The organism is Shewanella sp. 1180_01, from assembly GCF_052850535.1.
Genome location: NZ_VXCT01000017.1, coordinates 1 through 57,671, shown reverse-complemented (window position 1 = coordinate 57,671; position 57,671 = coordinate 1). Strand labels below are relative to the sequence as shown.

The following is a 57,671-nucleotide window of genomic DNA, read 5'->3' as shown; positions in this document are numbered from 1 at the left end:
GGCCTGAAACCCGATCTCGGCGCACTGATCATAGGTATCTTGTTGGCGGGCCACAAAAAGTCCTCAGAGCTGGCAAAATCCCTGTTCTATTTTAAAGAACTCTTCCTCGTTGCCTTCTTCTTAACCATAGGGCTCAACGGCTTACCTACGGTATCGGATATCGTACTCGCGGCGCTATTAGTGCTGTTAGTGCCACTTAAAATCCTGCTATTTGTTTATATTCTTACCCGCTTTAAGCTGCGTTCACGTACCTCTATGTTGGGCTCGTTCAACCTAGGTAACTTCAGTGAATTCGGTTTGATTGTCGCCGCCGTCGCCACCTATAAAGGCTGGTTGCCTCCCGAATGGCTAGTGATCATCGCCGTGGCATTAAGCTTTAGCTTTTTACTCGCAGCGCCGCTTAACGCTACCGTAGGTAACATCTATCAACGATTCCAACAGCGTTTAATCAAGCTTGAAAAACGCCCATTGCATCCAGAAGACAGACCGATCGCCATTGGCAACCCACGCTTCTTAATCTTAGGTATGGGCCGCATTGGTAGCGGCGCCTACGATGAACTCAGGGAACAATTTGACGGTGAAATTCTCGGCATTGAGCACAAGCAAGACTTAGTCGATTTACATAAAACTAAGGGCCGCAACGTAGTGCAAGGTGACGCCGCAGATACCGACTTTTGGGAGAAACTCGACAGAGCGCCTAACCTTGAATTAGTGCTGCTGGCCATGCCGCACCACGCGGGAAATATGTTTGCGGTTGAGCAACTTAAAAAACTGAATTATCAAGGCAAGATCAGTGCGATTGTGCAGTACAGTGACGATGCCGCGGCACTTCGCGAATCGGGCGTACACAGTGTTTACAACCTGTACGAAGCTGCGGGTGCCGGTTTTGTGGATCATGTGATTTATGAGCTGTTGCAAGACTCAGAGAAAAACGCCGCGCAAGCGGAAGAAACAGCGCAAGTGGCTGATCCTAAAATTAATGCAGAGTCCAATAGTTAAGTGTCTGCTAATGCTGCATTGAATTAAAATCACGCCATAATAGGCCGCACAAACGAGCAGTTACCTCCTCTGCAAGTTTGTGCGGCATCCAACTAACTACTGACTAATCTTTACAAATCAATCGACTAGATAACGCACTGAATACGTTATTTTGACTTCCTATCACAGTATCGATTTTCTCATTGCCGCCCATCGCTATTTCAGCAAAAAATCTCAGTTACATCACCGACTCAGTCGTGATATAAATCGATGACGGTAACGAAATTAGCTCAGCTTTTTTGGAATTTTTTACAGCATGTCAAACCCTGCGCAGCGCGCCACAAAGTTATTTGTCCAAACCTTTGGCACTAAAGCCGACGATTTATATCAAGCCCCTGGGCGCGTCAATCTGATCGGTGAATACACGGATTACAACGACGGTTTTGTACTCCCGGCAGCCATTAATTTTCATACAGTGATTGCGGTAAAACGCCGTGACGACACTAAGTTTCGTGCCGTTGCCGATGCCTTTCCCGGACAAATTAAAGAGTGGACCTTCGGTCAAGAAAACGACATGGACCCGCAAGATGGCTGGGTGAATTACCTCAAAGGTTTTACTGCGGCTATGGCGCAAACGGGCTTATTAGCCAAGGGTTTAGACTTAGCCATTGTGGGCGATGTACCACTTGCGGCGGGGTTATCCTCATCGGGCGCCCTCGTTGTCGCCTTCGGCACTGCCATCAGTGATACCAGCCAATTGCATTTATCACCAATGGCGGTAGCGCAACTGGCCCAACGTGGTGAACACAGATATGTCGAATCGGCCTGTGGCATCATGGATCAAATGTGCAGCGCCATGGGTGAGCAAGACCACGCGCTGCTGATTGACTGCTTAGATCTGGACAGCGAAGCCATTCCCATCCCAGAAAACCTAAGCCTTATCATCATAGATGCCCATATTGAGAAACAACGTTTAGCCGCCACCAATCAACAACGTCGCAACGAATGCGCCCAAGCGGCAGAATACTTTGGCTTAGATGCGCTGCGTCACCTCGATTTACGTCGATTAGAAAGCGCAAAAGCCGATTTAGATGAAGTGTTATATCGCAGAGCGAAACACGTCGTCACAGAAAACCAAAGAACCCAGAGTGCTGCCCGCGCCTTAGAGCAAAATAACATTCAAAAATTCAGCCGCTTAATGGCGGAATCCCATGCTTCACTGCGTGATGATTTTGAAGTCACACTGCCCGAATTTGATACCTTAGTTGAAATTGTCAGCCAAGTGATTGGTGAGCGTGGCGGTATCCGCATGACCGACGGCTGCGTGGTGGCTTTAGTTGATCATGAACTGACCGACGCTGTCGTAGCCGCCGTTGAACATGAGTTTTTCGACAAAACCGCAATCGATGCCACTGTCTATTTATGTTCCGCCAGCGCTGGCGCGGGCCGCATAGATAATTAGCCAGAGCACGCTTAAAACAAAGAAAACCAATACAGTGACAAGGCCGTCGATAACATACGAATTCATCGCTGAACTTTATGGTGTCGATGGCAAATAATAGGGTTAACATACTCATTTAACACAATAAGCAGTGAGCATATTCAACACAGAGGGAAGCTAAATGGTACGTTTCAGTGTTTTGGATCCTTGGACCGATCCCCGTGGCGGCGAAATCGAACGGGTTCGGATCGACAATGGCATACTCGCATTAGAAGTCATCAGCTTAGGCGGAATTATCCGTGCTCTGTGGACCCCAGATAAACACGGCGAACGTGCCAATATCGTCCTTGGTTGCGACAGCGCCGAAGACTACCTGACGCAATCGGCTCACTTAGGCGCCATTGCTGGCCGCTTTGCGAATCGTATCGCTAACGGCAAAATGCACTATCAAGGCCAAGATTATCAACTCGATGTCAACCAAGCGACTAACTGTTTGCACGGCGGCCGTGAAGGGTTTAATCGTAAAAACTGGCACTTAGGCCAACTGCCCGATGGTGTGCGCTTGACCTTAATGAGTCCAGACGGCGACATGGGTTTCCCCGGTAATTGCACGGTTCAACTAGATTACCGCCTCGCAGGCAATAATCTCTATGTGGAGATCTTAGCTTCGGTGGATAAAGCCTGTCCCGTGAGCTTAACCCAGCACAGTTATTTCAACCTCGATGGTTCAGAGACCAATCACGAGCATCTGATGCAAATCGATGCCAAGCGTTATCTCACCATGAATGATGTCAGTGTCCCCACTGGGATTGCCGATACTGCAGGGTCAATTTTCGACTTGAGTCAGCCGATACGCTTAGGCGACAAACTGCATGCAGCAGAATTAGCGAGCACGCGCGGTTATGATCACTGTTATATGATGAATGACCCCGACGGTTCACTCGCCCGCTTTGGCTGTTTAAGCAGCCCAGTGAGTGGCCGCGCTATGACGGTTTATACCAATCAACCGAGCGTGCAGCTCTACTGCGCTAACTTTTTAGATGGCACTGTGGGTCGCAATCAACAGGTATTAAATCAACATCATGGCGTGTGTTTAGAACCGCAGATGCTGCCAGACTCACCGAATCAAGGTGAGCGCTTTGGTGATGATGTTTGGTTAGTGCCAGGCAAGGTTTATCACCACATCAGCCGATATCAGTTCGATGCCGATGCGTAACATTAGCTATAAATTAGCGGTATATTAACGGGTAAATCGAGTCGCGATAAAATAGCGATGAATTGAGGTTAACGCACGGTTTCGCGGAAGGAAATAAAGCGATAAGGAATAAAATAAGCACTATTTTATTCCTTACACTCACAGTGTTAGCCCTTAAGCTGACACTGTGTTAATCATCAAAATCATCGACCCAATCATCGTCAAAATCGACGCCTACGGCATCGGATTCCACTTCTGGTTCAACTTCAGGCTTCGCCTTACGAACAGGCGCAGTTTCCTTCACGTTGTTTAGGTCAATACGAGCTTGATGCTTACTCATGAATTGAGCTCTAGCCGCCTTCCATGCACCACTAAACTTAGCCTCAGCAGCTTTTAACGCAGCCTCATCTAAGTCGTATAGGTTCACTTTGACGATATCTTCCACATACTCAATGATCGCATCGCGATCGGAATTGTATAGGTAGATACGTCCTGGGGAGGCATCGGGCAGCTGGTTGTCATGGACGACAATCGCGTTGCCTTTCGATGTTCTCAGCTCACCATACCAAACCTGTTTCTTTGCTGTGTTATACATATATGCTAATACCCTTAAATCAACACATACACTATGAGTTTTTTAGCCTGAATAAGCGAAGCATCGCTTGCTTTGATCCACGAATAGCGCCGGAAAGTCTCTGACGTTTTCAACTGGGTATTTTTACAGAATATTTCCGATAATCAATGCCTCATACCATGAAATTTTCACTAATTACGTATTAATTTCTGCCAAAGTACCCAAAAAGTTTAATCATTAACGACTTTAGTCTAAAAAATCGACGCGGCAAGTTTTATTCCCAATAAAAAGCAATCATATCGACTATGTTCGATGGGCATAAACTTTACGATTCGAAGTTGCCGTTCGAGGTTACTGCAAGGTTAAGCATCAGGTTTAACCATGACGATTTAACGACAGTAGCGCAAACGACTATTTACCCCTACGTTACTCAGCCACTCTTTTGCCTGAACGCTCTCAGACTTGCCTCAAATGGCCGCGACCTAAACAATCCATCGCGGCCAAAGCAGTATGCCGAGCCTAAATGACCGTCAGTACCACCTTGCCCCTGTGCTCACCCGACTCCATCAGCGCATGGGCTTTCGCGGCTTCGCCTAATGGGAAGGTCGCAAAAATATTGGGCACAATTTTATGGGCGTTTAACAGCGGCCAGACTTTCTCAAATAATTCGGCGGCAATGGCGGCTTTAGCCTCCACGCTTTGCGGCCTTAAAGTCGACCCGGTCCACATAATACGTTTTGCCATCAGACGGAAAATCTCCACTTCGGCCTTAGGGCCACGCTGCATCGCCACCGACACCATACGGCCGTCCATCGCTAAGGCTTGTAAATCGAGGTTAATAAAATCGCCACCCGCGATATCAAAGACCACGTTCACGCCCTTATCTTGAGTGAGCGCCATGACAGGCTCAACAAAGTTGTGGGTGCGATAATTGATGACTTCAGCGGCGCCAAGGTTCAAGCAATAATCGCGCTTCTCATCCTGCCCCGTCGTGGCAATGACTTTTGAGCCTAAGGCGCTGGCAAGTTGAATGGCCGTACTGCCGATACCGCCCGAGCCGCCGTGGATCAGCACAGTCTCGCCCGCTTTCAGTCCCGCACGCATAAACAGATTGCCCCATACGGTGAAGAAGGTTTCTGGCAGCGCTGCGGCCTGCACATAACTAAAGCCCGTTGGAATAGGTAAACAGTGGGCAGCATAGGTGAGCGCATACTCGCCATAACCCCCGCCCGGAACTAAGGCGCAAACCTTGTCGCCGATTTGCCATTGGCTCACGCCGTCATCGAGGGCACAAATATCACCCGCGACTTCAAGCCCAATAATCGGTGATGCACCCGGTGGTGGTGGATAAGCGCCCACCCTTTGTTTGACATCGGGGCCATTTACTCCTGCTGCATGCACGCGGATCAACACTTGGCCAGCCGCTGGCACAGGCAAAGGCGAGCGCGATAGCTGCATCACCTCGGGCGCCCCGGGTTGCTCAACATGAATATGGGTGTATTCGCTTGGTAAAGCTGACATAAAAGCTCCTTTGGGAATGGCATCAACCTCATCGCAGATGGCTTAGCATCTCAGGGGTCGAGTGCTAACTGCGGAAAAGTGCATCTAACCTTAATGCGGCTAAGCTAGCGCGAATTCAAGCCAAATAGCCACTCTTATTCCACAAGGTATTCAATCAGGTCTTTATAAGGTCTGGAGTCCAACAGACTCAGCTTCTGGCGCGAGTCCTTTGAGCAATAAGCTGAACCTAAGCTGAACAGAAAAGATGTATCAAACAAATTTACAGGTAAATACTAGATATATTAAAAACTTACAGCCATCATTTGAACGCATTATTTGCCAGCTGCGATGTTTGTCGCGCTATTGTTATCACGCAAATAATCCAATGAGGTTTGATGCAAGCTTAGGTTCCACGCATCAAATAACGCCCAAGGAAGATCTGCTTTGCAGACTAGATAACTACGGATACACAATGAAAAACACACTGCTCTTCGCAGCTATTAGCTTAGCTTTTGCGACTCCCGTTCTCGCCCATGACACTCATACGAGTCACCCATTAGGCAGCAACACACCCAGCAATCCACAAGCGCAACCGGCACCACGACCACCCTCGGCGCCCATTAGCCAAATAGAATCCCATAGACCGCTACTGCGGGAGACGCCATTGATGGCATCCCCGAATGAGCCAACTATCACAGAACAGACAATGACAGAGCCGCCTAAGATGCATTCACGCAAGAAGCGAGAAGTATCTGAGCAACCGCCACTTAAGTTACAGAGTCGCAGCGCCGCACTGCAGAGCAATAACTGCAGTGACTTTGTCGGTAAATCGGGCCAAGCCCTAGTGGATCAATTGAGCCAATCGACACCCGAATGCGTCGGTAAGCTCTATAGCCTCAAAGGCAGTGCTGCGACCGCGCTATTTAGCGAGGCCAATGTGATCAGTGTCGCTAACGCCATTGCCACTAAAGCCAAGGACTACACTGGGGTCGATGTTCAGCATCTCGAATCGCATATTTACTTTGTCCGCGCTGCCCTCTATGTGCAGTTTTACAGCCCAAATGATGTACCCGCTTACAGCAGCGCCGCTAAGGCCAGCTTAAAATCGGCCCTCAACGCTTTATTTTCGAACGCTGCGATTTGGACTGTTTCCGATGACAATGCTGGCGTGTTGAAAGAAGCCTTAATCCTGATTGACTCTGCCGAGCTCGGCGCCGATTTTAATCATGTCACCATAAAAGTGCTAACGGACTACGACGCTAACTGGCAAGCCAGTTTCGCCATGAACGCCGCAGCAAACTCAGTGTTTACCACCTTATTCCGCGCCCAGTGGAATGATGACATGCAGGCACTATTCGCTCGTGACCAAGGCATTTTAGATGCGCTGAATAACTTCCAACTCGAACACCGCGACTTGTTAGGCACCAATGCTGAGTATCTGTTAGTCAACTCAGTCAAAGAGTTATCTAGACTGTATTACATTGATGCCATGCGCCCGCGAGTGACTCAGCTAGTTAAAAACATCCTCAGCAGCACCAGCAAAACCGAACCGAGTAAGGTGCTTTGGTACGCGGCGGCAGAAATGGCCGACTATTACGATCGCAGCCATTGTAACGATTACAATATCTGTGGTTTTAAGGCGCAGTTAGAGGCCGATACCCTACCGTTCAACTGGAAATGCTCCGATAGCCTCAAGATCCGCGCCCAAGATCTCTATCAAGATCAAGCCAAGTGGGCATGTGATGTGCTGACCAGCCAAGAAAGCTATTTCCACAGCAAACTTGAAACGGGCATGCAACCTGTAGGGCAAGATAACAACGATGACTTAGAGCTAGTGATCTTTGGCAGCTCGTCTGAGTATAAATCCTTAGCCAACAGTATCTTTGGTATCAATACCGACAACGGCGGCATGTACCTTGAAGGCTCGCCCGCCGGACTCAAAAATCAGGCGCGTTTTATCGCCTATGAAGCCGAATGGCGCACGCCGGATTTCCATGTCTGGAACCTGCAACACGAATATGTGCACTACCTAGACGGGCGCTATAACCTGTTTGGTGACTTTAGTCGCGGCACGTCGGCCAATACCATTTGGTGGATTGAAGGTCTAGCGGAATACATTTCTTACCGTGATGCCAATACCGCGGCGATTGCCATGGGCGAAACCGGTGAGTTTATGTTGTCGACCATATTCAAAAACAACTATGAATCGGGCCAAGACCGTATCTACCGTTGGGGTTATCTGGCGGTGCGCTTTATGTTTGAGCATCACAGGGACGATGTAAGACAGATTCTCGCCTACCTACGTAACGACCAATACGCGGAATATCAAACCTTTATGGATGGTATCGGTACACGTTACGACAACGAGTGGCAAGGTTGGCTCGCCAGCGGCTTGAGCACGGCTGACGATGGCATTGTCGATAAAGGCCCAAGTGATGTCGATGCTGAGCCCAGTGGCCGTGAAGGTAATTGGACTGGTCCTGCGGGCACTATCAGTAAGGATTACTCGCCTTGCCAAGTGACGAACGAAGCCTACCGTTACACTGAATCGGCCAGCCTGAAAATCGATGTGCCGATGGAATGTATTGATTCTAAACTCGGCCGCGCCAGTTTCAGTTTCACTAATACCGATCGCTCGGCCCAAGATCTTTGGATCAAGATTGGCGGAGGTTGGGGTGATGCCGACATTTATTTCAATTCTAAAGGTTGGGCAAGCCCAGAACAAAACCAAGGCGCGGGGATCGGCAACGGTAACTATCAAGTCATTAAAGTGCAGTTAAACCCTGACGAATATTGGCATTACATTACCTTGTCGGGAGATTTTGGCGGCGTTGATATGCAAGTCAGCACCACTGAGCTGTTCGCTGATGTTGATCCCGATCTGGGAGATGGCGGCGTGGATCCTGAGCCACCAGCAAATTGCGGTGCAGTAACCTTAGATTACGGCCAGCTCACACTGGGTAAAAACGAGTGTATCAGTGGTGGACGCAACAGCTTCTACTTCTGGGTTGAGGAAGATAATACTCAGTTCACCGTCACCACTAAGGGTGGCTCTGGGGATGCCAATCTCTACTTCAATGCCAGTCAGTGGGCCGACGCTGATAATGCCGATGCCAAGAGCACTCAAGTGGGTAATCAAGAGTCGCTTAGCTTTAGTGCCAATCGCGGCTGGCGTTATATCACAGTGGACACTGCCACTGAGTTTAGCGGTGTCACACTCACCCTCAATACAGGCGCGAGCAATACGCCTACGCCAGCTCTAATCGCCAATGCCTGCGCGACACAATCACCCTTGAGTCATGGTGAACTGAGTTCAGGCAAAGCCATCTGCACCGCCGATGGTCGCAGCGATTACTATCTTTGGGTGCCAGAAGGTACGAGTCAGTTAAGCATCAACTCGGCCCACGGCAGTGGTGATGTGAGCCTGTTTTCGGGGACAACGTGGGCCAATGCTCAACACTTCGATGCAGCGTCTGTCACGCCTGCTAACACTCAAGAAAGTATCACAGTCGATGCACCAAGCCTGGGTTGGTATTACATCACAGTGCAGAGTGAACCACAGAGTTCGGGTGTCGCACTGCAAGTCGATTTACGCTAGTTGGCTGTCGTTGTTTAAGCCAGAACGTTTAAATCTGCTTATTTAACTCTAGCCACTTAACACTAGAGGCTTAAATCAAGCAGCTGAATAAATAGCAAAATCCCTGCCATGGCAGGGATTTTTATTGGCTAAATGCTAACGAATACTCTTTTATATAACATGACGTTATAAGCGCATCTCTTCAAGCACTTGCACTCTGTCCTTGGCTCTTGCTTCATAGTCATTTGAAAATCGCTCTGCAATTTCAAGGCTCTGCTGATAAAGCGTTAACGCTGTTTTCGCATCGACCGCGCCGCCCTCGCCTTTATCTAATAAGGTTGCGAGTTGGAAGTATGCATTGCCTAAAATATCCGCCTGCAAACCTTGCTTGGCACCCAGCGTCGTCACTCTTGCTAACCAGTAGCGCGCATTAACCGCATCACGATGGGTTTCCGATAACAAGATATTGGCAAGTTCGGCTGCGGCATAAAGATCCCGCTCGGCGGCAATCTGCCAAAAATCCTCACCCGCAGCAAAATTATCCGCCAAATAGTAATAATCGCTGGCCGCCGCATGGGCCAGTTCAGGCTTAGCCTTCACACTCAGACGATAATTTTCCAGCGCTGCGTTAGCATCAAAATACGGCGAATAAGGTAACAGTTGATAGAAAGCCATAAGGCTGCTTGCCTCTGGCATTCCTTGGTCAACTAATTGATTTAACTGCTGCCACGCTTGCGTTTCTCTGACCTTATCTTCACCCGTATTAACGAGGCCACGTTCGATGGCGGATAAAGGCAAATGGATTAACTCAAGCTTTGCCTCATTGTCACCAAAACTCGCGGCGCGCCCGAGCCAATAGGTTTTTTCATCAATTCGCCCCGCGTAACCGGCTTGATCTAGCATCCAGTGCAAGGCTTCAATATCGCCCGCCTCTGCGGCTTCACGGTAATACTCTTGTGCTTTAGCCTCGTCCTTAGGCAAGGCGTGACCCAACTCATAGATACGCGCCAATAAGCGCTTATCTTCGGCCTTGGCACTTTGAGCTAAGGTCTTGATTTGTGATTCAGGTTTGCCATAGGCATACAGTTTTACTTCACTGTTGACATAAGCATATTGAGTGCCGTCGGGATACTTCACCTCAACCGTATCGGGCTGATACCAAACATCGACCTCGTAATGCTCGGCAATCTGTGGATTAAAGTTCACCCGCATTACCGCCTCCTCACCGCGCCGAACCGCTTGAGTATATGGGCTGGCCCATAGGCTAGAAGTGCGCTGCAGGCTACTCTTAAGCCGTGCCTCGAAGGGTTTGTCTTCCTCTGGATAATGAATAAAAACCGGATAGTAAACTGGCGCTAACGATAACGGCGTGGTCGCCAGCAGTGAGTTATCTGCCTCGCTGCCCGCATGAATAGGATCGATATTAAGCTCATGACTTAAATAAAAATCATCGTGGGATGACACTTGAGTCGGCAACGCCGTTTGGCTGGCAAGCTGAGCCGCAGAAGCCGAGGTGCCCTGCAACTTGGCGAGGTAATCCCGTTGCAGCGTTTTAGCTCTCTGCCACAGAGGATGATTCGGCAGTATTGTCACATCGAGCATTAAATCCTCGAGATGCCACTGGCAATCACCGCCACCATTTAAGGCTAAGGGCAGCGAAAACTCACTCGCTTCACTGCCGCTACTGATGACTTGTCTTAGCACTGAGGTTTCTTCGAGTGTGGCGCGATAGGGATTGGCAAGATCGCCACTGGGAAAACGGATCTCCTTGCGGGTACAAATCGATGAGGCGTAATAACCGACGAGTTCTAATTGCGTATTGGCGGGCAACACACCGACAAACTCGAAACGCTGGCTGTCCGCCGGCGCCGTCACTTGATCGACTGGCAACTCACTGCGAAACAAGGACTCCCAAAAAGAGGCCATGACCGGAGAGGCAAACATCAGCCCAGCCGAACAAGCCAAATACAGGGGGGCCCTGTGAAAGCACTGTAACAAACTCATAATGCCAGCTCTCCGTCGCTGATGAGGCAAATCCACTCGCACTAAAACACTCGCTTAAATACAAAAAGATCATTAAGTTATCGAAAAAATTAAGCCAACGCGCTTAGCTATTGGCTTTGATCATAACGTATTTGCGGGCAAGTTGAACCCATGCAGTCGATCTAGTCTCGATAAACCCCAACGAACAGGCGACTAAGCTTTGGCGCTGCGCAGTCTTGCAAGTACATCCTTAGCTTTGAGTTCGGCCATAGCGACATAGGCCACAGGCACTACAAATAACGAGAAGAAGGTCCCCGCTAACAGGCCACCGACTAAGACTAACCCTATGTTGGCTAACCCTAAGGAGCCAGGCCCAGAAGCCAGCGCTAAAGGAATGGCACTTAAAATCATGGTTAAAGACGTCATTAAAATCGGTCTTAAGCGAGATTTAGCACTGCTTCGCGCCGCCTCAATCGCACTCAAGCCTTGGTCTTGTTGCTTATTGGCAAACTCCACCAGCAAGATGCCGTGTTTGGTCACTAGCCCCACTAAGGTTAATAACCCTATCTGCGAATAGATATTAACGCTCTGGCCAAACAAAGTTAAGGTCAACAGCGCGCCAACAATACACAAAGGTACAGTCAGTAAGATGATTAAGGGATCGACGAAGCTTTCAAACTGCGCGGCTAAAATCAAATAGATAAACACCAGAGCCAGCAAAAATAGCGACTGGGTACCCGCCTGTGAATCCATTAAATCTTTCACTATCCCATTGTATTTAAAGCCTTGGGCATCGTTGAGCAGCGTTGGCAGTTGCTCGTCTAAGTAAGCTTTAATTTCATCGGTAGAATAGCCGGGCATAACGTCCGCCGTCAGCTCGGCGCTATCAAGGCCCATAAAGGTCTTAATGTTCGATTCTGCCGTGGTCTGCTTAATCGACACAAACTGCGATAACGGCAGGGCTTGCCCAGATTCTGAGGTGACGTACAGCTTATTCAATACTTTGAAATCACTGAGCTTATCTAAGTTTACTTGCACTTGAATCGGATAAGTAAAGCCATCGGTGGCATGTAAATCCGCCGCCTTAACTGAGCCAAGGAAGGTCGACAGCGCATTCGTCACATCACCATAGCTGACGCCCGAGAGGATAATGGCGTTGCGATCGATAGACAGGTCGTAGCGCAGCTGATCCCTCAGCACTGAGTTACCCACGTTGTTCAGTCCAGGATAATCCTCGAGTAACTTTTGCACTTTGGCGGCAGTGTCATTGAGCTCGTCCTTGTTGCGGTCTAAGGTCGTTAACTCTAAGCGTAGATTATTGGCAATGCTGAGATTATTCGCCGAGCGAATGCTAAAGGACATGTTATAGGCAGAAACGCTTTCCTTTGATTTGCTCATCAAGTCGCTGATCACATCATCTATGCCCTCGCTGCGCTCACCCCAAGGTTTAAGCAGCACATGGTTTACTGGCTCGCCCTCGATGTAAGACAGGTTCGCCCCAACGGCGGGATGCTCATCCATCACGCCATTAAGCTCAGCATTATGGTTCAGATGATACTGGCGACCCACACCGGTTGGACCATTGGACGCCACATCGATAAAGCCTGAATCTTCTGCGGGTAAAAGTATTTTCGGCAACTGCCAGTAGGCGATGCCCGCAAGACCGATAAGCACCACAGCCGCGCCTAGCATTAAGCGCTTACGGGTAAACCACTTATCCAGCTCTTTGATATACAAATCGTTTAACTGCTGCAGCGCATGCTCGACTCGGCTAAACCATTTCGGCTGCTGCTCAGTAGTATTGATAAGATAGGCGCTCATCATAGGCGACAAAGTCAACGCCACTACGCCAGAGATCATCACGGCGGCGGCCAAGGTGAAGGAGAATTGCCTAAACAGATCGGCGGTTAACCCCGACATTAATCCTATCGGCAGATACACGGCCGCGAGCGTTAAGGTCATGGCAATGATCGGGAAGATGATTTCCTGACAGCCTTTAATCGCCGCGTTAAAAGGCGTTTCACCGTTTTCGATGTGGCGATAACAGTTCTCGACCACCACAATAGCGTCGTCCACCACCAGACCGATGGCCAAAATTATTGCCAGAATAGTCAGCACATTGATGCTAAAACCGAGGGCCGACATCACGGCAAACACCCCAATCACACATACGGGAATGGTAATAATCGGAATTGATGCCGCCCGCAGGCTACCCAAAAATAACACCACAATCAGCGACACTAAGATCACCGCCTCAATCAGCGCGGAAAAGCCTTCGTCGATGGAAGCCTCAATAAAGTCAGCCTGATTGTAGGCCAAGGTCATCTCTAACCCTTGGGGCAAATGCTGCTGCATACGCGCAATTTCGGCCTTAATGTTCGAGGCCACTGTCACAGGGTTAGCATTACTCAAAGGTAAAATTTGCAGCGACATGGCACTGTGTCCGCCAATGGACAACAGACTCGGCGACAGGCTTTCTTCGCCCATCACCACATCGGCGACATCGGCCACACGGATGATCTTGCCCTCGCTGACCTTGATCACTAAGTCCTTCACATCTTCGAGCGTTTCAACTTGATTCAAAGGGTTGATCGAGAAATCCCGCGACTTACCTTTAATCGCCCCCGAGGTGAAGCTGGCATTGTAAGAACCTAAGGTGCCCACCACATCGGCGGCTTTAATGTTGAGCGCCTTCATCTGCTCGGGGTTGAGCCAGACTCTAACCGCCTTTTGTGAGCCGCCATAGGGGCCCCACACGGCGCCAACGCCTTGCACTTGCTTGAGCTGCGGCACTAGCTGCTGGCTAATGTAGTCGTACATGGCCTGCTTTTCCATGCCACCCGCGTTCACAAAGGTAATGATATTACTGGCAGCATCGGTAGCCGAGGTATCGTCGGTGACGGTCGGTTTATCTATCATGCTCTGGGGGAAATCGTTAATCCCTTCGACGCTGCTACGCAACTTATTCATTAAGTTGGTGTATTCGATATCGCTGGTATCGTCATTGAATTTAATGGTTAACGAGCAGCGACCTTCGCTACAGTCGGTCGACATAGTATCGACCTTGTCTATGCCCGAAGCCGCCGCAATTAACTTATCGGCCACATTGCTCGACATAAAATCGGCGCTCGCCCCTGCAATCGATGCATTCACAGATGCAGAGTGGGTGGTGTGCTCAGGAAAATATCGGATATCGAGTTTTTGAAAGGCAATCAAGCCCAGTAACACTGCCATGATACTGAGCACGGAGGCGAAGATAGGATGGCGAATACAGACTTCGGGTAAACGCATTATTCGGCCCCCTCAGTGCTGGGCTCAGCGCTTAGCGCTTCGACCGCACCAGAGTTAGCACTGGAGACAGTGGCTTTATCTGCCGCGCTTTTGTCCTGAATGACTTTGATCTTGCTATCGGCCTTGAGGTTTTGCATACCCGTTTTAACCACGAGATCGCCTTCGGCTAAACCCTCGGTTACAACCGCATAGCCATCATTAGTGTTTTGCGCGAGTTTAACCACTTGTTTTACGGCGCTATCGCCGCGCACTAACCAGACAAAGCGTTCGTCATTATTGGCGATAATTGAATTTTGCGGCACTAATAAGTGTTTAATATCATTGCTGTAGAATTGCTTAATATTGGCGAACATACCGGGCGCCAGTTTGAACTCAGGGTTATCGAGGGCGGCGTGTACCTCAACTCGTCCTGAACTTTCATCCACCGCAGGGGCCACATAGTTAACTAACCCATTGAACACCTTATTACCATAGGCTTCAACGGTGACATTCACCTTCTGGCCTTTTTGTGCCTTACCTAAATCCTTCTGGCTAATGGCATAACGGACTTCGACCGGATTTAAACTATAGAGGGTGACTAAGGCGGTACCTGCGCCAATTTGGCTACCAATGGACTGGCTAAAGCTTGTTAGCTGACCGTCGAAGGGGGCTTTGATCAAGTAGTCGTTCATGGTTGCTTGTTTCTGACGAAAATCGGCATCAGCCAGATTCACATTTTCCCGCAGTTCATCCACATCTTGCTTGGATAGTGCAAATGGCTCTTTGATTAACAGGTCTTCAATCCGTTCAAGCTTTGTTTTTGCCAGTGCTAAGGTACTTTTGGCCTTGTCTAAATCAGCCTTGGCCTTAGTGTTATCTTGCTCGGCAATCACTTGGCCCTTCGTCACTTTGTCGCCGTTACTAAAATGGATAGCACTGATTTTTTCACTGGCATTAAAGTTGAGGATCGCCGAATCAATGGCGTTGATTTTACCGACTTCGTTGACGATATCGGCAAAGGCAGTTTCTTGAATGGCCTCGACCGTCACAGGGATAACGTCGATCTTGTCCGCCGCTGATACGGCTATAGAGGTTAAGGTGAAAAGACTCGCCAGTAGAAACGTCAAAGGCGCGATTAAGGGCGCCTTTGGAAGATTGTGGGGCTGGCTTTTAAATGAAATATCGCATGCACTGCGTGCTCGTTCAGTCACTCTTTGTATAAACAGCGTTTGTGTAAACAGCGTTCGTGTAAACATAGTATGCAAACCTATTGTTCTTACTATTCAACGGACATCCTATCCGACAACAGCAAACCGGATTGAACCCAAGACTAATACCCAGTCCTCCAAAGTGCTTATTCAGCAATTTGAGGTTATTTGGGTATACAGCCTATAGGCATAATCCCTGTCAGTGCCAGTAAAAATACTGTTACACATTTAAACAAAACAATGAGTTAACGAAAAACCTAATCGACAAAACCTAAATCACACAAAACTACATAAACCACAACAAACTAGAAACAGATGTAAAGCCAGCCTGTTAGCAAGCCACTATTTGCCTTTTAGCAGGGCTCCGATGGCCTTTTTTACGTCTGCAAAACAGGGGCGCTGAGTCACATCTAACTGCATACATTCGTCTTTAATCGCACTCAATTTTTTATAGTATTCAGGGCCAACCGAGCCACTCACATAAGCCAACAGATCTTCAATCAAGCAGCCCAGCGCCCGCACTTCAATCGCCTCCATCGCCAAGCGCTCGACTGTAGACAGATTGCGTAAATTGGATGCCGCACCAAAATCACCAAACAACAAGTTCATCTGTTGATTAACCATAATGTTATGGGCGTAGACATCGCCATGGCTCACTTGCTTAGCGTGCATGTGCGCCATCGCATCGGCGAGTTGGAATGCCATCATTGCCACCTCATCAAGGCTGAACTGGGTATCGGCATGAAAAGTATCGCGGGTGCAACTTGCTAAGCTTGGCGGTAAGCCTAAATTGCTAAACCCCGGCGGGATAAGCTCCATCACTAAGCCCAATTGATCTTTTTGGCTGATGTGCGCGACCACCTTGATAAGGCTCGGATGATCTCCCGTTGTTAGGCAGCAATCTAACTCGTCGGCGGGATAACCATCGCTGGTCACTTCCCCCTTAAAGAGTTTTACCGCAATCTGCGATGAACCCGTCATGGCGATCATGGCTTGATTCAACCAATCACCTCGATAAATTATCCCTGAGGCGCCTTCACCCAGTTTTTCTGCCAACTTAATATCATCCAGAGTCACATTTGCCACAGTGGCCACATCGGCATGGGGATCGACTAAGGTATGGCTGAACGGATTACCCGCAAACGCGAGCCAAGTTAACTTAGGCAAACCCAATAGCCAAGCTGGCAGCGCTTGCAGTTGATTGGCCGATAGGCGCACCAATTCTAAGTTACGGCAATTGGCCATCGACTCGGGCAAAACCGTTAACCGATTACCCGCTAAGGCTAATTTTTGTAGACGAGGTAAATCGCCCATAGCCGCAGGCAAGGTTTCGATTTGGTTATCGGTAAGAATGAGCCAGCGAGTTTGCAGCGGTAACGCAGCGGCAGTCACAGTACGGATTTGATTCGCCTTAAAGCCAATCATCTCTAAACTTTCACAGCGTCCTAATGCCTCGGGTAAATGCTCGAAGCGGTTATTAGAAGCAAAGATGATCTTTAAACGCGATAATCGGTACAGGTCCTCGGGCAAAGTATTCAATTGATTATTCGATAAATCGAGGATTTCGAGGGTATCGGCTAAGTCAAAAATCTCCCGCGGAAACTCGGTTAACTCCTCTACCAATTGTAAACGCGTGATCCCTTGTAACTGCCCTGCTCTTAACTGCGCTAACGTCTGCACTTTGCTACCCAAGTCAATGAAAAATCGCCGCTATGGTAGCGCATTAATAGCTAAAGCTAAACGCAAGATATCCAGCCAAAGGGCAGCACAATCGGCGCTAAACGTGCGTTAAGCAGGCGTTAGGCGGGCGCTGCAAATAGGGGGAAACCGTGGGGGAGCTATCCAGAAACGCGAAAACAGATTAGCATGTGCACCAATATGGAATGCCCAGTTAACTCATCACAGGACAATCATGCGGAAACATTTTCGCCAAACGCACTCTTTTACAGTGCTAATGCTGGCCATGTTTGTGGCCCAATTGAGCGGTTGCGCGACCACGTCGGCAAGCCCATCAACCACAGAATTCAATGCCCCAGCAAATGATGTGAGTAACGCTAACGAGCACTCGCCACAACACCAGCAGCACACGCCACCCGCTGTGGTTGAGCAGTACAGCGACGTTTGGGAAAAGATCCAACACGCCAACACCATTGACGTACATGACGATGCCGAAGTGCGCAAACAGCGTAACTTTTTCGATGATAAACAGGAATTTATGAACCAAGTCGGCGAACGCGCCGAACCCTTTTTGTATTACATCGTCAGCCAGCTCGAAGCCCGTAATATGCCATTAGAATTGGCGTTATTACCCATAGTCGAAAGTGGTTACAATCCACTGGCACAGGCAAACGGCCCAGCTGGACTGTGGCAGATGATCCCAGCCACGGGGCGTAATTTTGGCTTAACGGTTAATTCTGCCTACGACGGTCGCAAAGATGCACTGGCCTCAACCGATGCCGTGCTCGACTATCTACAGCATTTGTACGACACCTTAGACAAAGACTGGATCAACGCCGTCGCCGCCTACAATACCGGTGAATTGGTGATTAAAGCCGCCATCGACAAGAATAAAGCCAAGGGTAAACCAACGGACTTTTGGTCGCTGGGCATTCCGGCGAAACGCGTACAAACTGTGCCTAAGTGGCTGGCCTTTATTCAAATTATTCGCGCACCCAATCATTACAATCTAAAAGTGCGACCGATTGCTAACCGCCCTTTCTTAGATAGAGTCCCTGCGCCCAGTGGCGTGGATATCGGCCAAATCGCCAATGCGGCAGGGCTGAGCAAGGCAGAATTTAAAACCTATAACCCGGGCTTTCGCCAAGGCGTGATCCCGAGCAAAGGCAAATATCAGATCGCCTTACCGCTGGAAAACATAGGCCAATATCAGGAAAATCACGACAAACTCTACGCCCAAAAACGCTATGACAGCCAAAGCTATATCGTTAAGTCCGGCGACAGCCTAGGCACAATCGCGGCTAAGTTTGATACATCAGTCAAGGCATTAAAACAGGCTAATAACCTGACCTCTGATCGCCTCAAAATCGGCCAAGAGCTCACACTCTTAACGCCAATGGCAGCCAATGATAATGAGCCAGAACCCGCTAAAGCCAACACTAAGGCCGATAGCAAAGTCAGCAGCAAGTCATCGACTAAAGCAAATGCCAGTGGCACTAAAGCCGCCAGCTCAAAATCGGCCGACAAGCCTGCGGTAAAAGCGAAAACCTATAAAGTGAAATCCGGCGATTCACTGGATAAAATCGCCCGTAAGAATAAGGTCAAACTGGCTGATTTAATGAAGTGGAACCAGCTCAATGGCAAGAGCATTATTAAGCCAGGCCAAGAACTGAAAATCAGCGAATAACGCTTGCGATATTAACTGCAAAAAAGCCCAACAAAGCGCCAATTAAAAACGCTGTGTTGGGCTTTTTGCTGTCCCAGTGCCAGAGTTAACCATCACTTAAACATTGCTACTCAGTTGACCTCACATTGACTCCCAGACAATGACTCCAAAACAAACCACTCCAAATGCAGCGCCGTTATTTTGTGTCCTTCTTCGCTAAACCGAGGGGATATAATTGCTGCTTAAACATGCCAACGGGCATGTAATCACCGACGACACCATATTGCTCTGGCCACTCTTTCTGACCTCGAACTGCGGTTCCAAAGAGGTAATCTAAAAATGAAAAATGGGCGGCATAGTTACGATCTATAGCCGCCTTATCGGAAGCATGGTGCCAATGGTGGAACTGCGGGCTGACGATTAAGTAACGTAGCCAACCGAAGTTAACTTGGACATTGGCATGGTTAAATACCGCCTGTACGCCAACGATAATGACATAAATACTGATGATATCTTTGGAAAATCCCAAGATAAAAATCGGCGTAAGTACTAGACAGCGGGTGGCGATCAACTCAAACATATGCTGCCTTGATCCCGCCAGCCAATCTAAATGCTTGGCGCTATGGTGCACCGAATGGAAACGCCACAGGAATGGGATCTCATGGTAAGCGCGATGCGCCGCATATTGCATTAAATCGGCGACCAATAGAATCAACAGCAGTTGCAACACAAAGGGCAGACCCGCGATAAAGCTTTGCACTGTGCTGGAAATGGCCCAAGAAAAGGTCGACTGCACAAATTGATTCGTCACCAATAATACAAATCCAATCGCTAAATGATTCACCAAAAAATGATTTAAATCCCCTTGCCATTCGGGTCTCAATATTGGCTGTTCAGGTTTATGGGGTAGCCATTTTTCGATAAAAATAAAAATTAAGGTTGAACCTAATAAGTCTAAAATAAACCAATCTAACCCTAGTGAGACCTTATGATTGGCAAAAGGCTCGACCTCGACTTGATGACCACCAAAGGCAATCGCCAAGCTCACAAATACCCAAGCGACAAAGCCAAATCGTTTATTTTTATTTCGAATAAAATTTAATAAACCTAAGCTGCCCGACACCACTAAGGCGACAAATATCAAACTGCGAATAATATCGACGTTATAACTTTGGCGTAATTCGGGGGTAGTCAGGTATTCAGGGAAATGAAACGCCAATACACCTAAAAAAGATAATATGGCTAACATGCACGCTATGGTACCGCTAATACTGCCTTCACCAATTTGGAAATGGCCATCTTTAAATCCTTTGCTAATCACAGTGAACTCCTTTTCCTATGCTGCTCGCGTTATCCACACAACCACCACTCAGCTTAATTTTTGCCGATTAGCCTACATTAACCCCACTGCCACAATCAATAAAAAGCGCTACCTAAGTAGCGCTCTTGTATTAGCTAAGTTCACTCACCTTAACGGTTAGAGCTTAATCAAGTTATAACCAAAGCTAGTGGCAGCATCTTTATTCAGCACCATAGTGACATTATCTTCATTGCTGAAATCCATTAAATCGGAGGCATAGACAACGGTTTTAGTGCCGTTTTCGACTGCGATGACTTTAATAGAATATTCGCCTGCAGGTACAGTCACTGACTGAGGGCTAGCTGGGTTGACCGCAGTGATTTTATTTACCGCAGTTTCAATCGTGTCATTTGCTTTTAAGAAATATACAGTGAGATTACTTTTATCGGCAAAACTCACGATGTCAAACTTAAAGCTATAGGGACTTGGCGTCTGAGTTTGCTTCATCTCCATCGCCTTCACTTGGCTGCCCTGCTCTGTCGCCTGCTCGTAAATGAAGATGGTTTTAATATCATCTTGATTAAGGGTGATCAGCACATTGTCGAGTAATTTAGCTTGGCTAGTATGGTCAAGTACGCTCACACCAAAGTCATTAAACTCGGCGCCTTGGTAAGCTGTTACGCCGAAGGGGGCTACATTGCTAAATAGCGCTTCTTGCTTACTACTCACCACTTTCACATCAACATTATGTGTAGCCAAACCGTTGAATACTCTGAAGTCTACACTGCTTTCGAGGGCGACATGGTTACGCACATTGGTGGTTGAGTCGACGCTGTCTAAACTGATTTTAGCGGCTGAAGCGCCAAAGCTTTCCCTTAAAATCAACTTATAAGGCACCTTGGTTTTAAAGTTAATGCTTGCCGTGGTGTAACTGATATTGGTCGTACCCGCCGCAGTCAGATAAATTTTATAGTCGCCCGTATCTAAAATCTGTGGTGTTGAAACCTCACCATAGGAGACGCTGCCTAGCATCACTGCATCGGCAAAGCCTTTATCCGCTTTGGCAATATAGGCATCGTAGGCAGGTGCATCAGTCGCAGTGTGTGCAATCAATAATTGCATCTTGCTCTTGTCCGCTTCGGCATTTTGTTTATCGAGCTCGGTACGCGAGTAATTGATATTCAAAAGGGCTGGCGAGGCAAAATCCCCATGCAATACAAAGAAATGGTCGGTTGCCGTTTTTAAATCGATATTCTCTTTGTAGAGTGAAATATCTTTATTTGCCGCATCCTTACCGATCACCTCTACCTCACTCACACCGGGGGTAGATGTAAATCGTGGCATCGCATCTGCGTAGCTCACGCTTTCATAGGTTTTATCGCCAATCTTCAGCGCGGTAGCAGTGATCCCCACTGTCGCATTATAGAATTGTACATAAGTATCAGTTTTAGAGGTATCCTCATCCTTGTCATTATCAGAACCACCGCAAGCGGTCACGCCTAAACAGGCGAAGGTCAAAACCGCGAATCCCTTTAGCTTACTTTTTATCATTGTTTCCCTCATTAGCAGACAAAAATTCAGTTCAGTCTACGCAGTTATACAATGACAACAATGGCAATTTCCACTAAAAACAAAAACAAATATTTCACAAACTCAAACACTTAACAAACATTTCAATAACACGCCAGATACTGATACAAACGCCACTTTTCGGGCCCTTAATTGATACAAATGCGATTGCTGATACCTTAGTTCACATCTACAAAAACGCTTCCGCTCCAGAGAAATAAGGCTGGCATATCGAATACCTCTCTTTTAGGCTATTGCGACCATGGAGAAATCATCCACAGTTGGTGCAAACCTTGTTCGACTTATACGATTGAGTTACTCTCGCACCGCCAATTAAGCCTTTGGGATGGATAGGGTTTGCAAGGGATTCTTAACTACTACAAACAGTGTTTTCAACACGATAGTGCTGAAATTAACCTTTGGTCTAGCCACAAACTTGCTGAGCAAGAAAAGCTATTGCTCCAAGGTGAAGACGAGTTAAGCAGTGGCTTTCTGCCTCGCTTGCCGGTGCCATTTGCTCCTGCCTCCGCATTAATGGCGCGTAGTGCCTTGTATCTACGTGAAAAAGTATTATTGCACTCTTGTCTGTTTTTCTGCGGCACTGTCGAGCTTAATGGCGAAAAACGTAAAGTCGTCACGCCACTGCTGTACCGTGAATGCCAGTTACAGGCCGATGGCGATAACATTTACCTCGAATCTAATAACAGCTTCTCTGGCGGCGGGCCATTCACCATCAATGAAGCCCTGTTAGAAAAATTAGTCATTGAAGGACACAGCTTAAGTCAAGAGTTACGCGATAATCCAACGGATGTCAGTGGCTGGATAGCTTGGCTGCGGGCGGGCCAAGCCGATGTTGATACCAGTCATTTATTGCATTTTCCCAAGCTGATCGATGAGACTGAATTCACTGGCTTATGCCGTAAACGTGGGCGGTTTATGGTTAGTCGCAGCCAAATTATTCTTGCAGAGCGTTCGCAGGCAAGTCGAGGCATATTGCACGAACTCGACAATCTCATCACAGCGCCCTCACACTCTGCGCCGCTTCAAGCGCTGTTTAGGCAAGCGCCAACTCGAGATTCAGTTAGTCACAATGTCGATACCCAAGAGAATTACCTTCCTGGGCTATTAAGCCGCGCACAAATTCAAGCCTTAAAGGTGGCGGCCAACCATACTTTGGGGCAAATATCGGGCCCACCGGGAACGGGTAAAAGTTACACCATAGCCACAGTGGCGGCGGAGCAGGTATTAAGGGGTAAATCTGTACTCATCGTAGCCCATACCGATGTTGCCGTTGATGTGATTGCCGATAAGTTGCAGCAACAATTCCAGCTTGGGAGCAGCCTTATTCGCGCCGGCTCGCCGCAGTTTATTAAAGTCCTTAAAAACCAGATAGATGAAATGCTTCATGGTCAGCATCCTGCGACTGCTGAAACCCTCTCAGATATCCTACTACTCAATGCAAAACAGCAACTTAATACTGTGACTCGCGAGCAAACCAAAATGGAAGCCGGTTTTATACACCATTGCCGCCACGCCATACGTCGCGGCCAAAAACTGGCGACCTTACAACAAGGACAATCACGCTGGCGCTTAGGATTTTACAACTGGGCTTACCGTGCCGGGATCAAACAGTTTGCTCAGCAATGGGATGTGCTCGATAAATTAACCGCCCTCATAACCCAAAAAGAAGACTTAAGCCTCAAATACTTACAATTGGCCACTCACTATCGATTAAACCAATTACTCAAACATAAGCGCAGTACGCTGGTGAGTTTTGCCAGTGCACTTCGCGCTCGGCAGTCCGCTAAGCAACTCAACGGTTTCTACAAAACGGATTTTGATGCCTTAAAGCAAACCTTTCCCATTTGGTTATCTAGCCTTGCCAGCTTGCATAAAGTGCTGCCCATGGAGCAGCAAATGTTTGATCTAGTGATTATTGATGAAGCCACCCAAGCCAATATTGCCGCCTGTTTACCGGCCTTGCAGCGGGCAAAAGCAGCACTGGTGGTGGGCGACAGCAAACAGCTGCGCCATTTCTCGTTTTTATCCCGCGCAAAACAAACCCAAATCCAAACCCAACTCGGACTTGCTGCGGATTGCCGCGGCCTAATGAGCTACCGTGATGCCAGTATGCTCGACTTAGTATCACAATCCCTTGCGAGCCAATCCCAAGTGGTATTTTTAAATGAGCATTTTCGGAGTAAACCTGAGCTGATCCAATTTAGTAATCAGCAGTTTTATCAAGGCATGCTGAAAATTATGCAGCACAGACCCTGCACGAGTTCAGGACACTTACATAGAATACAAGTGACAGGCGCGCGGGATAGCAAGGGAGTTAACAGACTAGAAGCGGAGGCATTAATTCAAAAGTTATCACAACTGATTGATGACCAAATGAATACATTAGTGCCCGCCAGCATTGGTGTGCTCTCCTGTTTTCGCAATCAAACTGAGTATTTATCCCAGCAGATCCTCGCACGCTTTAGCGCACAACAAATAGAACGTCATCAATTGAGGATTGCCACGCCCTTTGGTTTTCAAGGGGAAGAGCGCGATATCATGCTGCTGTCGTTTAGCATTACGGCCAACGACAGCCGCGCCGCCGTGTATTTAAATCGAGCCGATATGTTCAATGTCGCCATCACCCGCGCTAAACAAATGCAGTGGCTATTTTTATCGGTACAAGCGCATGAGCTCCCCAACAATAATTTACTGGCAACTTACTTAACATCGGCGGGCCAATTTCAAGCGGCGCACAATTATGTCGATGCCCTCGATAGCTTCGGCCAGTCGGTGGCACTCGCGATTGAAGCAAAAGGCATAACAGTCTGGCGCGCCTACCATATGGCGGGGCTAGAACTGGACATTCTGTGCCGCTATGGTGACCAATATTTAGCGATAGATTTAATCGGTTACCCAGGACCTTGGGCGGACTTTTTCGATATTGAACTGTATAAACTCTTACAGCGCGCAGGCATTAAACTTATCCCCGTGAGCTATGGGCTTTGGTGTCAGCAGCGGGAACTGTGTATCCAACAAATCTGCAATCAATTTAAGCTAGAACAATCGAATTAAACAATAAGCATCTCACGGATGACATCTCCGTTGACGACCGATGAAATAGGCCAAGACTGAACGTTGGAGTTAGAACAAAATATCCCCTGCACTGGCTAGCACAGGGGATATGGCGGTGAATGATCAATCTTCTATTCTATGCACCAACACTCATTGCTGGGGTTCAAGTGGTGCAGGAAGGACTTGGATGGTTAAACTGCCATCAGCTGGCAAATATTGCTGTGCCAGTTTACTGAGCTCAGCCGGTGTCATCTTCTGTGCCAACACTTGCCTTTGTTTGAAAGCAGCAAAGCGTCCAGGATAACTCTGGGCATTTGATGCCAAATCTAACCAAAAACCATTGCTCTGCGGCGCGGCTTGCATCCATTCAAGCACAGGTTGGCGGGCTCGGTTAAGTAAGTCTTCGCTAATCCCCTGCGGCTGCTTCACTTGGTTAACTGCAGCGGTGAAATACTCGGAAACCGTTGGCAACATGGCTTGAGTCGTCACGCTAAATAGACCGAGATAACCGTAACCGCTGGCATTGAGATCATTGTAAGAAAAGGCCGATGGCGAATAACTCGCGCCCGCTTTTTCTCTCACGTTCTCCGTTAATAGGATGCTGAGCACTTGCTCCAACAATCCCAGTCCAGCGTGTTGGCTTAGGTGAGTCATATCCGTTGTTGGCCACACCATGGCCAGCGCTGCTGAATCTGGATGACCATAGTGTGTTAACGTCATCTTAGCAGGCACTTTCGGGAACACAGGCACTAGCGATTGGCCATTTTCAGTGGGGCTGCGTTTGATTGCTCCGAGAGTTTCAGCCACAGCAGTAATGGCGCTGGCTTCGTCGAAATCCCCCACTATGGCGATTTCAATTGCTCCTTGCTCGACGGCTGAATGGAAACTCGGCGCCAGCTCTGCAAACTGACGTTTTAAAATGTCTTCCGGTTCACCATAACCATAACGTTTATCACCACTGTGGGAGATACGGTCAAACTGATTAGAAAACTCAGTTTGCGGGTTGCTATGGAGACTTTGCTGCTCGGCAATCACTTGCTCGCGGAACAATTGCTCGGCCTGCTTATTCATGCCGGGTTCAATCAAAAAGGCCGTCATTAAACCGAGCTGCGTGCGCAGTTCTGCAGCATTGGTACTAATCTCACCGCCAAAACTCTGCTCACGCACGCCTAGGTTAATGGAAATATCTTGCCCAGCAAAAATCTCCTGCAGGCTTTCATAATCATGGGCCTTGAGTCCACCCTGCACAAACGCACTGTTAAACAGATAAGATAAGCCATCTAACTCAGGGAATGGCACTTCACCAAAGCCTATGTTGAGGCTGACCAAAGTAGTGCCTTTATTAAAGTCAGTAGGCTTAAGATTAAGGCGTACGCCATTGGCAAACTGTAGCTGGCGAATGCCCGTTTCGGCATCGCGACTATCGGCCACTAACTTGCCTTGATCGCCAAATTGAGTGTATGCAAACTCGTCAATCGCCTTAGTTGCTGGCGTACTCACAGCTTGTTTGCGGCTTTTCTCATAGCTAGCGATAAGCTGTTTTTCAACATTTTCGATGGGCTTATTGCTCGTCAGATACAGATACGGCGTAGCATTCCATGTCTGATTAAACACTTGCTTTAGCTTTTGCGGCGTCACTGTCGGCAGTATTTTTTCAAAAAATGCCAGCTGCCACTCAGGCTCTACAGGCACGCGATTTTCCGCGACCGAATACACTAACCACTCGGCAATATTCACACTGTGGATAGTAGTGCTACCCGCTGCGCTGAGCTGATACCCTTTGTGCATACGTTTGATTTGTTGGTCAATTTCCTGCTGACTAAAACCAAACTCTTGTGCTTGGCGCAGGGTTTGCTCCAATATTGCTATGCCCTCTTGCCAGTTATTCTCCTGCGTACCTAAGCTCATTTGAGTGCCATAGGCGATATCAAATTGATCCCCAACCTGCAGGCTAACGCCAGATAAACCTTGGCTGTGCAGTCGCTGCGACTCCATTCTGCGATACAAGATGCCGTGGGCAAGTTCGAGCAGTATTTCCTGCTCTCGTACGGCAGGGCTGTCGGCAGGGTATGCCATAGGCTTGAGCATACCGAGTGAAACCGAGGTCGATAGGCTAGGATCGAAAAATGCCGCCGCATCGACGCGTTGACGCTCTGCGACAGTGCCTAGCGCTTGCGGCTTAACCTTCGCCGCCAAAGGCGCGGCCTGCCAACTGGCAAACTGTTGTTTTATCTTTTGTTCAACTGCGGCTACCTCGATATCACCCACCACAATTAAGGTGGTGCGTGAGGGCGTGTAAAAACCTTGGTATAAAGACAGCAGCGTCTCGCGAGTAGCATTCTTGATGCTGTTCGCCTCACCCACAGGTAAGCGCTTTGACAACAGTGTATCTGGCATTAAAAACTGTAATTGATTGCGGTAATTCTCCAGATCCGCACCGCTGCGCTCACGCAGTTCAGCCAATACCACAGCTTTTTCACGCTCAATAAGCGCCGGGTCGAGTAATAAATTACTGCCAATTTCGCGCATTAAAAACAAAGCGGTATCGACTTTATCTTGGCTATTACTGGGCAAGTTGAATTGATAAACCGTCTGCTGAAACTCAGTCACAGCATTGGTATCGGCGCCAAAACTCAGACCAAGACGCTGCAATGTCGGGATCATCTCCCCCGCAGCCAAACCCGTCGAGCCATTAAAGGCCATGTGCTCAAGAAAATGCACTAACCCCTGCTCGGTATCAGACTCCACCACTGAGCCCACATCCACCCGCATACGTACTATGACAGCCTGCTCTGGCGTCTTATTGCTCACTAATAAATAGCGCATGCCATTGGCAAGTTCACCGGTATGGATTCGCCCACTCATGGGCAAGTCAGCCGTCCCCACCCACTGCGGCTCTTCGCTCGCCTGTAGCGGTAACGCCACACTTAATAATGCCAGCAGTAACCACTGGCGCATCAAACTAATCACCTTGAAATTGTTCATTAAAATTCGCACTTTTCCCCCAAAATCAAATAAGAAACCTAGGAAGCGCACACCTAAGTTTCAGATAAAATAAGCTTTCACTATAGTACCTAAAGTACTTTAAGTCACAAAATCAATACCTTATGCCGTACTAAAAGAGCAGTAAACTTCCATTATCAGTGCAGAATAATAAGCTTAACTTTCACAGTATTCGCATCAACACACATCATGACATCAATACATCCAGAGCAACGGATGCTCTAGCTCAGAACAGCAGTAAAGGTCTCGATGAGTAGCTATATAATCAATTGGTTACTGTGTTTAGAATAATGCGCCCCTTGTAGAACCTCGTTTGAGACTAAGGCCACTAGGATGTGTACGGATAACATGATGACAGGATAGATCCCCACCGCTTTTAGGCTAACAATTTCTATCAATACTTTACTGTGTAAATTAACCGAAATAGGAAAGCGATACAGGGCGTGTTAAACCAACAATTACCCATCGAGTCTATGGATATCGTCAGCAATCTCCACAAAGTCATACTCACGTTAAGCCACAATGCCCGCGATCCCTAGCCTTTACAGGGCTAAACCTAGCTGATATTTTTAGGCGCTATTTTCTATGACACTTGTCCTAATTATGATCTTAATCACTTTTCGCTATTACAGTATTCGATTGCACACTCTTTTATGCTTAAGCGTGTTCGCACTTTTATCCTTACCCGCCCTAGCTGATACCGATGAAAACGCTAAACTTTATGCGAACATGAATTCGCGCCTGAGTTACATGCAGCAAGTCGCGCTGTATAAATGGCAGCATCAGTTACCGATTGAAGACCTCGCGCGCGAGAAAATAGTCTTAGCACAAAGTGTCACGGCAGCAGAGTCGCTCGGGATAACCTCAGCAGCGATAACCGATTTCTTTCAAGTCCAGATAGAATTAGCCAAAAAAATTCAAAGACAGTACCACCAGCAATGGCGTGAACATGGCTTACCCCAAACATTGCAAACTAAGCAAAACACTAAACTTAGTTTAGATAAGATCCGTCCCGCATTGACTACCCTCGGCCAAACCATTATCGAGCAGATTGCTGAACATCAAGATCAACATGATTTCTCCGTGTTTAATCTCGCCATCGATACCCCTTTGGTCAGTATCGAAGACAAAGCAGTGTTATTTCGGTCTCTCAGTCTTATAAAGCCAAAAGTCTATTTGTCGACATTGGATAAGATCATCGCGGAGAAGATCCTTTATGTTGGCACAACGGGTGACTACGAGCCTTTCTCTTATTTCGAAGCAGGCAAGATAAAAGGTATTGATATAGATTTAGCTAATCGACTTGCTGATTCCTTAGGTGCTCAAGCGGTATTTTTACCCACCAGCTGGAGCAATTTAATTACAGATCTCAGCAGCAAACGCTTCGACATCATGATGAGTGGTATCTCTAAACAATTATTTCGACAACGTGTTGGCCTACAATCCGATATTTACCTTGAGGATGGAAAAACACCGATTAGCCTTTGTGCTAAAAAAGAACGATATGATTCGCTCGCTAAAATAGATAAGCCAGATACCCGAATGATCGTGAATAAGGGCGGCACTAATCAACGCTTCGTCGATGCCAATATTAAACAAGCTAAAATCACAGTTCACAGTAGCAATGTGACTATTTTCCAAGAACTCATCGCGAATCGTGCCGATGTTATGATCACGGATAGAGTTGAAGTCCAATTACAAACTAAGAAGCATCCAGAATTGTGCTCCACCATGCCTAATAATTTAAATTATTCTGCTAAAGCATTTCTCATGGGCAGAGATCCTATTTGGAAAGAATATGTTGATGCATGGCTTGAATTAAGCATTAAAGATGGCTCTGTATCCAACATTTTTAATCAATATATTTAGACTAATCTTGACGTGTCGAGCAGAGCTTTTGAGTATTTTAACTAGCTTATGATTGCAGTTCTAAGAGTCAGCTTAGTGTGTTTAAATTAACGATAAACTTTGTGAGGCATCACCTCTTTATCTTAAGATTTCAAGCTCTGCCGATAAAAAAGCCAGTCGGATGTTGCCGCTGGCTTATCTAGCAAACATCAATCTTATTAAGTATTAGCCACTCAACTGAGATCCTAAAACTGTTGAAACCAACGTTGGATCTGCTGTGGATCTTTGCTTTTCGTTAAAGATAGCATCAACAAAATACGGGCTTTTTGCGGGTTAAGATTACCTGCTGCAATAAAACCATATTTAGCGTCGTCTATTTCGGCATCGAGCGTCGTTGCGCCGGTTGGCACTCGGCTAGAGCGAACGACTAAGGTGCCTTTTTGACTCGCTTTAGCTAAAACATCGAATATAGAGTGGTAGATATTACCGTTACCCACACCGGCACTGACTATGCCATCAAAACCCGCTTCAACCATGGCTTTGGCTGGTAAATCACTGGCATTGGCGTAGTTATACACTATGCCTACCTGCGGTAACTTGTCGAGTTTGCTGACATCAAAAGGCGTTTGCGTAGTATGTTGACGCTCAGTATTACCCATATATTCAATCTTGCTGTTATGGATCACGCCAAGCGGGCCAAAGTTAGGCGCAGCAAAGGTATGCACACCTGTGGTATTCGTCTTAGTGACGTCGCGGGCGTTCAATACGGTATCGTTCATCACCACTAATACACCTCGACCTTTAGATTCAAGGTTCGCGGCGGTCGCGACGGCGTTATACAAATTCATTGGACCATCGGCGCTCATGGCGGTTGATGGACGCATAGCGCCAACTAATACCACAGGTTTATCGCTCTTGATGGTGAGGTTTAGAAAATAAGCGGTTTCTTCTAAGGTGTCGGTGCCGTGGGTGATGACGATACCGTCGACCTCTTTATCGGCCAGTAACAGATTGATGCGCTTGGCTAACGCTAGCCAAACTTTATCGTTCATGTCCTGCGAACCGATTTTAACCAGTTGCTCACCTTGAATATCGGCAAGCTGTTTCATTTCAGGCACGGCCGCAATTAAGCTACTAATGCCCACTTCACCAGCCTGATAGTTAGACTCAGTGGCCGATTGCCCTACTCCGGCAATGGTGCCACCCGTGGCAATGATCCGTACCTGTGGAAGCGCCTGCGCCGCAGAGGAGAGGACTAACCCTAAGGTGACCGAGAGCAAGAGCTTACGCATTGAAAAATTCATGCTTACATCCTTTTATTAATAATAAACGCTCCACAGTGTGCACTATTATTTAAGTCTAACCGTGATAATTCTCACTAAAATGAAATAACAAATTTAGCGTTATCTAATTGATTATTTAAAACTTAAATAAAACACCATGCATTTATTATTGAGTAGATTTAACTAATCAATGATTATTCGCGACTGATAAAGTGAAAATTAAATAGCGTACGGTTTATTTAGATTCAAAAACACTTGAGTAAATATGTCGCCGATTGGTTAACAAATAACAAATCTATAGCTAATTTGCATCAAAAAGTAATAGCTCACACTAGCTAACCGAGTTGAGATGCTTATCTAATAAACAAAACAAATCTACCATTTCAAACAGTTAAGTGATCCCCATCTAAATCCTGTTATTGCCAAAGCGTTAAGATCTGTGTCGATAGTCAAGGAGACGATTCTCCTTCATGTTTTCGATGAGTTATTTTTGAAGTGTTACGCATACTTATGTACGCACCACAACTCAATACTCGGAGATATATCTTACTATTAACCGGATTTAATAGGATCGAAATGAAAGATACTAATAGCGTACGGATCGAAGAAGATTTATTGGGAACGAAAGAAGTGTCCAATGAATTTTATTACGGCATACATACATTACGTGCCATCGAAAACTTTAAGCTGAGTAATCAAAAAATTTCCGATGTACCTGAATTAGTCCGTGGCATGATGCTAACAAAGAAAGCAGCTGCCATGGCCAATAGCGAATTAGGCGCTGTAAGTCCTGAAATCGCTGACAAGATTATTGAAGCGTGCGATTTGATACTCACAACGGGCCGATTTGTGGATCAATTCCCAGTCGACGTGTATCAAGGGGGCGCAGGCACTTCAGTCAACATGAATACCAATGAGGTATTAGCCAACGTTGCACTGGAGATCATGGGGCTTGAAAAAGGCCGTTACGATGTCATCAATCCTAATGATCATGTCAACAAGTGCCAATCGACCAACGATGCCTATCCAACAGGCTTCCGTATTGCGGTCATCAACAGTACCGATATTCTGCTAGATGCATTAACTGACCTTATCAGTGCCTTCGACACTAAAGCCGCAGAGTTTAAAACCGTCTTAAAAATGGGCCGCACTCAGTTGCAAGATGCCGTGCCTATGACCTTAGGCCAAGAGTTTCATGCCTTTGCTGTCACACTGCGAGAAGAAATTAAGTCCATCAAGCGTTGCCAAGAGTTGTTGTTAGAAGTGAACTTAGGCGCAACGGCCATTGGAACCGGCCTTAACACGCCAGTGGGTTATTCCTCACTCGCCATTAAACATCTGGCTGAAATCACTGGCCGTGCTTATGTGCCAGCGGAAGATTTAATCGAAGCGACCTCCGATTGTGGCGCCTACGTCATGCTGCACAGTGCGATTAAGCGCATGGCGATTAAAATGTCCAAGATTTGTAATGACCTACGCTTACTGTCATCGGGTCCACGTACAGGTCTGAAGGAAATCAATCTGCCTGAATTACAAGCGGGTTCTTCTATCATGCCAGCTAAGGTTAACCCTGTGATCCCTGAGGTCGTCAATCAGGTTGCCTTTAAGATTGTCGGCAACGATATCACTATCACTATGGCCGCCGAAGCGGGCCAGTTACAGCTTAACGTCATGGAACCTGTGATTGGTCAGGCGATGTTTGAGTCACTCAGTTTAATGGGTAATGCCTGTATCTCCCTACGTGAGAAATGCGTTGAAGGTATCACTGCAAACCCAGAGATCTGTATGGCCCATGTGATGAACTCCATCGGGATCGTGACCTACCTTAACCCCATCATCGGCCACCATGAGGGTGACATCATTGGCAAGATTTGCGCCCAAACGGGTAAAAATGTCCGTGAAGTGGTACTCGAACGTGGTTTGTTAACGGTTGAAGAACTCGATGACATTCTCTCGATTGAAAACCTGATGAATCCTAAGTATCAAGCTAAACGCAGCAGCAAAGCCAAAGTGTAACTCAGTGGGGCTGGGGAGCCTTCCCCGGCCCAAAACTCGATGATTCAAGAATAAGCCAGCGCATAGTGAATATGCGCAGGCTATTGAAATTAAAAACAAAATAGAGTTAACACTATGATTATATTAGAGATAATTATCGTACTCGGGGCCATTTACCTAGGTGCAAGGATGGGTAGCATGGGAGTCGGCTTTGCGGGCGGTGTCGGGGTACTGATACTGACCGCAGGGATGGGACTCAAACCGGGCAATATTCCGATTGATGTGATCCTCATCATTATGTCGGTTATCACCGCGATTGCGGCCATGCAAGTATCAGGAGGGATGGATTATTTAGTCTCACTGGCAGAAAAATTACTACGTAAGCATCCAAAACAAATCACTTTTCTGGCACCTGTAGTCACTTATTTCATGACACTCTTTGCAGGAACAGGCCACACAGCATTCTCAACCTTACCTGTTATTGCCGAAGTCGCAAAAGAGCAAGGTATTCGTCCCTCTCGTCCTCTTTCTATCGCCGTTGTCGCGTCCCAAGTTGCCATTACCGCTTCACCGATTTCGGCGGCAGTCGTGTTCTTCTCAGGCATTCTAGAACCCTTTGGCGTGGACTATTTAGTACTGTTAGCCGTATGTATTCCTTCAACTTTCTTAGCCTGTATGGTCGGCGCCGTTGTTGCTAACTTAATGGGTAAAGAGCTGGCTGATGATCCGATTTATCAAGACCGTTTAGCTAAGGGCTTAGTCAAAACACGCGGTAAAACTGAGATCAAAATTAAAGCCGGCGCAAAACGATCTGTGATGATTTTCTTACTGGCGATTGCGGCTGTGATGGCCTACGCCACTGCGATATCTGACAAAGTCGGCTTGATTGTTGACCCTGTACTGCCGCGCGACGCCGCCATTATGGTGCTGATGCTCACAGCAGCTGCAGCTATCACGATTTTCTGTAAGTTAGACGCAAGTGAAATCTCCAATGCGGCCACCTTCAAATCGGGTATGTCAGCCTGTGTTTGTGTGTTAGGTGTGGCTTGGTTAGGCGATACCTTAGTGTCGAATCATATCGAGGAAATCAAAGATTTAGCAGGCACCTTACTGCAAAGTCAGCCTTGGTTATTGTCGGTAACCCTGTTCTTTGCCTCCATGTTGCTCTACTCCCAAGGCGCAACCACTAAAGCACTGATGCCTGCGGCCTTAGCCATTGGCGTGAGTCCTTTAACTGCCGTTGCCTCTTTTGCCGCCGTCAGCGCACTGTTTGTATTGCCCACTTATCCCACGCTACTGGCTGCGGTTGAGATGGATGATACCGGCTCGACTCGGATTGGTAAGGCAGTATTTAACCATCCGTTCTTGGTCCCTGGCGTAGTGACGATTGCCACCAGCGTGGCATTGGCCTTCCTGTTTGGCGGCATGATGCTGTAGCGCAACTTTACCCAAAGTGTTCTAAGGGCTAATGCCAATAATTGGATTAACCCTCTTCTTTTAATCTGGATCTAAAGACTTTGTGTTGGCGTGATGCAGGTACATTCACGCCACCACAAACCTGGTAAGAGGTGAATTAATGTCAGCGAAAACGCGTGTTCCTACCGCCATTAACGGCGGACCATTTGGCCAAGCCTGGTCGGCTAAAGCAGACTGCTTACAAAGTGCGACAGGGCTTATATTGGGTATTTTCCTGTTATTTCATATGCATTTCGAGGCGAGCATTTTATTTGGTAAAGAAACCTTCTTTCACATGGTGCAATTCTTAGAAGGCAGTATGTTTAGCTCAACGGGTCATGGCTTCCCCATAGTGACCAAGATCATTTCAGTCATTATGCTGGTGATTGTTGCTGTACATGCCGCCACCGCACTACGTCGTTTTCCAGTGCAATTAGGCCAATGGCGAGCGATGCGTGGCTTCATGTCGAGTATCAAGCATAGAGATACCCAAGCATGGTTCTGGCAGATGATCACCGGGTTCTTACTGTTTTTCTTAGTGTCAGCCCATCTTGCCACTATGATTTTAAACCCTGATATTGGCCCTCACCTTTCGGCCGAAAGGGTTTACCACGATAACGCTTGGCTCTTATATGTGGTGTTTTTACCTATCGTGTTATTCCACGGCATCGTTGGTTTATACCGAGTGATATTAAAGTGGGGTGTGAGTAGTAACCGCCCACTTATCCGCACTATAGCGCAAGTATTGATCGTCTATTTATTGTGTTTAGGCACATTAAGCCTAGTGACCTATATCAATATTGGTATCGAATTAGTTCTGCCAGTACAACCGTTTATTCCTCAGTAATGGGCATGACGCTATCGGCGCACTTAGCCTGTATAGCAAGACAAACAACATACGGATCCTCCTCTGATACATAGTTGCCGCGCATCTATGCCCGAGGAGTGCAATGATAAATCCATGAAATGTTATCTAAATTATTAGATAAGGATCTGATTTGAAAATCATTTATACAGACTCATTAGTCATTGGCGCAGGATTGGCAGGCCTCAGAGTCGCGATTGCCACCAAAGAGCGAGGCCTAGATACCTTAGTGCTATCGTTAATTCCCGCAAAACGTTCACATTCGGCCGCCGCACAGGGCGGAATGCAAGCCAGCCTAGGCAATACAGTTAAAGGCATGGGCGATAACGAAGACATTCACTTTCAAGACACGGTAAAAGGTTCTGACTGGGGTTGTGACCAAGACGTCGCCCGCATGTTTGCCCACGTTGCACCGAAAGCGATCCGCGAACTCACTAACTGGGGCGTGCCTTGGTCAAGGATTTCCGCCGGCCCACGTGAAGTCATCATGAATGCGCAAAGGGTAACGCTCAATGAGGCCGAAGAAGCTCACGGCCTAATCAATGCCCGCGATTTTGGTGGCACTAAAAAATGGCGTACCTGTTACACCGCCGACGGCACTGGCCACTCTTTATTGTATGCAGTGGATAACCAAGCCATTTCTATGGGTATTCCAGTACATGAACGGATTGAAGCCCTGTCGCTTATCCATGACGGTAAGCGTTGCCATGGAGTCATTGCCCGCTGTTTAGTCACAGGTGAACTGCGCGCTTATGTTGCCAAATCTACCACTATCGCCACCGGCGGTTATGGCAAGATTTATGAAATATCGACCAATGCCACCATCTGCGAAGGCATAGGCCAAGCGTTAGCACTCGACACAGGTGTCGCCACCTTAGGCAATATGGAAGCGGTGCAGTTTCACCCCACCGCCATAGTGCCCGCGGGGATCCTCACCACTGAAGGATGTCGTGGTGATGGCGGTATTCTGCGCGATAAAGACGGTCATCGCTTTATGCCAGATTACGAGCCAGAGAAAAAAGAACTCGCCTCCCGCGATGTGGTTTCACGCCGCATGACAGAACACATGCGCAAAGGCAATGGGGTCGAAAGCCCTTATGGCCCGCATCTATGGCTGGATATTACGCAGCTGGGCCGTGAACATATCGAAACTAACCTGCGCGAAGTGAAAGAGATTTGTGATTACTTCCTTGGTATCGATCCTTGCAAAGATTGGATCCCCGTCAGGCCAACCCAGCATTACTCTATGGGCGGCGTACGCACCAATGCCACTGGCGAGAGTCCACAACTCAAGGGGCTGTTCAGCGTCGGAGAAGCGGCCTGTTGGGACATGCACGGCTTTAACCGTTTAGGCGGTAATTCGGTGGCAGAAACTGTGGTCGGCGGCATGATCATCGGCAAATATGTGGCTGATTTTTGTGAGAATAACGATTTAGAAATTGATACTGCGCTGACTCAAAAATTCATCGATAAGTTACAGCAAGAAATCGATGGACTGGTCGAAGGCAACGGCACAGAAAATCCCTTCCAAATAAAGAAAGAAATGCAACGCATCATGATGAACTACGTCGGGATTTTCCGTAATGGACCCGAATTAGATAAAGCCATCAAAGGCCTGAAAGACTTACTGCTGCGGGCAAAAAATCTCGGTCTTAAATGTAAAAAGCGTCACGCTAATCCTGAGTTAGTTGAAGCACTACGCGTCACCCGTATGTTGAAAGTGGCCCTCACCGTCGCCTGTGGCGCAGAGGCTCGCACTGAAAGTCGCGGCGCCCATTCACGGGAAGACTACCCACAACGCAACGATAAAGATTGGCTTAACCGCACACTGGCAACTTGGCCAGATGCCGAGTCACTGGAACCTGTGCTGCGTTATGAAGCGTTAGATGTGATGAAAATGGAGCTACCACCGGGATACCGAGGCTACGGCAACGATAACACTATCGCCCATCCTGATACCGAAAAACGCGTACAAGAAATCAATCAAGTGCTCGCGCGCTTAGGTGACGATCCCGATAGAAACACACTGCAGCGAGCCCTAATGCCATACGAGCTGCCAAGTCATCTGCAGGCTCCCAATGGACGCCTCAGCGATACCTTAGCGATCACTCCAGCCCAACCGGTAGGGAATAAACCACTATGAGCCGTCAAATCAGCTTTAATATCTTCCGCTACGATCCGCAAGATGGCCAAGACAAGCCAAAGATGGAACGTTATCAGTTGACTGAAACACCGGGCATGACAGTGTTTATCGCCTTGAATCAACTGCGAGAACAACAAGATCCCTCACTGCAGTTCGACTTTGTCTGCCGCGCGGGCATCTGTGGCAGTTGCGCCATGGTGATCAATGGTTTCCCCACATTGGCCTGTCGCACGTTAACGGCGAATTATCCCAATGGCGAAATCACCCTAATGCCACTGCCCGGTTTCGAACTGATTGGCGATTTGTCGGTGAACACAGGCAAATTTATGCGCGAACTGGCCGAACGCTTAAAACTCTGGCTGCATCCTAAACCCGATGATCAGGACATTCATCGCCTCGAAAATCCAATGGCACCTGAAGAAGCCGCGCGGATCTATGAGCTGGAACGCTGCGTCGAATGTGGCGTTTGTGTGTCTGCCTGCGCCACCAAACAAATGCGTGACACCTTTGTTGGTGCGGTTGGCATGATGAAAATTGCCCGCTTCGAAATGGATAGCAGAGACAGCCGTAGTGCGGATGATTTCTACCATGTGATTGGCAATCAAGACGGCGTCTTCGGTTGTATGACGTTACTCGGCTGCCAAGATAACTGTCCTAAAGATTTGCCGCACATGCAGCAAATTGCTTACCTGCGCCGCAAAATGGCCGCAAGCATACTCTAGTTTTCCTTAACCTAAAGTCCCGCTGCGTTAGCGGGGTTTTAGGGCAACACCTTTCCCAAACCAGCGGGCAAATCATATCTGCCCGCTGCAAATATGCGACGCCTTGCCTCTGAGCGAGACGCCCCCTTGAGCACTATCACAAGTGCAGATCCTTACTACTAGCAGTACTGTTCCATCGGCAACAAAATCCATTAACGGCACGCTAGTAGTTGTTATGTAAGGAAACATAAATGAAGCAGTTCAAACTAACATCAGCCGTGCTTGTGCTGAGCTTTGCCACACCTATCTTTGCTGTTCAAGCCAATGATACCGCTGCAACCAATGACGAGTTACGCACTGAATTACAACAAATTCAGCAAAGACTCGCCATGCTCGAAGCCCAAGAAAAAGAGGCATCGGTTTTATCGGATACTCAGTTTAATTTTTATGGTTCTTTACGCCCGACTTTCGGCCTGACCCACACTAACTCGGACGATGTGTGGGATGTGGGCGATGCGAACTCGCGAATTGGCTTTGCCGCAGAACACCAACTTGGCAATGGCTTAGTCGGGTTTGCGAAAGGGGAATTTAAGGTCGATATCAAAGATGACGGTGACTTTGGCGATGCACGCAAAGCCTATGTAGGATTAAAGGGATTTTTTGGTAGCGTAGCCATAGGTAAACAAGCCGTCACCCAGGAGATTATTTCCGATCCCGTCGACATCTTTAACCGCTCAGGAACCCCACTCGCCTATGACAGTGCGAGCCCCTTCAGACTCAATAACCTAGTGACCTATCGTAAAGAATTTGGCGACCTGTTATTTTCGGCCGATGCACAATTCGATGGCAACAAAGGCAGTGGCGGCAGTGACTTCGTTAACGCGGGTATCCGTTATAAAACTGATTTAATCTATATAGCCGCGGCTTTTTATAACAAAGAGTTAGACGACGGCAAAGATGAGAACACTGTCGGCGTCACCCTAGCAAAAAGTTTCAATGACTTGTACCTAGCGGCGGCCTATCAAAATATTGAAAAAGACGATATCGATGGAACCACATTGGATGGCTCAACATTAGATGTGGTCGCCAGCTACCCCATCACTGACAGCTATAAAATCAAGCTGGGCGTGTCCAGATACGACGATGGTGGCAATGACATCACCTCTGCTAAATACAACGCCTATAACACTACGCTGGAGTGGCATAAAACACCGCAATTCAGCACCTTCATCGAATATCAAAAAACAGATTTTGAATACCGCGAAACCAATGACCAGATCATGCTGGGCATGCGTTATAACTTCGATTACACGTTCTAAGTTTTATCTCAAGCGTATAGTCATGTGAGTGAAGGGTTTAACGGTCTCACGGCATAAAGACTAAAAACATAAAGACCAGAAACAACAAAGCCACGACTCGCGTGGCTTTGTTCATTTAAGACGATACCGTCTTTACACTTCGATAAATCCCAAACTAGAACGGAATATCGTCATCCCAGCCATCATCCAAATCTGGAGTGAAGTTTTGCTGTGGTTGTGGTGCTGGACGTTGTGCCGGTGCTGCTGGCGCTTGGTAAGCAGGTGCTGGAGCGGCTTGTGACTTAGGCGCATAACCACCTTGTTGTGGTTGAGCTTGTTGCTGTCCATATTGCTGCTGAGCAGGTGCTGGCGCAGCATATTGTTGCTGAGCTGGCGCTTGGTAAGCAGGTGCAGCTTGAGGCGCTGGCGCATATTGATTTTGCGCTGGAGCCGCTTGTTGCGGTGCAGATTGGTAACCTGCGTTTTGTGGCATGCCGCCGCCCATTGGCGCGCCTTGTGCTTGGCCACCTTGACCACGGCTACCTAGCATTTGCATGCTACCGCTTTGGTCGATAACCACTTCAGTGCTGTAACGATCTTGACCACTTTGGTCTTTCCACTTACGGGTTTGCAGTTTACCTTCAAGGTAAACCTGTGAACCTTTACGCAGGTATTCACCGGTAATTTCAGCTAATTTGCCGAACAGAACCACACGGTGCCATTCAGTACGTTCTTGCTGTTGACCTTGTTGGTCTTTCCACGATTCGCTGGTCGCAACTGTGATGTTAGCGACTGCATTACCGTTTGGCATATAACGCACTTCTGGATCTTGTCCCAAATTGCCAACCAAAATTACCTTGTTAACACCACGACTGGCCATTGAAATCTCCTGCGATTCTTTAAATAATCTATTAATTCAGTATGTTGTTTATCTGTGTCGTCATAGAGGAAAATCAGCTTCCCCAAATATCACACGGCAGACCCAGATATTATTGAGCAGAGCCTAACACAGCTCGTGCTTCTCTTAAATCGAAATGCTCATCAACCTTTAAGTAAGCCACTTTCTCGTCCAACACGACGATCGCTTCGACGACGCCCATCAGCTGTGATAACTGAGCCGCCATATCCCGCGCTTGTGCCTTGTCTTTGACTTCGGCTTCTAAGGTGTAACTCTTTAACAACACGGGATTTTCCATGCCCAATGTCAGGAATAACCAAATAGACATTAAGATCACAGCAACAATAAACACCCCGACCGCGCCCACTAATTGGAAGGCGCCACCGCCCAGCATACCACCACAAAAGGCCCCTAAAAACTGGCTAGTGGAATACACGCCCATGGCCGAACCTTTTTCACCGACGGGGCAAAATTTGGCAATCAAACTGGGCAATGAGGCTTCTAAATAGTTAAAGCCAGTGAAAAACAGCACCACGGCAAAGCTCAACACCCATAAGTTGTTAGAGAATAAAGCCATCGCCAGCAGCGCCACTATCATGATCACTAAGGCGATTTGGAACATAGCTTTAGTATTCTTACGTTTAACCCCTATGATGATTAACGGCACCATCAGGAAAAACGCGCCCACAAAAGCGGGGAAATACAGCATCCAGTGTTTTTCTTTCACGAGCCCCGCATCCACCAGATCCAGCGGCAAGGCCACAAATACCGCGGTTAACACTAAATGCAGAATAAAAATCCCCGCATCGAGTCTAAACAACTGGGGATCGGTCAACATACGCTTGAGTCTGGCAGGCGTGGCTAACGTGTCGCCCTTAGGCGCGTGGGAAATCGGATTCGGTACTAAAAATTGCACGATCAACATGCCCGTCACAGCGAGAATCGCCGTGAGGAAGAACAGGCCTGATAAGCCCACATGTTGTGCCACAATCGGGCCGACCAGTAAGGACAGCGCAAAAGAGCCGCCGATACACATACCAATAATCGCCATGACCTTAGTACGCTGTTCGTCGCGGGTTAAATCCGCTGCCAGCGCCAACACGGCAGCGGCAATCGCACCCATGCCCTGCACTGCTCGACCAAACACCACGCCGTAAATCGAATCAGCGTTGGCGGCAATCAAGCTACCAATGGCAAAAAGCACCAGACCGATAAGAATAATCGGCTTGCGACCATATTTGTCAGATAAAATCCCCATGGGGATTTGCAGCACAGCTTGAGTCAGACCGTAGGCGCCGATAGCAATACCGACCCACAGCGGCGAGAAGCCTTCGAGGTGCTGACCATAAAGTGCAAAGACGGGCATGATCATAAACAAGCCCATCATGCGTAAACCAAATACACTGGCTAAAGAAAACGCGACTTTTTTCTCAGTACCCGAAAGTCCGTTGTTACCCATGATTTTGCCCTGGATTGAAGTCTTTTAAGGGGCGCATGTTACCACACCCAAAAGGATTTGCTCAAAAGGAAATAGTGGCCTAAACCACTGCCTGTACAGTTAACTTTTATCCCGATTATCACAGACCTATATTGACCGTGCTCGGGTTAACATGTTTATTTTTCTGCCCTATTTAACGCTCAGGCACTGGGAACCGAGTATAACATAGTGTTCACATTTGTCCTGTGAGTCAGTACGCAACAACCGCATTAATCTTAGTTAATCCACTCGGTACATAACTGTCACTGTCAGCACGGTGATTAAAAGCCAGTGCCAGCCCTTGGATTGGTGCCGATCACAGAATCAACTAAACTCAGCCGCGGAACTGTGCGATACTTATGCTCATTTTTTTAAGCATATGGCATTAGAGCGATAGATGGATAAGATTGAAATACGCGGCGCACGCACCCACAATCTCAAGAATATCAACCTGACTATCCCAAGGGATAAACTGATTGTCATCACGGGCTTATCAGGATCTGGCAAATCCTCCCTTGCTTTCGATACTTTATATGCCGAGGGCCAGCGACGTTACGTCGAATCCCTGTCAGCCTATGCTCGCCAATTTTTGAGTTTGATGGAAAAGCCCGATGTGGACCATATCGAGGGCTTAAGCCCAGCGATATCCATAGAGCAAAAATCCACTTCCCATAACCCGCGTTCAACCGTGGGCACAATTACCGAAATTTACGATTACCTGCGTTTGATGTTTGCCCGCGTGGGTGAGCCGCGTTGTCCGACACACAATCAACCCTTGGCGGCGCAAACCGTCAGCCAGATGGTCGATAAAGTGTTAGAAATGCCCCAAGACAGCCGCTTGATGCTGCTCGCGCCTGTGGTCAACGCCCGTAAGGGTGAACACGTTAAATTGCTCGAAGGTCTATCGGCGCAGGGTTATATCCGTGCGCGTATCGACGGTGAAGTGTGTGATTTAACCGATCCGCCAACCTTAGATTTACACGTTAAGCACACGATTGAAGTGGTCGTCGACCGCTTTAAAGTGCGTGACGATATCAAGCAACGCTTAGCAGAATCATTTGAAACCGCACTGGAACTCTCCGGCGGCATCGCGACCGTTGCTACCATGGATGACGACACAGGTACTGGTAAAGCAAAAGGCGAAGAACTGATCTTTTCGGCCAACTTCGCCTGCCCGCACTGCGGATATTCGATGGCGGAATTAGAGCCAAGGATCTTCTCCTTTAACAATCCAGCCGGCGCGTGCCAAACCTGTGATGGTTTAGGGGTACAACAATTTTTCGATCCTGAACGCGTGATCAGCAACACTGAGCTGTCACTGGCTGGTGGCGCGATACGCGGCTGGGATAGACGCAACTTCTACTATTTCCAAATGCTCAGCTCACTCGCCGAACACTATAAGTTCGATGTCGAAGTGCCCTACGAGCAGCTCAGCGAAAAAGTCCGCAAAATCGTCCTGTACGGATCAGGCAAAGATAGCATTGCCTTTAAGTACATCAACGATCGCGGCGATGTGGTGGTGCGTAATCACCCCTTCGAAGGCATTCTCAACAACATGGACAGGCGCTATCGCGAAACCGAAAGCAACTCGGTACGTGACGAATTAGCCAAGTTTATCAACACCCAAGCCTGCCAAAGCTGTGGTGGTTCACGTCTGCGCGAAGAAGCCCGTAACGTGTTTTTAGGCGATATCAATCTGCCGCAACTCACCACTTGGTCGATTGGCGAAGCCTTAGATTACTTCGAGAAAGTCGAGTTTAGTGGCCAAAAAGCGCAGATCGCCGAGAAGATTTTAAAAGAAATCCGCGATCGCTTAGGTTTCCTCGTGAACGTGGGCCTCAATTATTTGAGCCTATCTCGCTCGGCAGAAACCCTCTCGGGCGGTGAAGCCCAACGAATTCGACTCGCCAGCCAAATTGGTGCCGGACTTGTCGGCGTGATGTATGTGCTCGACGAACCTTCAATTGGCCTGCATCAAAGGGATAACGAACGTCTACTGCAAACCCTGATCCACCTGCGGGATTTGGGCAACACAGTAATTGTGGTTGAGCACGATGAAGATGCGATCCGCATGGCGGATCACGTGATCGACATCGGCCCTGGCGCTGGCGTACACGGCGGCGAAGTGATTTGCGACGGCCCGATTGAGAAAATCATCGCCTGTGAAGAATCAGTTACCGGACAATATATTTCCGGTAAGCGCTGCATTCATATCGATACGCCGCGTATTCCGTTCGACAAAACTCAAGTGATTGAGTTATTTGGCGCGCGCGGCAACAACCTGCGTAATGTGGATTTAACCATACCGATTGGCTTATTCACTTGTGTGACAGGCGTATCAGGTTCAGGTAAATCAACCTTAATCAACGATACCTTCTTCAAGATCGCCCATAGAATGCTCAACGGTGCGACTGTGGATGAGCCATCACCCTATGATCGTATCGAAGGGATGGAGCTGTGCGACAAAGTGGTCGATATTGACCAAAGCCCGATTGGCCGCACGCCGCGCTCTAATCCTGCCACTTATACTGGCATCTTCACCCCAATTCGCGAGATTTTTGCTGGAACCCAAGAGTCACGTACTCGCGGTTATCAAGTCGGCCGCTTCTCCTTTAACGTTAAAGGTGGCCGCTGTGAGGCTTGCCAAGGCGACGGCTTGATCAAGGTCGAAATGCACTTCCTACCCGATGTGTATGTGCCCTGCGATTCCTGTAAAGGTAAGCGCTACAACCGCGAAACCTTAGAAGTACGCTATAAAGGCAAGAATATTCACGAAGTACTGCAGATGACAGTGGAAGATGCGCGCACTTTCTTCGATGCCGTACCTGCCATTGCCCGTAAGCTGCAAACCTTGATGGATGTGGGTTTGTCCTATGTGCGCCTCGGCCAAAGTGCGACCACACTTTCGGGCGGCGAAGCCCAAAGGGTGAAACTTGCCAAAGAGCTGTCTAAGCGTGACACGGGCCAAACCTTGTATATCTTGGATGAACCGACCACGGGCTTACACTTTGCCGATATCCAACTGCTGCTCGACGTATTGCATCGTCTTAAATCCCACGGCAACACCATTGTGGTGATTGAGCATAATCTGGACGTGATCAAAACGGCGGACTGGATTATCGACTTAGGCCCAGAAGGCGGCGGTGGTGGCGGTATGATTTTAGCCACAGGCACACCGGAAGAAGTCGCCGAGCATCCAACCTCCCACACGGCACGCTTCTTAAAGCCACTGCTAAAACGGGATATTGAAATGGCAAAGGCCAATAAAGCCAAGGCATAAGTTTCGAGCCCTTGGTCTGAGTACTGTATGAAGCGCAGTCGCATAAGCACTGCGCTTTTTTTCGCTCAGCAATCCAATATGCTTAAGCTATCGCATACATATAGATCTCATTGAATTAGAATCGGATTTAGGCAAAGATGATATTCATCTTCTGGCGAAGGCTTCAGCGATAAGGAATGTCCATGCGTAATAGCACTCAGTCCCCAGTGACTCACCTTATATTACCGAGGCAGTATCAATCACTTTTAAGTAAAAACCTAAGCGACATAAACCTAAGCGCATCGACTCTATTCAACCACAGTCGTATAGGTCAGCTGCTCGCCAAGTTCAAGATCACGCGCCTTATAAGACATCAATCCCAAAGACTTGGCTTATTTGCACTGGCCTGCTTTATGGCAGTCACTCTTAGTGGCTGTGCTAACTCACTGGAAACCTGTGCGCGCACTGAGCTTAAACTTACTTGGGCCGAGCCAGCAGAGTTACAAGCGACAGTGACAATATTAAGCTCGGACGAATTTGAAGGCCGCAAAACCCAAACTCAAGGCGCGGCCAAAAGTCGTGACTATATAAAGCAGCAATTTGAAGATCTCAATTTACAGCCTTGGGGAGCGGACTTTATCGTGCCCTTTGAATATCAAACCTTCTTCACCCAAGAAACCGGCGCCAATGTGGTCGCCACCGCCATGGCGACAGAACCGACGAATCGATGGCGCATTATCGTCGCCCACTATGATCACTTAGGCATGAGCGGCAACAAGATTTACCACGGCGCCGATGATAACGCCTCCGGCGTCGCCGCTATGCTGGCGATTGCCAAACATTGGCAACAGCAATTTGCTCTGCAACCCCATACCTTGCCTAAGGTGAATCTAATGTTTGTGGCAACCGATGCCGAAGAACCAGGACTCTATGGCAGTATCGCCTTGGTTGAACAACTCAAAACCCGCCTACCAGAGGCGACATTTGAATTAATGATTAACCTCGACATGGTAAGTCACCCAGGCAGACCCTATGGAATTTACCTTGAAGGCAGCCGAAACTTCACTCAGTTCAATCAATTTAAACCCCTACTCAATCAACAAAACCGACTGTGCATTAAGCTCACGCACCCAAAACCCGTTGGCCGTAGCATACAAAGTACCGACTGGCTGCGGGCATCGGATCATTATCCCTTCCACAAAGCCAATATCCCTTGGTTGTATTTTGGCGTGCCGACCCATCCCCAATATCACACCCCTGAGGATACCGTCGCGACAATCGACATCACTTTTCTGGCGGCCGTGACTGAGTCAGCATTTGAGTTACTTCAATTAAATGCCGAATATTTAAAGAAATAATGGGAAGTGGCGCGTTTCTTGCTCAGTTTTATCGAAAAAAATGCAGAAAACAGGTTAAATAGCGTGACTCTGATTGGTAAAGTGGTGTCCATGCTGCTATAATCCGTCGTTCGCGGGAAATCGACACGGGGTTGATTTTCTGTCTGTGAAACTATTAGCGCCATTTCGCGCGCGCATCCACAAGGCTACAACCCAATGTCATCCGATGAAAGAACTTTCCGTGAACTCGGCCTATCCGAGAATTTGTTGCGTGCTCTTGACGAGCTAGGTTATGAAAAACCAACGCCAATCCAATCAGCCAGTATTGATCCACTTATGGCTGGCAAAGATATTTTAGGTCAAGCGCAAACAGGTACAGGTAAAACTGGCGCCTTCGCTTTACCACTATTAAACAAAGTTACCAGCCAAACTACACCGCAAATTTTAGTCTTAGCACCAACACGTGAATTAGCCGTGCAGGTTGCTGAAGCGTTCAGTAGCTATGCCAAATTTATGAAGAATTTCCACGTTCTTCCTATCTATGGCGGCCAAAGCATGCAACAACAGTTGAATGCCCTGAAACGCGGCCCACAAGTTATCGTTGGTACGCCAGGTCGTGTTATGGACCATATGCGTCGCGGCACCTTGAAACTCGACTCATTACAAGCTTTAGTGCTTGATGAAGCCGATGAAATGTTAAAAATGGGCTTCATCGATGATATCGAATGGATCCTTGAGCACACGCCAAGCGAGCGCCAACTGGCGTTATTCTCTGCCACTATGCCAGAGCAAATTAAGCGTGTTGCTAACCAGCACTTACGTAATCCTGTACATGTTCGTATCGAATCAAGCCAAACTACGGTTGAGTCAATCGAACAGCGTTTCGTACAAGTATCACAACACAACAAACTTGAAGCTTTAGTACGTGTATTAGAAGTTGAAAACACTGAAGGTGTGATCATATTCGTACGTACTCGTAACTCATGTGTTGAGTTAGCTGAAAAGTTAGAAGCCCGCGGTTATGCTTCATCACCACTACACGGTGACATGAACCAGCAAGCCCGTGAGCGTGCAGTTGACCAACTGAAACGTGGCAAGTTAGACATACTGATCGCGACTGACGTTGCGGCCCGTGGTCTTGACGTTGAGCGTATCGGTCACGTTGTAAACTACGATATTCCGTATGATGCCGAAGCTTATGTACACCGTATTGGCCGTACAGGCCGTGCTGGCCGTACTGGTATGGCGATTCTGTTTGTAACTAGCCGTGAAATGCGCATGCTGCGCACTATCGAGCGTTCAACTAACAGCCGCATTTCACCAATGAAAATCCCAAGCCCAGAGACTGTTGCAGAACGTCGTCTGTCTCGCTTAGGTGAGCAATTGGCTGAGACGATCAACGGCGATTTAGATTTCATGAAAGAAGCTGTTGCTCAATTATGCCAACAGTTAGAAGTCGATACTGATCTGCTAGCCGCTGCATTATTACAGCAAGTTCAGCAAGAACGTCCTTTGCAATTGCCAGCAATTCAAGAACGTGCACGTGATGAACGCAGTGAACGTGCTGAACGTAGCGACCGCGGAAGTGATCGTAATGACCGTGGTGGTGAGCGTGGTGAACGCAGAAGTCGCGAACCGCGTCCAATGCCAGCAAGCTTAGGTTCAGCTGAAGCCTTGAAAGACAACCCAGATTTGAAAATGTGCCGTTACGTCATCGACGTAGGTCGTGAGAATGGTGTAGGTGTGGGTAACATCGTTGGCGCTATCGCGAACGAAGCTAACATCGACAGCCGTTACATTGGCGCAATCCAACTTTACGATGCAGTGACCACTGTTGACCTGCCAGACGGCATGCCAAAAGACGTGTTACAGCACCTACGTAAAGTACGTGTTTGTGGCAAGCCATTGAACATCCGCGAAGCTGGCGATCAAGTATTTGTTGATTCAGGCCGTAGTGCTCGTTCAGACCGCCCTGCTGGTGACCGTAAACCACGTGGTGATCGTCCAACGGGTGACCGCCCAGCTGGTGACCGTAAGCCACGCGCTGCGTCTACTGGTGACAAGCCATTTGCTGACCGCAAACCACGTGCAGACAAGCCTGCCGGTGAGCGTAAGCCACGTAAACCACGTGAAGACTAATCTAGCTTAAGCTAGAGACTAAAAAAGGAGCCTAGGCTCCTTTTTTGTTGGCTTGACATCGCACTAGCTCAAAGCAAACTGGCCAGTTGATATTTCAAGCTGATATAGTCAGTACAAGAATGTCTAGCTTAAGGATATAAAATGGATTTTTTAGCACTGATAACTTACCCATTTATCTCGGCACTTCCCGAACTCGCTAAGTCATGCCACAGAGATAAAACATTATTAATCATGGTACTTGTCGGTTGCACTCTGTTTGCGGGCTTTATTGGAATGTTAGTCGCAATGGCAAATTAACTTGCAGTTAAGCCAACATGTCTATTAGTGTCGACTTAGTCTTTAGCAACGCATCTAGTGTATTTCGATGAAAAAAGCCCTTACCGCTGGACTATTATCCGCCTTCGTCGCCCCTGGCAGCGGTCATTTTTATCTGCAACATAAACGCAGTGCCTTAGTGTTTTTTGTGCTGGCAATATTGAGTCTCGGCCTGTTGCTGCAACAAGTCATGCAAGTGGCGCAGCTTATCTCGCTGGATATTCAAACTGGCGTTTTGCCGCTGGATATGGGCGTAATTGCGGCCGAAGTGACGAAACAAACCACGGCAACCATTCGTGATGGTGCAGACAAGTTGATGTACGGATTTATCCTCTGCTGGCTGATTGCCTTATTAGATAGCGTACGCTTGGGACTTAAACAAGATAAGCAAGATGCAGCTAAGAACGTGGCATAACTGCAAAACCCGTAAAGTGATGTTCGACTAAAACTCAGTAGATAAAACAACAGAAGGGCTTTCATTACTGTTAATGAAAGCCCATTTGCCTTTTACCTCCTACCAATCGTTAAGAAGGACTTACTGAGAGATCACACGGCTTTCAACTTGGCTTGATTGAGTATCTAAATAGCCACTGACACGGGTGAGTAACAGCGCACTTAATACCACCAGTGCACCAATCCAAGGTGTGTACATCAAACCTAGGTTGGTCACTATTATCCCACCGCCCCACGCGCCTAAGGCTATGCCGACGTTAAAGGCGGCGATATTCAAACCCGAAGCCACATCGACCGCATCGGGAGCATAGGTTTCGGCGAGTTTCACCACATACACTTGTAAACCGGGAACATTACCAAAGGCAAATGCGCCCCAGACTAAGATGGTCAACACAGCTGCAATCGGGTTAACCGCTGTGAAGTTAAACACCAGCAACACAGCAGCGAGACCTGCAAAGATATAGCTCAGGGCTTTTACTGGACCCATTTTATCGGCCATTTTTCCGCCCCAGATATTCCCAAAGGCAACGGAGACACCGTAAACCAACATAATGGCGCCAATCGCACTGGCATTAAAACCTGTGACTTGCTGCAAAATCGGCGCAAGGTAAGTGAACGCCACAAACGTGCCACCGTAACCCACGGCAGTAATCGCAAACACCAATACCAATCTCGGCTCGCCCAATACTTTAACTTGTGTGAGTATTCTGGCCGCGCTGGCTTGCTTTAGGTTATTCGGCACTAAAAATGCGCTGCCCACTAAGGCGATAAATCCCATTAATGCCACCGCTAAAAAGGTAGACTGCCAACCAAACGTTTGACCGATGTACGTCCCCAACGGTACACCTGTCACCAAGGCAACGGTTAAGCCAGTAAACATTATGGCAATCGCGCTCGCCGCTTTTTCTTTGGGAACTAAGCCAGTGGCGATAGTCGATCCAATCGAAAAGAACACCCCATGGGCCAGTCCTGTCAGGATCCGCGCGGCTATCAAGGTTTCATAACTCGGCGCCTGCCATGCCAATAAGTTACCCGCCACAAACAGCGACATGACAGACAGCAACACGGTTTTACGATTCCAGATACCCGTTAATGCCGTCAGCACAGGTGCGCCAATCGCCACACCTAGGGCATACAAGCTCACCAATAACCCCGCCGAGGGCAGTGAGACATTTAAGTCCTGCGCCATGGTTGGGAGCAAACCCACTATGACAAATTCTGTGGTTCCAATGGCAAAGGCGCTGAGCGTCAATGCGAGTAAAGCTAAGGGCATGATAGTGTCCATCCTGTTAGTTTAAAGCGTCTGTGAGCGAATATTGATGAGCTAACACCCGACTCACGTTCAGATGGGGCTATCATGACCACAAAGGTTATTGCTAAAAAGAGTGATTTTTACAAATGATTTTTGCTATAAATGCAATTAATCACCTTTAAACTTGGAGACGACTGAGTGCTAACACGGTCCGATGATTTGCAGATTTTATTGACGGTTGTGGATACAGGTGGGTTTTCGGCGGCTGCCGAGGCGCTGGATATTCAAGTCGCACGAGTATCGCGGGCAGTCACTCGCCTTGAAAGCCAACTACAAGTAACGTTACTCAACCGCACTACGCGCCGAGTTGAACTTACCAACGAGGGACGGCAATTTGTTGATACAGTACGCATAGGTCTGCAAACGTTGCAGCAGGCCGAAGAGGATCTCGTCGCCCGTGGTGAACGCCCTAAAGGTCGTTTAAGGGTCGATGCTGCGAGTCCCTTCGTGCTGCATCAAATCGTACCCTTAGTGCAAGAATTTAAACAAATCTATCCCGATATCGAGCTTGAAATCACATCCAATGAAGGCTTTGTTGATCTGATTGAGAAACGAACCGATGTGGCAATCCGTATCGGCAAGCTGACCGACTCGACTCTGCACGCCAGACCGCTGGGTAAAAGTAAGCTGTATATTGTGGCCTCAAGTGCATACCTAGCGCAGCGCGGCCTGCCAAAGAATATTAGCGATCTGCCCCACCACTGCCTTATCGGCTTTACGGGTTCGAAAGTGCTCAATCAATGGCCCTTAAAAGGCGTCGAACAAATCACACCTAATGTCCGCGCCAGCAACGGCGAAACCGTGCGCCAATTAACCTTATCGGGCAATGGTATCGCTTGTCTGTCGGGCTTTATGGTTAACGACGATATTGCTGCGGGACGATTAGTCCCATTGCTTGAAAGTGAACATGTGACCAATGTCGGGCGGGAGCAAGTGAATGCCGTCTATTATAAAACCTCAACCGTTGCGCGGCGGATCTCGGCTTTTATCGATTTTATCCAGCCCAGATTGAGTCTGTAAAACCACGCAACTCAATCGACTATGGGTAATCCACCGCAAAGCATTATTGTGATATTGGCAAATATGATTTGTGCTTTATCGACTTTATTGGCAAAGCCTGATGGGTAAAATTAGCGTCATCACCATTCATTCAGTATTAGAAATATTATGACTCAAGCACACACAGACTCGACCGCATCCCACTCATTTACTATGCCTATGCTCGGCACTGGCACCTTTAGACTCAAAGACCAAGCAGCATTCGATGCAGTATTAATGGCTCTCGAAGAGGGCTCACGTCATATTGATACCGCACAAATCTACGGTAATGAAGCCGCCGTTGGTGAGGCGATTAAGGCTTCTAGCGTTCACCGTAATGAACTCTTTATCACTACTAAGGTATGGACAGAAAATCTAGCCGCAAACCGTTTCGAAGCCAGCGTTATCGACAGCTTAACCGCGCTACAAACCCAATATGTCGATTTGCTATTAATCCATTGGCCGCTTAAGGACGAACATGTGCCGATGGCAGATTACCTCATGTCATTAAAAACCATGCTGGATAAGGGTTTTACCCGCCGCATTGGGGTATCGAATTTCACTAACGCCCAGCTATCCCAAGCGATTGAGATATTAGGTGACGGGGTAATTTTCACCAATCAAGTAGAAGTGCATCCATATTTAGTTAATGCGAAAGTTACTGATTTTTGTAAGCAGCACAATATCTTAGTCACGGGTTACATGCCTTTTGCCTACGGCGCTGTATTACAAGATGAGTTAATTACTCAGATTGCTAAACAGCACGGCGTTACCACAGCTCAAACTATACTCGCTTGGTTAAGACAACAAGAGTTCGCCACAATTCCATCATCGACCAAACGTGAGCATGCTCGCAGCAATCTAGCCGCGGCAAAACTCATGTTATCGGTAGCGGAAATCGAGGCTATTACGGGATTAGATCGCAATCATAGGATGGCCAATCCAGACTTCGCCCCAAACTGGGACTAAGTTCGAGACAGACTAACAAAACCTAATCACCCACTGTCCACGCTTCGATAAAGCTATGGTAGCAAGCCACTAGCATGTCGGCCTCGTGGGCATAATCAGGAATAATTTCAGGGCAATATAATGCGCAGCGGCTACCCGCATTACGCGCGGTTTGCAGATCAAACAAATAATCGCCCACATATAAGATATCTGCGGGGACAAGCTGCCACTGCTGGCAAATAAGATGAATACCTTCGGGATGCGGCTTAGGCTGCGCGTCGTAGCGCGTTAATACTAGTTCGATATCTATACCGAGCTTATCGATAGTGATTTGCGCCGCTTCCGACATATTGCGGGTCAAAATAGCCAAGGGCAGCGATTTAGCCCGTAGGCATTCGATAAGCTCACGCGCGCCATCAATCCAACTGGCATTGAGTGAGCTCTGTCTCTCGTACTCATGGACGATTTCCAGCGCCTGAGCCTGTGCTTCACCCGCACTCAGGCTATCGACATGGGCCAAGATATCCGTACCAGAATGAATCCCCAACTCACGCCGCAGACCAGCAAAATCCGGATTGGAATGCGCTAAAGTGCCGTCAAGATCGAAGATGATCCCACGGATATCCTTAAGTTTTAAATCGCTGAGTCTAGTGATCACTGGCCTTTCCCATTAGGTGAAAATGTACGCCTTAGACAATCTGCAAACGCTTCGCCTGACGATTACGATACAGAGGCAGTAATTGTACCACCATCACAGACACAATAATGACGCCAATCCCCAGCAGAGATAATCCATCTAATTCATCGGCATGGAAGACGTCTGGCCACCAGCCAATGCTTACTACCAAAGCAGTGGCACTAAAGCTAAATACTGGCGTTAGGGCCAACATGGCGCTCACCTGTGCCGTCGGCCAGTACTTCATCGACTGCCCAAAACAGCCATAGGCGATCAAGGTATTGGCAGCGCAAAACAGCGCAATCTGCCACTCGAAGCTGTCCATACTGGCAAACTGACTAAAGTCGCTAAAGGGAGCCATTACGAAAATACCTAAGCCATAGATCACTAAAAGCACGTTCGCGGGCGATAAACGATTGAGTAATGATTTTTGCAACAAGGCATAGCTAGTCCACGACAACGCCGAGAACTGGATAATCATTACCCCAATCCAAACCTGATGATTATTGGCACCAGATAAATCCAAATACGGATGGAAAAACATCAACATGCCTAAGGCTAGTGTCGCAAAACAACTGAGCTGCACCGCATTCAGCCGTTCCTTAAAAAACAGCACACCACCGAAGGCGAGGAAAAAGGGCGAAGTCTGGAAATTCAGCTGGGCAGCACCCGGCGCGAGATAATCGAGAGAGTAAACAAAAGACACATAATTGAGCATCAAAAACACGCCCGCAAGCACTAGCCGTAACCAGACTTTGGCATCGATCGCCGCAAATTGCTTAAGGCTACCCGCGCTCCATTGGATCAGTATGCTGACCACCAGCGCGACTAAAAAACGAAACCACGTCAGGGTGACAGGATCGATAAAAGCCCCCGAAAGCTTCAAAGCTATGGGTAACATGCCCCAAAATACAATCGCAACTGAGATGAAGAGCAGCCCGAGTTGAGCATGATTATTTGCCTGAGGGGCGTTATGGCTAAGGTTCACGGAGATGTCCAGTAGAGACCGCAAAATGGAGCGTCATTCTGGCATTGAGTCAGCACAATATCTAGCAGCACATAATGGAAACATTCGCGTTTAAATGGATACTTTAGCTGACACTTATGTGGGGCAAGTATCAGCATCTTACGATGATTGGAATATTGGCCGTACTCTTGATTCACTTGCAGCAGATTTACCCAGAAAGCCAACATTGGCATTTCCAGCGATGGCAATAACCGAGTATATTTGGCCGATAAAATGGCTTCTCTGCCACTGTTTCTACGCCACGTCTTTCTAGGCTCACTCTTTAAATAGGAAAGTTAATGTCATCTACCGCCCCGCTCGAACCAGTTCAAATGCAGATTCATGCCGCAGCGAAGGAACTCGCCGAGCGCCGCGCCGCAGGCACCAGCGGCGATTTACTGCTCCCAGAGCTGAGGCCAACCAGCTTCGAACAGGCCTTCGCCATTCAGCAAAGCGTGGCTGCCATCTATAAGGCTAACAACAATCCTATAGCAGCGTGGAAATGCCTATTACCCTCGGCGGAAAAAACCGTCGTAGCGCCTATTTATCAAGCTGATGTATATCAACAATCTGCCACTTGTCCACTCTATCCGTCGACTAAAGGGCTGGCCCGCGTCGAACCTGAACTCGCCTTCGAGATTGCTCGCGATTTACCACCAAGAGCCACACCTTACACAGAGGCTGAAATCGACGCGGCCTTAGGTAACACACGCTTAGCCTTGGAATTGATCAAAAGCCGCTACCACACACCCAGTGAAGCGACGCATTTTGATGCCCTCGCCGATGGCTTAGTCAATCAAGGATTGTGGTTAGGCCCAGTACTTAATCCGCAAAAAGATTTAGAAACCAGCCATTTCGAACTCAGCGTTAATATTGCCAATGGCGAGCAGCTGCAAAATGAAACACTGCAAAAATCCGCCATTCATCCCAATGGTTTCCCTAAGGTGGGACTCTATTGGTTAGTTAACTTTTTATCCGCCCAAGGCATTGACCTAACTCAAGGGCAATATGTGATCACAGGTTCCTACGCTGGCGTCCTCGACCTGCCATTGGCGCAGGTTTGTGACTTTGAATACGGCGCACTCGGGCAATTTGCCATAACGTTCACAGCTAAGTAATTGCGGCGAGTAAAAGCACTTGCGGCTATTCGAACTCATAACGGCTAGTAAAGCGACAAGACACTGATAAATAAGCGAACTCGGTTTAAACTGGGCTCGCTTATTTTTAATCTCAGCTCTCAATTATCAATTCCCAGTTATCAGCACTCCCCAGCATTATTAACAAAAGCCAAACCGACTTGTCCCATAATGCACATCTATGTATCATCTAAATTCATCAATAATAAGGATATATAGAATGTCGCACGGAAAAATGTTGCCCATCGCCTGTCTTCTTGCCCTCACTTTAGGCACATCTCTTAGCGTGCACGCCTCAGAAAATAGCTTTACCAAAGCCTATAGTGACTATCAAGCCGCCGTAGAAAAAGGCGATGCAGCTAAGATTGAAGCGAGCGCAAAAATCGCTTATCAACTCGGCGAAGCTCAATATGCCAAAGACAGTGTCGACTTAGCTAATCTCGCCTTGAATTGGGCCAGCGCGATAGAAAAGCAAGTCGCCCCTTACCCATTTACAGAAAAGAATTTGCCCAAAACGGCTAAGGCGAATGAGTTGTATCAGCTCGCTCTGGCTAACTATAAAGTTCATTATGACAAACAAGCGCTTGAGCTTATCGATCCCTTACTTGGCGCTGCGCAAACCGCCGTCGAAGCCAAAGATGCGAAAGAGGATTTGCTTACTGCAATCGCAATTGCTGAAAAGTCCGATAAAAAGAAACTGATCGCCGATGTAAAAATGGCAGCCTTTAACCGCTTATCCAATACTGAGCTATACACGAGAAGCGTAAGACGCTATGCCTTCGATGCCTATGATATTTATAAAGAGATTTTGCCAGAGAACGCCATAGACAGAGTCAAGGCAACCTTTACTGTTGGAGCCGTTGAATTTGCAGACAAACACGATGGTAAAGCCGAACCTTTACTGCTGGAAGTGGTTAAACAATTCGACGCACTCAATTTCAGTCACCCCTATGCCTTGAGTGCCCATGCGTATTTAGTCGAACTGTATGAGCGCCAGGGAAAGCGTGACGCATCCACCGCTCACTGTATTGCTATCGGCAAAATGCGTCCTTGGGCCGACACGCAGGAACAACAACCTATTTTCCGTACCGTACCAGACTATCCAATGTCCTATGCACAGCGAGGTAAAAGTGGCTGGGTTCAGCTTAAATTTACTATCGATGAGCATGGCTTCGTCAAAAATCCTGAAATTTTAGCTTCTAAGGGTGGTGCTTTATTTGAAAAAGAGAGTATTGAAACCTTAGAGAAATGGCGTTACGCACCCAAGTTTGAAAATGGTATAGCCGTGGAAGCACAAACTAGCGTGCAACTGGATTACACCATAAATCGATAGCTCATTACTTCAGCCCGCTATTTCACCTCATAACCTAGCCCATCGCTCACACTCGATGGGCTTTTTTCATCCTGCGTTGTAATCTGCCCCTGACTTAAACTCTGCTTGAGTTGGCTAAGACAGGTTTGGCAAATACACGCATTGGCAGACGGTAAAATGGGGCTGATTGCACCTTGTAGCGAATCTGATGCTTGCCCTTGCAACACCGCCAAAGGCGGGAACATCTGCTGCGCACACCAACAATCCTCAATACCCTTACCAACAATCACCGCACATTGATTCGCGCCTTGGCACAAAGGGCAAATTTGCGCAGTTTCTAACTTAGGTTGTTCCGATGGCTGAGACACGGTAATCCTTATTGCAAGATAGGTTGTTATAGCGCGGAGATCATAATAGATTTTTGCAACTCAGGCTGAGTTGTTTCCCACCAAAGCAAAGCTGCTGAGTTATGCAGCATTAATTGCCATTGTTTTCCCAGTGACACGCCTGCTTATGATTTAAAAAGAAGTGTTAATAATGTCCTAGGCATTATAGTGATATTCTCTATGCCACTATCGGTCAGATACAATAAAGTATCCTTTCTGATTTGCTAAAAGATTAAGTACTTGTATTCCAGTGACACGCCATAAACTCATCCCTGAGGGCTCGACGGCGGCATCCTTGCCGCCAACGGTCACTTCCATGCAAGTACTTAATCTCGTTAATTCCCGAGTATACCTGTCACTAAATTTAACGATGGA

39 protein-coding genes (1 of these 39 running past the window's edge) are annotated in these 57,671 nt (G+C 47.8%); 22 read left to right on the top strand and 17 right to left on the bottom strand.

Features of this window, described 5'->3' with window-relative positions:
- The 3 genes from FW758_RS11290 to FW758_RS11280 form a co-directional block, all read left to right on the top strand.
- On the top strand, window positions 1-999 hold the 3' portion of the coding sequence (locus FW758_RS11290; RefSeq protein WP_446445421.1) for a cation:proton antiporter domain-containing protein. Its footprint begins 657 nt before the window's first position; 999 of the gene's 1,656 nt are visible here — the last part of the coding sequence; its start codon lies beyond the left edge, outside the window; the stop codon is at window positions 997-999.
- Window positions 1,000-1,294: 295 nt separating this feature from the next.
- Window positions 1,295-2,440: a galactokinase gene (galK, locus tag FW758_RS11285; protein WP_006086123.1), complete on the top strand. Its 1,146-nt coding sequence runs from the start codon at window positions 1,295-1,297 to the stop codon at window positions 2,438-2,440.
- A 160-nt stretch (window positions 2,441-2,600) separates the two neighbouring features.
- Window positions 2,601-3,635, top strand: coding sequence for an aldose epimerase family protein (locus FW758_RS11280; RefSeq protein ID WP_283630309.1), 1,035 nt, complete (start codon window positions 2,601-2,603; stop codon window positions 3,633-3,635).
- Window positions 3,636-3,804: 169 nt separating this feature from the next.
- Here FW758_RS11280 and FW758_RS11275 read toward each other — a convergent pair whose 3' ends face one another.
- Together FW758_RS11275 and FW758_RS11270 are read right to left on the bottom strand one after the other, a co-directional pair.
- Window positions 3,805-4,209: a hypothetical protein gene (locus FW758_RS11275; RefSeq protein WP_006083132.1), complete on the bottom strand. Its 405-nt coding sequence runs from the start codon at window positions 4,207-4,209 to the stop codon at window positions 3,805-3,807.
- Between the two features lie 498 nt (window positions 4,210-4,707).
- Window positions 4,708-5,709, bottom strand: a complete 1,002-nt coding sequence (locus FW758_RS11270; protein WP_446445420.1) for an NAD(P)H-quinone oxidoreductase — start codon at window positions 5,707-5,709, stop codon at window positions 4,708-4,710.
- Between the two features lie 451 nt (window positions 5,710-6,160).
- On the opposite strand from FW758_RS11270, the gene FW758_RS11265 reads away from it, so the two are divergent.
- On the top strand, window positions 6,161-9,286 hold the full coding sequence (locus tag FW758_RS11265; protein ID WP_446445419.1) for a M9 family metallopeptidase: 3,126 nt from the start codon (window positions 6,161-6,163) through the stop codon (window positions 9,284-9,286).
- Window positions 9,287-9,451: 165 nt separating this feature from the next.
- Here the strand turns inward: FW758_RS11265 and FW758_RS11260 are convergent, their stop codons facing one another.
- The 4 genes from FW758_RS11260 to FW758_RS11245 all read right to left on the bottom strand — a co-directional run bounded on the left by FW758_RS11260 (window position 9,452) and on the right by FW758_RS11245 (window position 17,406).
- Window positions 9,452-11,269 carry a sel1 repeat family protein gene (locus FW758_RS11260; protein WP_446445418.1) on the bottom strand — a complete coding sequence of 606 codons (1,818 nt, stop codon included), beginning with the start codon at window positions 11,267-11,269 and terminating at the stop codon, window positions 9,452-9,454.
- A 192-nt stretch (window positions 11,270-11,461) separates the two neighbouring features.
- A complete protein-coding gene (locus tag FW758_RS11255; protein WP_446445417.1) occupies window positions 11,462-14,539 on the bottom strand; it encodes an efflux RND transporter permease subunit in 3,078 nt (1,025 codons plus the stop codon).
- Window positions 14,539-15,774, bottom strand: coding sequence for an efflux RND transporter periplasmic adaptor subunit (locus FW758_RS11250; protein ID WP_446445416.1), 1,236 nt, complete (start codon window positions 15,772-15,774; stop codon window positions 14,539-14,541). The genes FW758_RS11255 and FW758_RS11250 overlap by 1 nt, the downstream gene beginning before the upstream one ends.
- A gap of 294 nt (window positions 15,775-16,068) precedes the next feature.
- A complete protein-coding gene (locus FW758_RS11245) occupies window positions 16,069-17,406 on the bottom strand; it encodes a leucine-rich repeat-containing protein kinase family protein (protein ID WP_446445415.1) in 1,338 nt (445 codons plus the stop codon).
- Window positions 17,407-17,638: 232 nt separating this feature from the next.
- Here FW758_RS11245 and FW758_RS11240 point away from each other — a divergent pair, with 232 nt between their 5' ends.
- Window positions 17,639-19,090 (top strand): LysM peptidoglycan-binding domain-containing protein, encoded by a 1,452-nt coding sequence (locus FW758_RS11240; RefSeq protein ID WP_446445414.1) that lies wholly within the window; start codon window positions 17,639-17,641, stop codon window positions 19,088-19,090.
- A gap of 175 nt (window positions 19,091-19,265) precedes the next feature.
- Here the strand turns inward: FW758_RS11240 and FW758_RS11235 are convergent, their stop codons facing one another.
- Window positions 19,266-20,387: a sterol desaturase family protein gene (locus tag FW758_RS11235; RefSeq protein ID WP_106651750.1), complete on the bottom strand. Its 1,122-nt coding sequence runs from the start codon at window positions 20,385-20,387 to the stop codon at window positions 19,266-19,268.
- Between the two features lie 159 nt (window positions 20,388-20,546).
- Complete coding sequence (locus FW758_RS11230) at window positions 20,547-21,920, bottom strand: DUF4397 domain-containing protein (RefSeq protein WP_446445413.1); 1,374 nt, start codon at window positions 21,918-21,920, stop codon at window positions 20,547-20,549.
- A 375-nt stretch (window positions 21,921-22,295) separates the two neighbouring features.
- Between FW758_RS11230 and FW758_RS11225 the strand changes: the two genes are divergently transcribed.
- Entirely contained in the window at window positions 22,296-25,013 is a 2,718-nt protein-coding gene (locus FW758_RS11225; protein ID WP_446445412.1) for a DEAD/DEAH box helicase, read from the top strand.
- A gap of 150 nt (window positions 25,014-25,163) precedes the next feature.
- On the opposite strand, the gene FW758_RS11220 is transcribed toward FW758_RS11225, so the two are convergent.
- On the bottom strand, window positions 25,164-27,971 hold the full coding sequence (locus FW758_RS11220; protein ID WP_446445437.1) for a M16 family metallopeptidase: 2,808 nt from the start codon (window positions 27,969-27,971) through the stop codon (window positions 25,164-25,166).
- Between the two features lie 630 nt (window positions 27,972-28,601).
- Here FW758_RS11220 and aroQ point away from each other — a divergent pair.
- A complete protein-coding gene (aroQ, locus tag FW758_RS11215; RefSeq protein ID WP_446445411.1) occupies window positions 28,602-29,885 on the top strand; it encodes a gamma subclass chorismate mutase AroQ in 1,284 nt (427 codons plus the stop codon).
- Between the two features lie 224 nt (window positions 29,886-30,109).
- Here the strand turns inward: aroQ and ansB are convergent, their stop codons facing one another.
- The gene (gene ansB / locus FW758_RS11210; protein ID WP_006083145.1) at window positions 30,110-31,168 is read right to left on the bottom strand and encodes an L-asparaginase 2; all 1,059 of its coding nucleotides are present in this window, start codon (window positions 31,166-31,168) and stop codon (window positions 30,110-30,112) included.
- A gap of 555 nt (window positions 31,169-31,723) precedes the next feature.
- On the opposite strand from ansB, the gene aspA reads away from it, so the two are divergent.
- The 6 genes from aspA to FW758_RS11180 all read left to right on the top strand — a co-directional run bounded on the left by aspA (window position 31,724) and on the right by FW758_RS11180 (window position 39,625).
- Complete coding sequence (aspA, locus tag FW758_RS11205; protein WP_012196633.1) at window positions 31,724-33,163, top strand: aspartate ammonia-lyase; 1,440 nt, start codon at window positions 31,724-31,726, stop codon at window positions 33,161-33,163.
- A gap of 114 nt (window positions 33,164-33,277) precedes the next feature.
- Window positions 33,278-34,579 carry an anaerobic C4-dicarboxylate transporter gene (locus tag FW758_RS11200; protein WP_006083147.1) on the top strand — a complete coding sequence of 434 codons (1,302 nt, stop codon included), beginning with the start codon at window positions 33,278-33,280 and terminating at the stop codon, window positions 34,577-34,579.
- 139 nt (window positions 34,580-34,718) lie between these two features.
- A complete protein-coding gene (locus tag FW758_RS11195; protein WP_006086136.1) occupies window positions 34,719-35,444 on the top strand; it encodes a fumarate reductase cytochrome b subunit in 726 nt (241 codons plus the stop codon).
- 151 nt (window positions 35,445-35,595) lie between these two features.
- Window positions 35,596-37,605, top strand: a complete 2,010-nt coding sequence (locus tag FW758_RS11190) for a fumarate reductase flavoprotein subunit (protein ID WP_006083149.1) — start codon at window positions 35,596-35,598, stop codon at window positions 37,603-37,605.
- On the top strand, window positions 37,602-38,327 hold the full coding sequence (locus tag FW758_RS11185; protein WP_006083150.1) for a fumarate reductase iron-sulfur subunit: 726 nt from the start codon (window positions 37,602-37,604) through the stop codon (window positions 38,325-38,327). The genes FW758_RS11190 and FW758_RS11185 overlap by 4 nt, the downstream gene beginning before the upstream one ends.
- 230 nt (window positions 38,328-38,557) lie before the next feature.
- Window positions 38,558-39,625, top strand: coding sequence for a porin (locus tag FW758_RS11180; protein WP_107402683.1), 1,068 nt, complete (start codon window positions 38,558-38,560; stop codon window positions 39,623-39,625).
- 154 nt (window positions 39,626-39,779) lie between these two features.
- Here the strand turns inward: FW758_RS11180 and ssb are convergent, their stop codons facing one another.
- Together ssb and FW758_RS11170 are read right to left on the bottom strand one after the other, a co-directional pair.
- Window positions 39,780-40,484 (bottom strand): single-stranded DNA-binding protein, encoded by a 705-nt coding sequence (gene ssb, locus FW758_RS11175; RefSeq protein ID WP_259521102.1) that lies wholly within the window; start codon window positions 40,482-40,484, stop codon window positions 39,780-39,782.
- 109 nt (window positions 40,485-40,593) lie between these two features.
- A complete protein-coding gene (locus FW758_RS11170; RefSeq protein ID WP_006083193.1) occupies window positions 40,594-41,961 on the bottom strand; it encodes an MFS transporter in 1,368 nt (455 codons plus the stop codon).
- A gap of 415 nt (window positions 41,962-42,376) precedes the next feature.
- Between FW758_RS11170 and uvrA the strand changes: the two genes are divergently transcribed.
- From uvrA to FW758_RS11145, 5 genes are all read left to right on the top strand, one after another.
- On the top strand, window positions 42,377-45,259 hold the full coding sequence (uvrA, locus tag FW758_RS11165; protein WP_012586712.1) for an excinuclease ABC subunit UvrA: 2,883 nt from the start codon (window positions 42,377-42,379) through the stop codon (window positions 45,257-45,259).
- Window positions 45,260-45,441: 182 nt separating this feature from the next.
- A complete protein-coding gene (locus tag FW758_RS11160) occupies window positions 45,442-46,596 on the top strand; it encodes a M20/M25/M40 family metallo-hydrolase (protein WP_446445410.1) in 1,155 nt (384 codons plus the stop codon).
- A gap of 195 nt (window positions 46,597-46,791) precedes the next feature.
- Window positions 46,792-48,714, top strand: coding sequence for a DEAD/DEAH box helicase (locus tag FW758_RS11155; protein WP_259574068.1), 1,923 nt, complete (start codon window positions 46,792-46,794; stop codon window positions 48,712-48,714).
- A gap of 141 nt (window positions 48,715-48,855) precedes the next feature.
- Entirely contained in the window at window positions 48,856-49,011 is a 156-nt protein-coding gene (locus tag FW758_RS11150) for a hypothetical protein (RefSeq protein WP_157600311.1), read from the top strand.
- Window positions 49,012-49,078: 67 nt separating this feature from the next.
- Entirely contained in the window at window positions 49,079-49,444 is a 366-nt protein-coding gene (locus tag FW758_RS11145; RefSeq protein ID WP_446445409.1) for a DUF6677 family protein, read from the top strand.
- A 120-nt stretch (window positions 49,445-49,564) separates the two neighbouring features.
- Here the strand turns inward: FW758_RS11145 and FW758_RS11140 are convergent, their stop codons facing one another.
- Window positions 49,565-50,755, bottom strand: a complete 1,191-nt coding sequence (locus FW758_RS11140) for an MFS transporter (protein WP_446445408.1) — start codon at window positions 50,753-50,755, stop codon at window positions 49,565-49,567.
- Window positions 50,756-50,932: 177 nt separating this feature from the next.
- Here FW758_RS11140 and FW758_RS11135 point away from each other — a divergent pair, with 177 nt between their 5' ends.
- Both FW758_RS11135 and dkgB read left to right on the top strand, forming a co-directional pair.
- On the top strand, window positions 50,933-51,814 hold the full coding sequence (locus tag FW758_RS11135; RefSeq protein ID WP_107946487.1) for a LysR family transcriptional regulator: 882 nt from the start codon (window positions 50,933-50,935) through the stop codon (window positions 51,812-51,814).
- Between the two features lie 147 nt (window positions 51,815-51,961).
- Window positions 51,962-52,801, top strand: coding sequence for a 2,5-didehydrogluconate reductase DkgB (gene dkgB / locus FW758_RS11130; RefSeq protein ID WP_259511496.1), 840 nt, complete (start codon window positions 51,962-51,964; stop codon window positions 52,799-52,801).
- A gap of 22 nt (window positions 52,802-52,823) precedes the next feature.
- Here dkgB and FW758_RS11125 read toward each other — a convergent pair whose 3' ends face one another.
- Both FW758_RS11125 and FW758_RS11120 read right to left on the bottom strand, forming a co-directional pair.
- A complete protein-coding gene (locus FW758_RS11125; RefSeq protein ID WP_446445407.1) occupies window positions 52,824-53,438 on the bottom strand; it encodes an HAD family hydrolase in 615 nt (204 codons plus the stop codon).
- A 31-nt stretch (window positions 53,439-53,469) separates the two neighbouring features.
- Window positions 53,470-54,444 carry a DMT family transporter gene (locus FW758_RS11120; RefSeq protein ID WP_446445406.1) on the bottom strand — a complete coding sequence of 325 codons (975 nt, stop codon included), beginning with the start codon at window positions 54,442-54,444 and terminating at the stop codon, window positions 53,470-53,472.
- Window positions 54,445-54,761: 317 nt separating this feature from the next.
- Between FW758_RS11120 and FW758_RS11115 the strand changes: the two genes are divergently transcribed.
- Window positions 54,762-55,580 (top strand): hydratase, encoded by an 819-nt coding sequence (locus tag FW758_RS11115; protein ID WP_446445405.1) that lies wholly within the window; start codon window positions 54,762-54,764, stop codon window positions 55,578-55,580.
- A gap of 238 nt (window positions 55,581-55,818) precedes the next feature.
- On the top strand, window positions 55,819-56,931 hold the full coding sequence (locus tag FW758_RS11110; RefSeq protein ID WP_446445404.1) for an energy transducer TonB: 1,113 nt from the start codon (window positions 55,819-55,821) through the stop codon (window positions 56,929-56,931).
- Between the two features lie 17 nt (window positions 56,932-56,948).
- Here the strand turns inward: FW758_RS11110 and FW758_RS11105 are convergent, their stop codons facing one another.
- Both FW758_RS11105 and FW758_RS11100 read right to left on the bottom strand, forming a co-directional pair.
- Complete coding sequence (locus FW758_RS11105; protein ID WP_446445403.1) at window positions 56,949-57,278, bottom strand: cysteine-rich CWC family protein; 330 nt, start codon at window positions 57,276-57,278, stop codon at window positions 56,949-56,951.
- 204 nt (window positions 57,279-57,482) lie between these two features.
- The coding region (locus tag FW758_RS11100) for a hypothetical protein (protein WP_446445402.1) at window positions 57,483-57,671 on the bottom strand (189 nt) is incomplete at its 5' end.

Coding starts and splice junctions, on each gene's coding strand:
- galK (WP_006086123.1), top strand. CDS start 1,295: ATGTCAAACCCTGCGCAGCGCGCCACAAAGTTATTTGTCCAAACCTTT.
- FW758_RS11280 (WP_283630309.1), top strand. CDS start 2,601: ATGGTACGTTTCAGTGTTTTGGATCCTTGGACCGATCCCCGTGGCGGC.
- FW758_RS11275 (WP_006083132.1), bottom strand. CDS start 4,209: ATGTATAACACAGCAAAGAAACAGGTTTGGTATGGTGAGCTGAGAACA.
- FW758_RS11270 (WP_446445420.1), bottom strand. CDS start 5,709: ATGTCAGCTTTACCAAGCGAATACACCCATATTCATGTTGAGCAACCC.
- FW758_RS11265 (WP_446445419.1), top strand. CDS start 6,161: ATGAAAAACACACTGCTCTTCGCAGCTATTAGCTTAGCTTTTGCGACT.
- FW758_RS11260 (WP_446445418.1), bottom strand. CDS start 11,269: ATGAGTTTGTTACAGTGCTTTCACAGGGCCCCCCTGTATTTGGCTTGT.
- FW758_RS11255 (WP_446445417.1), bottom strand. CDS start 14,539: ATGCGTTTACCCGAAGTCTGTATTCGCCATCCTATCTTCGCCTCCGTG.
- FW758_RS11250 (WP_446445416.1), bottom strand. CDS start 15,774: ATGTTTACACGAACGCTGTTTACACAAACGCTGTTTATACAAAGAGTG.
- FW758_RS11240 (WP_446445414.1), top strand. CDS start 17,639: ATGCGGAAACATTTTCGCCAAACGCACTCTTTTACAGTGCTAATGCTG.
- FW758_RS11230 (WP_446445413.1), bottom strand. CDS start 21,920: ATGATAAAAAGTAAGCTAAAGGGATTCGCGGTTTTGACCTTCGCCTGT.
- FW758_RS11220 (WP_446445437.1), bottom strand. CDS start 27,971: ATGCGCCAGTGGTTACTGCTGGCATTATTAAGTGTGGCGTTACCGCTA.
- aroQ (WP_446445411.1), top strand. CDS start 28,602: ATGACACTTGTCCTAATTATGATCTTAATCACTTTTCGCTATTACAGT.
- ansB (WP_006083145.1), bottom strand. CDS start 31,168: ATGAATTTTTCAATGCGTAAGCTCTTGCTCTCGGTCACCTTAGGGTTA.
- aspA (WP_012196633.1), top strand. CDS start 31,724: ATGAAAGATACTAATAGCGTACGGATCGAAGAAGATTTATTGGGAACG.
- FW758_RS11200 (WP_006083147.1), top strand. CDS start 33,278: ATGATTATATTAGAGATAATTATCGTACTCGGGGCCATTTACCTAGGT.
- FW758_RS11195 (WP_006086136.1), top strand. CDS start 34,719: ATGTCAGCGAAAACGCGTGTTCCTACCGCCATTAACGGCGGACCATTT.
- FW758_RS11185 (WP_006083150.1), top strand. CDS start 37,602: ATGAGCCGTCAAATCAGCTTTAATATCTTCCGCTACGATCCGCAAGAT.
- FW758_RS11180 (WP_107402683.1), top strand. CDS start 38,558: ATGAAGCAGTTCAAACTAACATCAGCCGTGCTTGTGCTGAGCTTTGCC.
- ssb (WP_259521102.1), bottom strand. CDS start 40,484: ATGGCCAGTCGTGGTGTTAACAAGGTAATTTTGGTTGGCAATTTGGGA.
- FW758_RS11170 (WP_006083193.1), bottom strand. CDS start 41,961: ATGGGTAACAACGGACTTTCGGGTACTGAGAAAAAAGTCGCGTTTTCT.
- uvrA (WP_012586712.1), top strand. CDS start 42,377: ATGGATAAGATTGAAATACGCGGCGCACGCACCCACAATCTCAAGAAT.
- FW758_RS11160 (WP_446445410.1), top strand. CDS start 45,442: ATGCGTAATAGCACTCAGTCCCCAGTGACTCACCTTATATTACCGAGG.
- FW758_RS11155 (WP_259574068.1), top strand. CDS start 46,792: ATGTCATCCGATGAAAGAACTTTCCGTGAACTCGGCCTATCCGAGAAT.
- FW758_RS11150 (WP_157600311.1), top strand. CDS start 48,856: ATGGATTTTTTAGCACTGATAACTTACCCATTTATCTCGGCACTTCCC.
- FW758_RS11145 (WP_446445409.1), top strand. CDS start 49,079: ATGAAAAAAGCCCTTACCGCTGGACTATTATCCGCCTTCGTCGCCCCT.
- FW758_RS11140 (WP_446445408.1), bottom strand. CDS start 50,755: ATGCCCTTAGCTTTACTCGCATTGACGCTCAGCGCCTTTGCCATTGGA.
- dkgB (WP_259511496.1), top strand. CDS start 51,962: ATGACTCAAGCACACACAGACTCGACCGCATCCCACTCATTTACTATG.
- FW758_RS11115 (WP_446445405.1), top strand. CDS start 54,762: ATGTCATCTACCGCCCCGCTCGAACCAGTTCAAATGCAGATTCATGCC.
- FW758_RS11110 (WP_446445404.1), top strand. CDS start 55,819: ATGTCGCACGGAAAAATGTTGCCCATCGCCTGTCTTCTTGCCCTCACT.